Here is a 53611-nt window from a genome sequence, read left to right as displayed (position 1 = left end):
CTGTATACGCGTACCTATTGGCCTGGAAAAGCCCCGTTGAGGAAGCTTCTAAAGGTTCGTTCCATGGTTTGGACATTCCTTTGGCCTTCAATACGGTCGATCTAAGGTCAGACTGGACCGGCAATGGAGAGGATGCCTGGGAACTGGCCGACAAGATGAGTTCTGCCTGGATCAATTTTGTAAAAACGGGAAATCCCAACGTACAAGGGGTACTTCCAGAGTGGGAACCTTATACCGCGGACAATGGCGCCACGATGTATTTTGATACGGAATGCCGCATAGTGCATAATCATGACCGGGAGTTGATGAAAATGATCAGGCCACTGGATTAGCCGGATATTTCATGTTTACATTTAATATGAATCTGAACAAATGAACAATGCAGAAAAGGGGCCATGAACAAGGGCCCCTTTTTATTTAGGAGCAAACTGGCAAGGTCGATGGTTCCCATGGTATGTTTCCTAGGGTTTAGCTTTCTTATCATTAACTATGATCACACATATTTATGCGATGATGTCGAATTATTCATGTAATTTCTAATTTTTTCAAAGGAATTCATCGGTCGCTCCTCTTGGTCGCCTGCGGCGTACTTTAGTTGCATTGCTAGCGCAATTCCCGCACCAAAAGCTAGTCGACATCATTACTTCGATAAACTCAGCACAAGCTCTGCGCCATGCCAAATCGAGCTTGCGAGATTCATGAACTCAGCTAGCAAAGAATAAAAAACAGTGAACTAAATTACATTGGCCGTAGGATAAGGGACCTCTTTGTAAAGACCGCCGCTAAGGCTCTGCTACTCGACATATCAGGACTCTATATGTAATTTATTCATGCCTTTTTATTTTTCTTAAAGTATTCATGTGTTCGCTTCACTCGGAAGGTCGGCCAATTTTATTACCAATACCGCAAATGAATTTGCTTTATTTCCTTAAAATTCGCCGGACTACGCATAGCGCGGCGTTAGCTGCAATTTTTGAGAATCATTAAAATACCCGAACAAAATCTTTTCATATCATAACTCTGGAGTTGGATAAAAAGATTAATTTAAAACTTTAATATCGAGTGATGAAAAAAATCAAATACGAAAAGAAGATAAATTCTTCATCCCAAAATGTCTATGAAGCGATGCTAGGGTTAAATGATAAATCCACCTATGAATATTGGACGTCAGCTTTTAACCCAACATCAACTTTTGAGGGAAGCTGGAATAAAGGAAGTAAAATTCATTTTATCGGATTAGATGAAAATGGTAAAAAAGGAGGCATGGTTTCGGAAATTGTTGAAAACAAACCTGCCGATTTTGTTTCAATTCGTCACTATGGTATTCTGGATGGAGAGAATGAAATAACAACTGGGGAAAAGGTAGAAAAATGGGCTGGCGGACTTGAAAACTATAAGTTCAAAGAAAACAATGGAATCACTACCGTAATTGTGGAGCTGGATGTTGTTGATGAATACCTTGACTACTTTGATAATACTTATCCCAGCGCATTAGACAAATTGAAAGAGATTTCAGAAAAATAAAACTGCACCTAACATAGATGCTGAGTTAAAAAACAAGTTCTTTTAGTTCAATTTCGATACATAGTTCTCATCATAGGACAGCCCAGATTTTGCAATGGTAGCCGCTTGTTTCAAAATTTATTGTCTTTGCTCTTCTAGCCCAACTGGATAGCTTCAATTCCAAATTTGAAAGGATAACCATATTTTTCTAAAGGGCTTTCGTTATATTTCATTTAAAATCCATATAAAGTAAGAAATGCACCATACAAACATCCAGAAGGTGGGAAGCCTTATCTTGGCCCAATGAAAATAGACCTTTTTAACTCACAATACTTTACTCGCAGTACGGTCACAAACACGATTAAATAGCATACAATTTTAGGAATGTAACCCATGGCAAACAAAGCTTCTTCACAAAACTTAAATTCCATGAACTGGTATAACGAACCAAGCTCCTGGAACATTTCAGACGACAGATTAGAATTGTTCGTAACCCCGCAATCAGACTATTGGCGTAAAACACATTATGGATTTACGGTAGACGATGGTCCGTTTTATTATACTGTCAGAGGTGGCGAGTTCGAGGCCACCTTAAAAATTACAGGTTCCTATAAAACCCAATATGACCAAATGGGGATGATGTTACGTATTAACGAAAAACATTGGATAAAAACTGGAATTGAATATGTTGACGGCATGTATAATTACAGTACCGTAGTAACGAACCGTCAAAGTAGCTGGAGCATTATTAGATTATTGGAAAGACCTAAATCCGTATGGATTAAGATTATTAGAAGATTAGATGCGGTAGAAATATATTATTCCCTGGATGGCAAGGACTATGCGATGAGCAACCTATGCTATCTAAAAGATAGGATTCCGGTAAAGGTGGGTATGATGGCGGCAAGTCCAGATGGAGATGGCTTTAAAGCCATCTTTGAAGGGTTTACCATCAAACATTTAGGGGACTTGAAAAGATTGGAATGGTTGGAAAGTATAAAAAAATAACCATTGTCAAACTGCTTAAAATAACAATGCTTCTTATGCGTGGACTAAAACCAATGGATAAATGAGGAATCATTTTAAGGCCACACGCCTAAAATAGACCATTATAGCCCAATTCATGATAGATTTCTATGGCCAATCTGCCGCAGCATTCCTGAACTTATGAAAAAAAGGACATGGTAAATTATTCTAAAACCAACTGCCAATAATCCAGATCATTGAACTAATTACTAAAAGTTATTTCCAAAATTTGACCTCTAGAGCACTTTACTTGGCCCTTTTATTTTTATCAACCTTTAGGAGCCTTCTTCTTATTATTGATTTCCAGATTTGCTATATTTCAGCTTATTTAAACGATTTTCAATTTTCGGTCTTAACGTAATCAACCATGAAAACTTCGCTGGAAAAATTAGCCATCGCCTTAATCCTTCTGTTTACCTCCTATTCCTTCGCCCAGGCCATCTTGGAAGATGAACGGTATGTGCCCGAAACGGACCCCTTGGTCCTGGAAAAACTGGATCAATGGCAGGATATTAAATTCGGATTACTAATGCATTGGGGCGCTTACAGCCAATGGGGCATCGTGGAATCATGGTCCATTTGTCCGGAGGACTACGGTTGGTGCGAACGTACCAAAGGAAGCAATCCCCAAAACTATTTTGAATATAAAAAGGAGTACGAGGATCTTAAAAAGACGTTTAACCCTGTAAAATTTGACCCTGATAAATGGGCCGATGCCGCCAAGGCCGCCGGAATGCGATATGTGGTTTTTACCACAAAACACCATGACGGATTCTCCATGTTCGACTCCAAATACACGGATTATAAGGTTACCGACCCAGGATGTGCCTTTAGCGAACATCCCAAGGCAAATATCACCAAGGAAATTTTCGATTCCTTTAGGGCGAAGGATATGTGGGTAGGTGCCTATTTTTCCAAACCGGATTGGCACCATGAAAACTACTGGGACCCCTATTTTCCGCCACAGGACAGGAATGTAAACTATGACCCTGCCCTATATCCTGAAAAATGGGAAAAGTACGTACAGTTCACGCATAATCAATTGTTGGAATTACTGACGGACTATGGCAAGGTGGACATTATTTGGCTCGATGGCGGTTGGGTCAAAAAACGGGATCAACAGAACTTGGAGGAAAACTATGCGGAAAAGTTTACCGAAAACGCTTCGGGAAATGGTTTCATAAAACACAGAATGGTATCCCAGGATATCCGCATGGACGAACTGGTGACCAAGGCCCGTGAAAAACAACCCGGGCTCATTGTCGTGGACCGTGCCGTTTACGGAAAAAATCAAAATTACCTTACCCCGGAAAACCGCGTACCGGAAAAGGAACTGCCCTACCCTTGGGAATCCTGCATCATTTCAGGTGATGGCTGGTCCTACACGCCGGATTCCAACTACATGACAGGTAAGGAAGGTATACAAATGTTGGTGGATATCGTAGCCAAGGGAGGTAATCTGTTGTTGAACATTGCCCCATCGCCAGAGGGGGAATGGGACCCGGGTGCCTATAATTTGCTCCAGGAATATGGAAAGTGGATGGATATCAACAACGAAGCCATTTACAATAGCCATACCTTGGCGCCCTACAAAGAGGATAACATTTGTATGACCCAACAGAAGGATGGTACAACCTACTTTATGTACCTAGCGAAGGAAGGAGAAACCGAAATGCCATCCAGTATTACCGTTAAATCCCACCAACCCGCCAAAGGGAGTATGGTCACGCTTTTGGGACATAACGGGGTTTTGAAGTGGACACCCCAAGGGGAAGGCTTTGTGGTCAACATTCCTAAATCCATCCGAAAAAATCCCCCTAGCGACCATGTATGGACCATCAAGGTTACCCAGTTGGAATAATCCAGTAACATAGTTTTATGTAGGTCTACAAAAAGCTTTCATCGATAGCAGCTATAAAAAACTTTCAGATTTGGTATCTTTCAGATACAATCCTGACGGATAACTTACTTATTATTAATCCGATAAAACTAACCAAAATAGAACGCTATGCTCAATAAACTATTCAATACCAAACATATAAAAGGGGACTTTACAGGTGGCTTGGTTGCCGGGGTTGTCGCCTTGCCCTTGGCCTTGGCCTTTGGTGTACAGTCCGGCCTCGGTGCAACGGCAGGGCTCTATGGGGCCATAGCGGTAGGTATTTTTGCAGCCATGTTTGGGGGAACGGAGACGCAGGCCAGTGGTCCAACTGGTCCCATGACCGTGGTATCGGCAGCCTTGGTGGCTACTGCCATGCAAATGAACGGTGGTGCGGAGGGTTCCATGAACATCATATTATTGACGTTTTTGTTGGGTGGCGCATTTCAGGTCATTTTTGGATTTTTGAATATAGCGGGCTATGTGAAATATTTTCCCTATCCGGTAATCTCTGGATTCATGAGCGGGGTGGGCCTTATCATCGTTATTTTGCAGATCTTTCCATTTTTGGGCATGGACTCGGCAAAGTCGACCGTATCGGTCATAAAGGATTTACCTAGAATTGCATCCGAAATCAATCTCAATGCCCTGTTGTTGGGGGCCATAACCATTGTAGTGTATTTCATTTTCCCGAAAATCACCAAGGCCGTTCCCAGTGCCCTTGTGGCATTGATCGTGGCGACCTTGATATCCTATTTTGCTAAAATGGACGTGCCTTTGATCGGGGAGATTCCGTCCGGATTGCCCGCCTTCCAACTTGGGGGCATCTTTAGCGTTCCCCCAAGTGCCTATCCAAAGATCATAGAATTTGCCTTGGTATTGGCCGTTCTTGGCAGTATCGATTCGTTGTTGACCTCCGTAATCGCGGACAATATGACCAAGACCAAGCACAATAGCAACAGGGAGCTCATTGGGCAGGGAATTGGAAATATGTTGGCGGCCGCCATTGGCGGGATTCCCGGGGCGGGAGCCACCAAGGGTACCGTGGTGAATATCAATGCGGGCGGGAAAACGCGTTTATCGGGGATTTTCCATGGCCTATTTCTTTTGGCCGTTTTATTGGGGCTTGGACAACTGGCCGCGCACATTCCGCTCAGTGTTCTGGCCGGATTGCTGATTCCCATCGGGTTTAAGATCATCGATTTTAAGGGGTTGAAGCATTTGCGAAAAGTACCCAAGGCCGATGCCGTCGTACTTCTGTTGGTGCTGTCCGTAACCACGTTTGGTAGCTTGATACACGCCGTAGGAATCGGGATTGCCCTGGCTTGTCTGTTGTTCATGAAAAAATCCGGCGACATAGGCGAAAAAGGACTGGAAGTGGGAAATATAGCCGAAATAGACGGAGAGAAACCTTGGCAGGACGAGATAGAGTTTTACGATAAATACAAGGACAAGGTCATCGTTAAACATTTATATGGGCCCTTGTTCTTTGGTTTTACTTCTTATTTCAAGGACCAGATCAAGACCCTTTCCCAGGATGTAAAAGCGGTAATCATACGCATGGACCGCGTACCCTACATGGACCAGACCGGGCTATATACCTTGGAAGAAGTGATTTTGGACCTTGAACTGGAAAATATTGAGGTGATCTTGGTGGGTCTGAAGGAGCAGCCCAGGGACATGTTGGAGGCCGTGGATATTATTCCTGACCTTATACCTCCCGAAGATATTTTTGAGCATATTGGGGATAGCTATTCCTATCTTAGGGACAAATTGAAAGCAGGCGAAATATCGAGCTGATTTTCGATTTACAGGACTTTTCCTTTTGGAGCGAACCATGCGCTTTATCAGGTCAAAATTTTTCTTAAATGAAGTTCAATGTAACCTTTGTTACTGTCTATTTTTATAGAATGTCCTATTTTATTTGGGATACTTTTTTAAAAATAGAGAACTACACATTATGATTATAAAGCAATTTGAATATGCCCCTTTGGCCCATTATTCATATGCCATAATAAGCGATGGGAAGATGTCCATCATAGACCCGGAAAGAGATCCCACACAATATTATGAGTATGCCCATGAAAACGATGCGGATATCGTTGCGGTCATGGAAACACATCCCCATGCCGATTTTGTAAGTTCCCATCTTCAAATACATGAGGAAACAGGTGCTACGATTTACAACAGCGAAAAGTTGGGTGCCTCTTATCCCTTTACCGCATTTGACGAAGGTGTTACCTTGAACCTGGGAAACGTAACGTTATCGGCCATTAATACGCCGGGGCATTCCCCGGACAGTATCACGATAATCGCCAAAGATGATAATCAAATGGCTCTTTTTACTGGGGATACGTTGTTCATTGGCGATGTTGGAAGACCTGATTTAAGGGAGAAGTCGGGCAACATGAAGGCAAAGCGTGAAGAATTGGCTGAAATGATGTATCACACCATAAGGAACAAGTTCAAAGGTATACCGGACGAGGCCATAGTGTATCCTGCACACGGAGCGGGTTCGCTCTGTGGTAAAAATTTAAGTTCCGCCAGTAGCAGTACCTTAGGAGAGGAACGGCAGGGAAACTGGGCTTTTAAGGAACTGACCAAGGAGGAATTTACAAGCTATTTATTGGATAGTCAGCCCTTTATTCCCTCCTATTTTGGTTTTAACGTGGACATAAACAAAATGGGCTCAAAGAATGTTAGAAAGGCGACAGCGTCTATAGAGTTTAAGTTCAATGCCATGGAAAATGGATGGCTTGTGGACACACGAAATGAATGGGATTTTAAGAAAGGCCATTTACCGGGGAGCATTAACATACAGGCCAATTCACCAAAAGACAAATTCGAAACTTGGTTGGGTTCCATAATAGCACCGGAAGAGCCTTTCCATATCGTCATCGATAATCCGTATGACTTGGAAGCAATATTGAATAGGGTGTCCAAAATTGGGTATGAAAGCCAATTAAAATCGGTCATAACCCCGGATAAAAAGCATTTGGAGCAGAGCAATGGACTGGATTTATCCGATTTCAAAAAGAATCCCTCCGATTATACCATTGTGGATATTCGTAACCAAAGCGAAATCAATGAAGGAACCTTTTTTGGAGGGGCCTTAACACATCCCCTGAACAATCTTAGAAATACATACAAGGATATACCGCGGGACAAACCGATTGTCGTGCATTGCGCGGGAGGGTATAGAAGTGCAGCCGGGAGTAGTTTGCTTCAAAAACTAATGCAAAATGCCAAAGTTTTGGACCTTGGTGAGGAGGTAAAGGAATTCAAAAACACCTAATATCTATGGATTTGGCTAAAGCCTCTTGCCTTTTTGAAAAGAATACAACCAAAAATACCCCCGAGTTTTTGCGTGAGAGACAATCCTGGATATCGTTATATAAACGAATTTCAAACACTTTGAGAAGCTCATATTTTTGGAGTTGAAATAATCCGCTAAATTAGTGTGCTTGTTCAACCAAACTTAATAACGTGCCCAGAAGGCTGACAACGTATTTTCAACTCCATAGACTGCCCTTGCTCTTTGCGCTGTTCTCCATGGTTTTTTACTATAGTCTAGCCTTTCAGTTGGAACGAACGGACTATGTAAAGCTTTTTACTCTATTTGCGGCACTTTTCTTTTTCTATTGGAAACTTATCCAATTCGAAAAATGGAACTTTCGGTTTCTGTTGGTATCTGGAATTTTGTTCAGGCTGATTTTTATCCCGCTTGAGCCCCACTTGTCCCAGGATTATTTTCGTTTTATTTGGGACGGGGAACTCGTCATAAACCTTTTGAATCCGTACTTGGAAGTTCCAAACACCCTTATTGAAAATCGGGACCTTCCCATTGCGAACGCACAGGAATTGCACCAGGGAATGGGTAGTCTAAGCGCCAAACATTACAGCAGCTATCCTCCTTTGCACCAAATGGTATTTGCCCTTGCGGCACTGTTAGGCGGAAAGTCCATCTTGGGCTCAATTGTAGTTCTAAGAAGCACGATTATCCTGGCCGATTTGGGTATCTTTTATTTTGGCCGGAAACTATTAAAAAACCTCAATAGGTCCCCGCACCTTATCTGTTGGTACTTTTTGAATCCCTTGGTCATCGTTGAACTCACCGGTAACCTTCATTTTGAAGGTATCATGCTGTTTTTTCTGGTGTGGTCGCTGTATTTATTGTCCCAAAACAAATGGCAGCTTGCGGCCATCGTCATGGCCTGTTCCATATCGGTCAAATTGGTTCCCCTGCTTTTTATGCCCTTGTTCTTAACATATTTCGGACTAAAAAAGAGCCTGCCTTTTTATCTTATAATCGCAGGTATTTCGATCCTATTGTTTTTGCCTTTTTATGACCCTGCCTTTTTAACCAACTATACAGAGACTGTCGGACTCTGGTTTTCAAACTTTGAATTCAATGCAGGCTTCTACAATGTGGCAAAACGCGTTGCCATTGCCATGGATGAAAAACCCTGGAAATTCATAAAGGAGTATGGCAAAATTGTTCCTTATTTAACCTTAATCACGGCCCTACTCCTTACTTTTCTAAGGAACAATAAGGACCTCCTAACACTCATGGCTTCCATGATGTGGCTGCTCACAATGTATTACATGATTTCAACAACGGTCCATCCGTGGTACATCATTTCGGTATTGCTTTTGGGCGTCTTTAATTCTGTTAAGTTTCCTGTAATCTGGACAGGTATGATCGTTCTCAGTTATTTTGCCTATTCCCAAGTGAACAATGAGGAAAATTTACTCCTTCTGGCTTTGGAATATGCCGTGGTATTGGGTTTTATGGGATATGAAATTTTCGTGCATCCTAACAAAAAGTAAGCTTTTTGTAAAAAATAGGCCCATTCTTACTTAGGTTCAATTTAATTTGTACTTTTACTTCATAATGAACGAGAAGCTTTACATTTCTATTTTTACGAGTATCAGTACTCCCATCAGTCCGTTCGTATCTCGCCGTCGTCGCCCGTAAGGGTTGTACATTTTTAATGGAATTAGGTGAGTCCATTTCCGCACGAGCAAAATCTTATTTTTATTTCTTATTAAAATCCAAACATGGCAATGAAACTAGTTGTTGCTAACGAATCACATTTTAAATATGCACAGATTATCTGCGATACCATCGCGGAATCCGCCAAGGTTCGTGGAACGGGGATTGCAAAGCGCACTCCAGAATATATTCAAAAGAAATTGTCCAACGGAAATGCAATTATTGCCTTGGACGGGGACAAATTTGCCGGATTTTGCTATATCGAAGTATGGGGCCATGAAAAATTCGTGGCCAATTCTGGGTTGATCGTACACCCTGATTATAGAGGTCACGGACTTGCAAAGGCCATTAAGGGTAGGATTTTTGAACTGAGTAGGGAGAAATTCCCAAATGCCAAAATATTCGGAATCACTACAGGATTGGCAGTAATGAAAATCAATTACGATCTTGGATACCAACCTGTTACATTTTCAGAACTAACGGACGACCCCGAATTTTGGAAAGGTTGCCAAACCTGTAAAAACTTCGATATTCTGACCCGTACCGAGCGTAAAATGTGTCTTTGCACGGGAATGCTTTACGATCCGGAACGCAAGGAAAAGGACAAGAAGAAAAAGGAGATTAATAGCAAATCCTTTAAACGATTAAAAAGTATCAAGGAGGCCTTGTTCTTTAAAAAAGAGAATAAATAATATCAAATTGATTCCCAATTAGGGAACTAAATAGAATAAGTAATGAAATTAGTTTTAGCATACAGCGGTGGATTGGACACCTCCTATTGCGCCAAATATCTATCAAAGGAAAAAGGATTTGAGGTCCATGCCGTGAGCGTAAATACAGGCGGGTTTACTCCTGAGGAAATTAAAAACATTGAGAAAAAGGCCTTGGAACTTGGCGCCACTTCCTACACCTCTATTGATGCCGTACAGACGTTTTATGAGAAAGTGGTCAAGTACCTAATTTTTGGCAACGTATTGAAGAACAATACCTATCCGTTATCGGTAAGTGCCGAACGTATCGTTCAAGCCATAGAGATCGTTAACCATGCCAAGAATATAGGGGCCAAATACATTGCCCACGGTAGCACGGGAGCCGGTAACGACCAAGTGCGTTTCGATATGATTTTTCAGATAATCGCTCCGGAAATAGAAATCATCACCCCCATCCGTGACAACAAATTGGCCAGGGAAGTCGAGATCAAATATCTACAGGAAAATGGGGTGGACTACCCTTGGGAAAAGGCCAAATACAGTATCAACAAAGGACTTTGGGGAACTTCGGTTGGGGGCGAGGAAACTTTGACTTCTGAAAAGGCTCTGCCGGATAGTGCGTATCCCAGCCAGTTGGAAGAAAAAACGCCAACGAATGTTAAACTGACCTTTAAAAAAGGAGAATTGGTCGCTTTGGACGGAACCACCGATACTCCCGTAAACAACATAGAAAAATTGGAAGCAATGGCCTCCAAATATGCCATTGGCAGGGATATCCATGTAGGTGATACCATTATTGGAATTAAGGGGAGGGTAGGTTTTGAGGCAGCGGCCGCCTTAATCATCATTAAGGCCCACCATCTTTTGGAAAAACATACTTTGACCAAATGGCAACAATTTCAAAAGGAGCAGCAAGGTAATTTCTATGGGATGCTGTTGCACGAAGGACAATATTTGGATGCCGTCATGCGGAACATCGAGGCCTTTTTAACCGATACCCAAAAAACGGTGTCGGGCGATGTGTTCGTGAGTTTATACCCCTTCCAGTTTCGATTGAACGGTATTTCCTCACCACACGACCTTATGAATGCCTCCTTTGGAAGTTATGGCGAAATGAACAAGGGCTGGACGGCCGAGGAAGCCAAGGGCTTTATTAAAATCCAGTCCAATGCGGGAAAAATATACAACCACGTAAATCAAGGCAATGATTAAAGCGGGTATTATTGGAGGTTCGGGATATACTGGGGGGGAACTCATTCGGATAGTATTGAATCACCCTGCAGTGGAAATCGATTTTGTTTATTCCACTACCAGGGCCGGTAAGGGTTTATATACTGCGCATCCCGACCTTTTAGGGCTGACCGATATGCAATTTACCGGAACCGTGAATCTTGAGGTGGATGTTGTCTTCCTGTGCTTGGGACATGGAAATTCCTCCCAATTTTTATTGGAAAACAACTTTTCCGAGAAGACGGTAATCATCGATTTAAGTAACGATTTTCGGTTACAGGCCGATGCCAATTTTAACGGAAAACAGTTTGTTTACGGTTTGCCAGAATTGAATACTTCCGATATTGAATATGCCCAATACATCTCCAATCCCGGATGTTTTGCCACGGCGATTCAATTGGCGCTTTTGCCCTTGGCAAAGGCGGGTATGTTATCGGACAAGATCCATGTAAACGCGGTCACTGGAAGCACAGGTGCGGGCATAAGCCCTACGGACACCTCCCACTTTAGCTGGCGCAGCAACAACGTAAGTTGGTATAAGCCCTTTACGCACCAGCATTTGGGGGAAATCAACGAAAGCCTGCGTTCCTTTCAGCAACCTATTGGCGAATTGTTTTTCCTACCAAACCGGGGGAATTTTACACGGGGCATTTTTGCTACGGCTTATACGGATTTTTCAGGTTCCTTGGAAGATGCCAAATCCCTGTTCAAGGAGTATTATACCGATGCCATTTTTACGCATGTTTCGGAAGAACCTATTAGTCTAAAGCAAGTGGTAAACACCAATAATTGCCATATACACTTGCATAAACACAACGATACCCTTTTGATAACATCGGCCATCGATAACTTATTAAAAGGAGCATCCGGACAGGCGGTACAAAATATGAACCTGATTTTAGGGTTGGAAGAAAATTTGGGACTGAATTTGAAAGCTGGGGTTTTTTAATGATAGTGAAATAGTGGATTAGTACGTTAGAGGGATAGTGAATAAAATCGAAGATTTTCTAAGCACTGTTAACAACGAAAATCCAACAACGAATAACGAAAAAGGGAAATGAAAATAGCGATCATAGGAGCAGGTAATCTGGGACTTTCCATTGCCAAAGGAATTCTGAACAGCAACGGTGCCACGAGCATGTACCTGACCAAACGTAATGTAAGGTCCATCTCTGAATATGAGAAATATGGCAATGTTACTGTCACACCGGATAATAGGGAAGCGGTTGCCAAATGCGATATCCTGATTTTTGCGGTGCAGCCAGGGCATTTTGCAAGTATTCTGGAAAGTGTCAAAGACCTGTTCACGGACAATCATGTCATTATCTCCACCATCACGGGATTTGAGTTGAACAGGATTGAGGACGTAATTGGAACAGACAGATACATCATTAGGAGTATGCCCAACACGGCAATTTCCGTTGGTGAATCCATGACCTGCATCTGCAGTAATGAAAAAGGCAAAAAACGGATCGAATTGGCCAAAGCCATTTTCAATAGGATGGGGCACTCCATGGAAATTCCGGAATCGCAGATGCAGGCAGCAACGGTAATCTGTGCCAGCGGCATCGCTTTTTGGATGCGGTTGATCCGCGCCACCACCCAAGGTGCCATTCAGCTTGGTTTTGATGCCAGGGAAGCACAAGAACTGGCCATGCATACCTGTAATGGTGCCGCAAAATTATTGATTGAATCCGGCAACCACCCGGAAGAGGAAATAGACCGGGTAACGACCCCCATGGGCTGTACCATCCAGGGCTTGAACGAAATGGAGCACCAAGGTTTAAGTTCCTCATTGATCCAGGGTATTGTGGCATCCTACGATAAAATTACCGAGTTTAAGAAGAGGTGACGTATTGGGAATTAGGGGATTTGAAGATTAATGGATTGATTGATGTGTGGATGTGAGGATTGGTGGATTGGTTAATTTGAAGATTTGTGGATTGGTGGATTGATTGATGTGCGGATATGAGGATTGTTGGATAAGTGAGTTTGTGAAATAGTGTACTAGTGGGATAGAAAGTAATCCAATAATTGACATTTTTTACTTGAACTTAATATTTGAATTTGAGTTTGAGTTTGAACTGGACCCTTGGACTTGATACTTAAAAATATAATTAACGATTAAAACAAACACCCCGTAAAATACCCTCTTTGGGGGTTAGGGGGCTCATGATATGAAACTATTCGACGTATACCCTTTGTACGATGTTACTCCGGTTTCGGCCAAAGGAATTGTAGTTACCGATGCTAAAGGACAGGAATATTTGGATTTTTACGGTGGTCATGCCGTAATTTCAATAGGTCATTCACATCCGCACTATGTGAAACGGATAAAGGACCAGTTGGACAACATCGGGTTTTATAGCAATGCCGTTCAAAATCCGATTCAGGAAGAACTCGCCGAAAAGCTGGGCAAACTTTCAGGCTGTGAAAACTACAATCTTTTCCTTTGCAATTCAGGGGCGGAGGCCAACGAAAATGCCCTGAAGATGGCTTCCTTTATTACTGGAAAATCCCGGATCGTCGCCTTTAAAAATAGTTTTCACGGCAGGACTTCCGCTGCGGTAGCGGCGACGGACAACGCTTCCATCAACGCTCCTATAAACAAGCAGCAGCAAGTTACCTTTTTGGACTTGGACGATGCGGAAGGCTTGAAAAAAGAATTGAACAAGGGCGATGTATGTGCCGTCATCATAGAAGCAATCCAAGGGGTTGGTGGCTTGGACGAGCCATCGACACAATTCTATCAAAATATAGCCGCGCTGTGCAAGGAACATGAAGCGGTCCTCATCGCCGATGAAGTACAATCGGGTTACGGAAGAAGTGGAAAATTCTTCGGTTTTCAGCATCATGGGATTGAACCAGATATTATAAGTATCGCAAAAGGCATGGGAAATGGATTTCCGGTAGGTGGTATTCTATTGCATGAAAATATCAAGGCAAGTCACGGCATGTTGGGCACCACTTTTGGAGGAAACCATTTGGCCTGTGCCGCTGCACTCGCCGTTTTGGAAGTGATTGAGGAAGAGAATTTAATAGAAAATGCCGCCAAGCTTGGCTATTATTTTACAAAAAAGGCAACCGAAATCCCCCAAGTGAAGAGGGTGAAAGGCAAAGGGTTGATGCTAGGGTTGGAATTTGGTTTTGAAGTGGGTCCGTTGCGAAAAAAATTGATCTATGACCATCATTTGTTCACGGGGGGTGCCAAGGACAAACATGTGCTGCGAATTCTACCGGCCCTGAATATTACTGAAAAGGATATCGATATATTTTTTGAAGCCCTAAAAGCCGCATTGAAGTGAACAAACAGTTGGACATAACGACCAGAAACGCCGTGCTTACGACCATGGCGCAACTGATTTCCATGGAGAAATCGGCCTTGTTGGCCGCCAACAAATTAGATCTGGATAATTACGACGGGGCGGATCTGGCCATGGGCGACCGATTGAAAGTGGACGATGCCAAAGTAGCTGGTATGATCTCCGCCTTGAAGAAATTGGCATCGGAACCGGACCCTTTGGGCATTGAACGTTTTGCCTTTTCCCATGAAAACGGTATTAAGGTCAGTAATAGAACTGCGCCCTTTGGAACCATCTTGATTATCTATGAATCAAGGCCCGATGTTACCATTGAGGCGGCGGGAATCGCCTTTAAATCGGGCAACAAAATTTTATTGAAAGGCGGCAAGGAGTCCCTGAACAGCAACCTATTTTTGGTAGAACTTTGGCATAAGGCGCTGGAAGAGCACGAGTGTCCTAAGGATTGGGTGACCTATTTAGAATTTGACCGTACACAGACCCAAGCCTTTTTGGAACATCCAACGCAGAAATTGGATTTGATAGTCCCTAGGGGCGGGGAAAAATTGATTGCCTTTGTAAAGCAACATGCCCGCTGCCCGGTCATCGTAAGCGGTAGGGGCAACAATTTTGTATATGTGGATACCGATGCCGATTTACAGATGGCCCTGGACATTATCATCAATGGGAAGGCCTCGAAAATATCGGCCTGCAATGCCTTGGACAAGGTGTTGATTTCAAGGGATTTGCCAAGAAAACAAGAGTTTTTGCACCACCTCATCCAATCTTTAAAAAAGCACAAGGTCGAGATTCTGACCGATGCAAAGTTGGAAGGATTGGAAGGCACTTCGGTCATGCCCAATGAAAAAGTATGGTACGAGGAGTTTTTGGATTATAAAATACTCATAGGGCAGGTACCGGATTTGGACGAAGCGATAATTACCATCAACACGTATGGCGGCGGGCATTCTGCCGTAATAGTCACAAACAATGAGGAAAAGGCAGCCGAGTTTCTGAATTCCGTGGATGCTGCCGCAGTTTATCACAATGCATCCTCCCGCTTTACGGATGGGAGCGAATTTGGACTGGGAGGTGAATTGGCCATCAGTACGGATAAATTACATCAAAGAGGGCCTATCGGCCTTCAACATTTGGTGACCAACAAGTGGTATGTGAAAGGAAATGGGCAAATAAGATAGATGGTTTATAATAGTTTGGAATGCAGAGTGCAGAGTTAAGAGTATGTTGAGGTAGATAAAATAGAATGGAAGTTAGATGTTAGAAAATAGATAGAGTCTAATGTGTAGCCAACAGCTTTCGACAAATAACAAAAATCGTCCCGCGAACAGCCAATAGCGAATAATGAAAAAAAGGATTTTATTAAAAATAGGCTCTAATACCCTTACCAAGGAAACCGATCAGATTTCCAGAGGTAAGATTGAGGATATCGCACGGCAAATCTCCAAACTGAAAAACGATTATGAATTCATCATCGTAAGTTCCGGGGCGATCGCCGCTGCAAAGCAGTTCGTAAAATTGGAACACAATGGGAAGGAAATTACCGTGAAACAGGCATTGGCGGCTATAGGTCAGCCGCACCTCATGCGCATCTATCAGGAGAATTTTAGGGAGTTGGGACTGTTCACTTCGCAATGCCTCCTTTCCTATTCCGACTTTGAAAAACCGGAATCCAAGGAAAATATCAAGAACACCATCAATGTCTTGGTAGAAAATAATTTTGTTCCCATCATCAATGAAAACGATACGGTGGCAACGGACGAAATCAAATTCGGTGATAACGATAAATTAGCGGCATTAGCGGCAAGCCTTTTAGATGTGGATGTGTTGATCATCGCCACAAATACAGATGGCATATATGTCAAGGATACTATCCACGATTCTAAACCACAGACAATCCCGGAGGTAATGAATATTGAGGAACTGGAAAAAGAAATAAGCTTGGAAAAATCCTCCCACGGTACGGGCGGAATGGAATCCAAGATGCAGGCGGCCAGAATCGCAAAAAAGGCCCGCATCGAAACATGGATCGTAAACGGGCTCAAGGATAATTTTATTTTGGATGCCATTGAAGGAGCATCGAACTTTACAAAAATAGTAGTATGACGCATTATTTATCCATTAAAGACATTGATAATTTATCCGTATGGGTAAAGGAGGCAAGAATTTTAAAATCGCAACCAAAGGCAGATAAAAACCTAGGAGCGAATAAAACCATTTGCATGCTCTTCTTTAATAATAGCCTTAGGACACGTTTGAGCACCCAAAAAGCGGCGATGAATCTGGGCATGGACGTAATGGTCATGAATTTTGGAAGCGAGGGTTGGACCTTGGAATACGGGGATGGTACGGTGATGGACCAAAACACATCGGAACATGTCAAAGAAGCGGCCCAAGTGGTTTCCCAATTCTGTGATATTGTGGCCATTCGTGCCTTTGCTACGCTGACCGATAAGGAGCAGGACGAAGCGGAAGTTGTCCTGAACGGATTCAAAAAATACGCCGGTATTCCCATTGTCAATATGGAAAGTTCCGTAGGCCACCCTTTACAGGCCTTGGCAGATGCCATTACCTTAGAAGAGCACAACAGCAAGGAAAGACCAAAAGTTGTGCTGTCGTGGGCACCACACCCCAAGGCGCTACCCCATGCCGTTGCCAATTCCTTTGTGGAAATGATGCAGCTACAGGAAGCAGATTTTGTCATTACACATCCCAAAGGATATGAACTTAATCCAGCTATTACGAAGGATGTCCACATTGAATACGATCAGGAAAAAGCCCTGCAAGATGCAGATTTCGTATATATAAAAAACTGGAGCAGTTATAAGGAATATGGCAAGGTCCTGAACCAAGATCCTAATTGGATGATGACCAAAAAGAAGCTGCGGTCTGCAAAATTCATGCACTGTTTGCCGGTTCGAAGGAACGTCGTGGTCGAGGATGCCGTCTTAGACAGCGATCAGAGTTTGGTCATTGAACAGGCCAATAACAGGACATATGCGGCCCAAATCGTTTTAAAGAAAATTCTGGAAAACCTGTAACCTTGATTGAAGCAAAACTGAAAGACAAAGTATGTATCGTTACCGGCGCTACCAGCGGTATGGGCAAGGCGATTGCAACCAAATTTTGGGAAGAAGGTGCTAAATTGATTTTATCCGGTAGAAACGAAGAACGTGGGTTGGAGCTCTCATCCAGCTTAAAAGATTCCATTTTTATTGGAGGGGATATCCGCAATATAGACTACAATGAAAAGTTGGTAGCAACGGCGATTTCCCATTTTGGCACACTCGATATAGTTTCCCTGAATGCTGGAATACTGGGTTTGGGCAATGTGGTCAATCTTTCTATGGAGGACTGGAACAATACCATACATACCAACCTCAGCGCCATTTTTTATCTGTGTAAATATGCTGTTCCACATCTTCAAGCATCAAAAGGGAATATATTAATCAATGCATCCATCGCTGCATTCAAAAGCTTTCCCAATCACCCTGCCTATTGTGCTTCCAAGGCTGGTTCAGTAGCTTTGATGAAACAAATGGCCGTAGAGTATGGTCCAGAAGTACGCGTAAACGCAATATGCCCAGGTCCGGTTGATACACCCTTACTTTGGGATTCGGCGAAAGCATTTTCAGTGCCTGGTAAAGCCGTTGAAGATGCGGCCATGGCGACCCTAATGAAACGCTTGGGAACACCGGAGGACATAGCAAAATTGGCCTTGTTCTTAGTCTCTGAAGAAGCTAGCTGGATAACGGGAACAGCGATGACCATTGACGGAGGAATTATAAATTCGTAAGTTGAAACCCTTTACGAAGGATTTATTATGGTAAGTTAAATATCTATACAGAAGGAAATGTTTAAGAATCAAGATATTGACCCAATTTTAAACGTATGAGAGAAAAACTGTCGGTTGTAAAAATTGGAGGAAACGTCATTGAGAACGAGGCCGAAATGGAGCGATTCATCCATTTGTTTTCCGAAATGGAAGGTCCTAAAATCCTGGTACATGGCGGTGGCAAACTGGCTACACAATTGGCTTCCAAATTGGGCATAGCATCCAAAATGGTAAACGGTCGCAGAATTACCGATGCAGAAACCTTGGACATTATCACCATGGTCTATGCGGGTCTTACCAATAAAAATATTGTTGCTAAATTACAGGCAAACCAGTGCAATGCGATTGGTCTGAGCGGTGCCGATGCTGATAGCATACAGGCCCAAAAAAGACCGGTTAAAGAAATCGATTTTGGATTTGTGGGCGATATTGATGGTGTGAATACAACAACAATTTCCAATCTGGTTTCACTAGGTCTAACCCCGGTGTTTTGTGCCATGAGCCACGACGGCAATGGGCAGCTTTTAAATACAAATGCGGATACGATAGCCTCTGAATTGGCCATTGGACTGGGGGAAAAATACGACACAACACTCTATTACTGTTTTGAAAAACCAGGGGTTTTGATGGACGTGACCGATGAAGCATCGGTAGTTAGGCACATCGATACAAAAAAATACAAGGAGCTTTTACACGAGGGCATCATTGCTGACGGGATGCTGCCCAAATTGGAAAATTGTTTCCATGCTTTACATCATAACGTAAAATCGGTCTGTTTGGGAAATATGTTCATGTTGGACCAAAAAAACGACCTATTTACGACCATAACCTTATAAAATGAACCAACGAACACTTACGGAAAAGGCCTTAGAACTGCTAAAGGAATTGATTTCCATACCCTCCTTTTCAAAAGAGGAAGAAGGTACGGCGGCTGCCTTGGAAAATTGGTTCAAGGGCCTGGATATTCCATTTGAGCGTATTCACAACAACATTTTTGCAAAGAACAAGTATTGGGACGATTCCAAACCAACACTATTGCTAAACTCCCATCATGACACCGTAAAGCCCAATCAAGCATACACAAAAGATCCCTTTCAGCCACATATTGAGGATGGCAAATTATTTGGACTGGGAAGTAACGATGCAGGAGGATGTTTGGTGTCCCTGTTGGCAACCTTCGCCTATTTTTTTCATGCCGAAAACCTGAATCATAATATTTTGATGGTCGCTTCGGCCGAAGAGGAAAATGCCGGAAAAAACAGTTTGCGGGGACTTTTGCCCAGTCTGCCCAAAATTGATGTGGCCATTGTTGGCGAACCCACACTTATGCAATTGGCCATTGCGGAAAAGGGCCTTGTGGTTTTCGATGCCGTGGTAAAGGGAACGCCATCACATGCGGCGCATCCTAACGATAATAATGCCATATATAATACAATCGAAGTATTGGAGTGGTTCAAAAACTATTCTTTCGACAGGAAATCCGAAGTTTTGGGAGACGTGAAAATGACGGTTACTCAAATAAACGCGGGGAGTCAACATAACGTTGTCCCTTCTCAGGTAGATTTGGTAGTGGAAGTACGGGTGAACGATAAATACACCAACCAGGAAATTGCCGATTTATTGAAACGTGAGGCACCCTGCGAATTAAAGGAACGTTCGCTGCGTCTCAACTCCTCAAGCATCGACAAAGACCATCCCTTGGTAAAATCGGGCATCGCATTGGGACGTAAAACTTATGGTTCCCCTACCCTATCCGATCAAGCGGCATTGAGTTGCCAATCCTTAAAATTGGGACCGGGGGACAGTACACGTTCCCATTCCGCGGATGAATTTATATATGTAAGCGAAATTGAGGAAGGAATTGATTTGTATATTAAGATATTAGAAGGATTTATTAAATAATAAACACAAGTTCAAGTTCAAACACAAATTTTTTGAACTTGATGTTTGCACTTGAAATTGAATTTGAACAACGATGAAGCTCTGGGACAAAGGATTTAGCACGGATAAAAAAATAGACCAGTTCACGGTTGGCAACGATCGGGAATTGGATTTACAACTGGCAAAATATGATGTGATCGCCTCAAAGGCACATGCGAAAATGTTGGGGAAAATAGGTCTTTTGACGCAAAAGGAAACCCAGGAGCTGGTCAAGGAATTGGATGCCATCGCCTCAAGAATTGAAAGGGGGACCTTCACCATTGAGCCCTCCTTTGAGGATATGCATTCCAAAATAGAATACATGCTTACCTTGAGTTTGGGCGATACAGGCAAAAAAATCCACACGGCCAGATCTAGAAACGACCAAGTTTTGGTGGCAATGCATTTATATCTGAAGGATGAGTTGTCTGAAATTAAATCCAGGACCAAAGAATTATTCGACCTGCTTTTGGAAAAGGCCGAAACATATAAGGATGTCTTGCTCCCGGGATATACGCACTTGCAGATAGCGATGCCCTCATCGTTCGGGCTGTGGTTTTCCGCCTATGCCGAAAGCTTGATAGACGATCTTTATTTTATAGAAGCTGCCTATAAAGTGGCCGACCAAAATCCCTTGGGGAGTGCAGCGGGATACGGAAGTTCCTTTCCAATAGACCGAAGCTTTACCACTAAGGAAATGGGCTTTGAGACCCTAAAATATAATGTGGTGGCCGCCCAAATGGGACGTGGAAAAGTTGAAAAGGCAACAGCTTTCGGGATGGCAAGTATCGCGTCCACCCTATCCAAAATGGCGATGGACATTTGCCTTTACATGAGCCAAAACTTCAATTTTATTTCCTTTCCGGACGAGTTGACCACCGGGAGCAGCATCATGCCCCATAAAAAAAATCCGGATGTCTTTGAACTGGTCAGGGGAAAATGTAACAAACTGCAATCCGTCCCCAACCAATTGACACTGGTCATCAACAATTTACCGAGCGGTTACCACAGGGACTTGCAATTGGTGAAGGAAATCATCGTGCCCGCCATTCAGGACATGAAGGCCTGCTTGGAAATACTTACGTTCAGCTTGGCGGAAATCCAGGTGAACAAGGATATTTTGGAAGATGAAAAATACGATTACCTGTTCAGTGTGGATACTTTGAACGAGTTGGTCCAAAACGGAATGCCGTTCAGGGATGCCTACAAGAAAATGGGACAGGAAATCCAGCAAGGTACCTTTACCCCAAAACGGGATATTTCCCATTCCCATGTAGGCAGTTTGGGCAATCTTTGTCTGCCCGAAATCAAAGCAAAAATGGATAAACTAGGTTAGCCTGACCTAACGAATCTATCCGAATAGATCTTGGTAAACTGTGCGCCAAAGGTAACGATGAGGCTGGAGTAGGAAACCCATAACATGACTAATATGATGGAGCCGGCCGCACCATAGGTTGAACCCGGTTCCGCTTTCCCAAAGTAAAAGGCCAGGGCGTATTTTCCCATCAGGAACAAAAGTGCCGTAAGTGCCGCCCCAATTTTTACGGCATTCCACTTGACTACTTTGCTGGGCAAAAACTTGAACATAGCGGCGAATAGAAAGTAAATAAAAACCAATGATAATAAGATGTCCATTACAAAGGTCCAACCTACTACCTGAGTGGACAATAAGCTCGACAATTGCCTGGAAAATGCCGATAGCAAGGATGTAATCACAAAGCTTATCAGCAAAAGAAAACCAAAAATCAGAATAAAACCAAAGCTTTTCAACCTACCAAAAATGGTAGCCAAAAGTTCGTTGGAATAGTTGGGTGATACGCCCCAAATTTCGTTCAGGGCATTTTGCAATTGGTAGAATACCCCCGTTGCGCCGTAAATAAGCACGCAGACCCCTAAAATGGTGGCCAAGGTAGATGTGTTTTCATTGCCTGTATTGGCCAACATTACCTGGATGGACTGTGCCGTTTCTGGGCCCATGGCTGAAGATATTTCAGAAAAAAGTTCCCCACGAACTATTTCCCTTCCCCAAATGGAACCAACAATTTCAAGTATTATAATTAAAAGTCCGGGTAAAGAAAGAATCGCGTAATACGCTATTACGGCGCTTATTTTAAAAGGTTCCTTTTCCAACCAGGAATTAAAAGTCGCCCATAATAATTTTGGAAGCTGTTTCAAACTAAATTTCATCGTATCACCTTTGGCTTTTTGAAGCTATTTTATCTACTCCAATTTCGTTGACCCATTTCGGAATTATACTATCCCAAACCCTGGAAACACTTGTAAAATTAATTGTGTAGGACTGTTTACAACTAATAATGGGCAACTGACATCATTTCTTATCCTTCCTAAAATAATTCGAGGTTGAAAGCGTTTTCAGCAAACATTATAATGTCGTATTATGTTCAAGAAGTTCTTCCCGTTTTTCATACTACTGATACTAGGTTTAAAAGCCAATTCCCAATCCTTCACTTCCATTTGGAATACGAACAATACAAGCAGCGGATCTTCGGCGGCCAATGAGGTAACCATACCTACAAATCCCGCCTATACGACCTATAACTACGACGTGGACTGGGGCGATGGAAGTATCGATACGGGAGTTACGGGGAATATAACCCACACCTACGCATCTCCTGGAAATTATACGATACAAATTAGCGGTACTTTTCCTGCCATTTATTTTAACAATACGGGAGACCGACTAAAAATCATTGAAATACTGGACTGGGGCAACATCCAATGGCAAACCTTGGAAAATGCATTTTTCGGATGTGAAAACCTCAACTTTGATGCCATTAATTCCCCAGACTTATCGCAAGTTACCAACATGTTCCAAACCTTTCGAAATTGCCGAAGCTTTAACGGTATCATGAACAATTGGGACGTAGGCAATGTCACAACCATGGCCGGTCTGTTTCACGGAGCTACCATTTTCAATAGGCCCTTGGATGCCTGGAATACGATTTCCGTTACGGACATGACCAATACGTTTAATAGTGCAAACGCCTACAACGAACCTTTGGACAACTGGAACGTGGCCTCCGTCACTACCATGGAAGGAATGTTCTCAGCTGCCACTTCATTCAATCAAAACATCAACAATTGGGACGTAAGTCAGGTTACCAATATGTCCGGGACCTTTCAAAGTACAAATAGTTTCAACCGCCCTTTGAACAACTGGAACGTTGGCAATGTAACGGACATGTCCAATATGTTCTACAGCTCCGGTTTTAACCAACCTATTGGCAATTGGAATGTTAGCAATGTAACTAATATGAGCTACATGTTCGCACAAGGTCAATTCAACCAACCCATAGAAGGTTGGGACGTGAGCAATGTGACCAACATGAGCAACATGTTCTATAGACATAGAACGTTTAACCAACCCTTGAACAATTGGGACGTGAGCAACGTGACCAGTATGGCCAGTATGTTCGATGGATGGATTTGGAACGTTACATTCAACCAACCACTGAACAACTGGGACGTTAGCAATGTGACCAATATGAGCTACATGTTCCGGGACACAGACAATTTTAATCAGGACATAACCGGATGGAATGTGAGCAATGTTACCAATATGAAGGGCATGTTCAATGGTGCCCATATGTTCAATCAACCCATTGGAAGCTGGGTTGTAAGCTCCGTTACGGATATGAGCGAAATGTTTCAGAATGCGCCACTTTTTAATCAGCCTCTGGATAGCTGGGACGTAAGTAACGTTACGTTGATGAACAACATGTTCTTAGGAGCTTTGGCCTTTGACCAACCCCTGAACTCGTGGGTGGTGGATATCGTTACCAATATGAGCGGTATGTTCAGGGGTGCCGATGTTTTCAATCAACCACTCTCCAATTGGAATACCGCGAATGTTACCAATATGGGCAGGATGTTCCAGGAAGCCACGGCATTTGATCAAAATCTTGGCATGTGGCCTATTGGCAATATATCCAGCATGGAGCATATGCTGTCAGATTCTGGTCTTACCCAAGCAAATTATGACAACACTTTAATCGGGTGGGGATTCCAAACGGTTCAATCAAACGTAAACCTGGGAGTTACGAACCTTTCTTATTGTGATGGTCGCGATGCCAGACAAGATTTGATGGATAACCATGGCTGGAACATCACCGGGGATTCCATAAACTGTTCCTTTGTCCTTTGCGCAAATATTACAATGCCGGCGGCAGGTGATACCCAAGTACCTGCCAATAGTGATATACGATGGGATCCGGTACCCAATGCAACTGGGTATAGGGTAACCGTCACAAGGGACGATGGCTCAGGACCCGTGGAAGTATACAACCAAACCCTGGCAGCGAATAACGTTGGGGTTGACTTCACCAATGAATTTACCCCAGGGGACGATGTTTCCGTATTGGTGATCCCATTTAATGACGAAGGGGATGCTGTGGGATGTTCTCCCATTTCGTTCACCGTAGTGGAAAGTTGGGTCAATAGCCCAGCTGCCTTTAAGCTCACTTTCAACACTGGACTGACCGACTATAAGAGTACTCCGGCCAATCAGTTAAAAATAGAGGCAAATACGGGGTATCCAAATTATTTTACGTATGATTATTCGATAGATTGGGGAGATGGGCAATACAACAATAATGTTACAGGAACTATTACGCACACCTATCTTACACCTGGTATTTATACAGTTTCCATTATAGGCTCTTTTCCCGCACCCCACCATTATTACTCCAATTCAGATAGTTTTAAACTAATCTCCATAGATCAATGGGGAACACAACCTTGGGAATCCATGGAGCTTGCCTTTTATGGATGCCAAAATATGGAATATAATGCTACGGATGTTCCAGATTTGTCTAACGTGGCCAGTATGCGTAGTATGTTTGGATCCTGCTATTTGTTCAATGGAAATATTGAAAACTGGGACGTAAGCAACGTGACCGATATGTACGGTGTATTCCTAGGTGCATCAGATTTTAACCAACCTTTGGACAATTGGAACGTAAGTAACGTTACCAACATGAGCGCCATGTTTTTAGCAGCAACCTCGTTCGACCAGCCCCTTAACAATTGGAATGTAAGCAGTGTAACCAATATGGCGGATATGTTCCGGCAGGCATCCGTATTCAATCAAAATATAGATAGTTGGAACGTAAGTAATGTTACCAATATGTCTTCCATGTTCGAAAGAGCGGAATTATTTAACCAGCCGCTAAATTCCTGGAACGTTGGCAATGTATCGGATATGAGTCAAATGTTCGATGGCTTTGTATCTGATATGGCCTTCAACCAACCCTTGGACAATTGGAACGTGAGCAGTGTTACTAATATGCAGGCCATGTTCCGCAGAAGTACGGCATTCAATCAAAACATAAATAGCTGGGACGTATCCAATGTCCTGGACATGAGCTACATGTTCCGGGATACGGATAATTTTGACCAGCCCTTGGGTAATTGGGATGTGTCCGAAGTTACGAATATGCAATACATGTTCTACGATGCAAAGGTCTTTGATCAAAACATCAATACTTGGAACGTTACCAATGTTACCAATATGCGCAGTATGTTCCAATTGGCAGGTGTTTTTGACCAACCTTTGGGCAACTGGGACGTGAATTCCGTGGTGAACATGCAATCCATGTTCCAATCGGCTTCCGCCTTTAACCAACCTCTGGATTCTTGGAACGTAAGCGCGGTGGCCAATATGGCATCCATGTTCGAGAGTGCGGCACTTTTCAACCAACCATTGAACAGTTGGGATGTCTCTTCCGTAACCTTGATGAACTCCATGTTCGAAGATGCATCGGTATTTAACGGTCCAATTGGGAACTGGAACGTAGGTTCCGTAACCAATATGGAAGCCATGTTCAAGGATGCCGTTGTTTTTGACCAGCCTTTGGCCAATTGGGATACCGGTGAACTATTGAACGCCCAAGAAATGTTCAGGGGGGCAACGGCCTTTGACCAAGATATCGATGCTTGGAACACTTCCTTTGTAACCACAATGGAGTCCATGTTCCAAAACGCTACGTCCTACAACCAACCTATGAATTCTTGGAACGTGGCATCGGTCACTACCATGCTTTCCATGTTCAACGGGGCATCGGCCTTTAACCAACCTTTGGACAATTGGAACGTTCGAAAGGTCACCACAATGCAAAGTATGTTCGAAAATGCATCGGCCTTTGACCAGAATATAAACTCCTGGCGGGTTTCTGGTGTGGGCAGTATGAATTTTATGTTCAGGAGTGCATCGGCTTTTAACCAAGCTATGGACCAATGGGACCTGGGCAGTGTTTCCTTGCAAGGCATGTTCGAAAATGCATCGGCCTTTGACCAGTATTTGGGGGATTGGACCATGGACAACGTCAACAACGTGACCAACATGCTCAATAATACGGCCTTGACCCGCATAAACTATGACAGTACCTTGATCTCATGGTCCGAACAAAGTCTTACTCCCGGTCTTTCGCTGGGGGCCCAAGGCTTACTCTATTGCGATGCCCTTGAAGAAAGACAGTCCATGATGGACAACTATGGTTGGTCTTTCTACCAGGATATACTGGATTGCCCAATTCCGGAATGTACCCTACTCGTCGCCCCTTTCAACGGTGAGCTTGATGTACCCGTGAACACCAACCTAAATTGGGAGCCGGTACTCTATGCCCGTGAATACCATTTGACTGTAGGCACTACTCCGGGAGGCAATGATATCCTGAACAATGAAGTCGTGGTAAATGCCACATCCTATGAGTTCCCGACCGATTTTACCGGAGGTGAAACAGTGTACGTGACCATCGTTCCCACCAATGATACGGGAAGTGCGACAGGATGTTTGGAAGAAAGTTTCACCATTGCGAGCAATCCACCAACCATACCGGAATGTACCCAACTTACTATGCCCATGAACGGAGCTACGGAAGTAGCCGTGGATACAGATTTGTCCTGGGAACCCATTTCCAATGCGGATGGTTACCGATTGACGATTGGCACCAGTTCCGGGGGCAATGAAATCCTGGATAATGTAGACGTTGGTAATGTCACCAACTATGACCTAGCGACCAATTTACCCGAGGATACGGATATTTATGTAATGATAGTACCCTATAACGAACAAGATCCTGCTCTGGGATGTACCGAGGAAAGCTTCCGCACGGAGTTGATTCCCGTACCACCGGTGTGCACAAACCTAACCAATCCTATATCGGGGTCCGTGAATGTACCCATTGATACGGACCTTACTTGGAACATGGTGGACGGTGCTACAGGTTATATCGTCAATGTGGGGATAACACAGGGCGGTATTGAGATCGCCAATGGCATAGACGTTGGAAACACCACTACCTATTCCTTCCCACGAACATTACAGGGCAACAGGACGCACTATGTGACCATTATACCCTATAACGAGGTAGGCGATGCCGTTGGATGTGCCGAGGAGAATTTCAGGACGGGGACATCCACCTTGAACAACCCTCCCCTTTGTACCACGCTTGCATCCCCATTGAACGGGGCAATGAATGTAGCCATGAATACCAATATCAGTTGGAACGGGGCCGCAAATACGGATGGATATTATCTTACTATAGGAACAGCATCCGGAGCTACGGATATTCTTGACGCTATGGATGTTGGGAATGTGACGATGTATGACCTGCCTTTGGATTTACCGGAAAATACGACCATTTTCGTGACCATTGTGCCGTACAACAGTTTTGGAAGTGCCGCTTTATGTACTTCGGAAAGTTTCACCACGGAAACACTTCCCACCATACCCAACTGTACCAATTTGTCGGCACCGCTCAACAATGCGACCGATGTAATCCTATCCACCAATATTTCATGGAATACCGTTTCCAACGCGGATGGATATTACCTGACCATGGGAACTACTTCCGGCGGAAATGACATTTTGGATGCAATGGACGTTGGCAACGTAAGTATGTATGATTTGGCCACGGATTTGCCCGAAGCTACTACCATTTTTGTGACGATTGTACCCTATAATTCCATAGGAAATGCCATGGGCTGTGCGGAAGAAAGTTTCGTAACCGAAACCTTGCCAACCGTACCCAATTGTACCAATTTGACGGCACCGCTCAACAATGCTACCGATGTGATCCTTTCTACGAATATATCATGGAATACCGTTTCCAACGCGGATGGATATTATCTGACCATAGGAACTACTTCCGGTGGAAATGACATCTTGGATGCTATGGACGTTGGCAATGTGAGCATGTACAATTTGGCGACCGACTTGCCCGAAGAAACCGCAATTTTTGTCACAATAATCCCTTACAATGCCGTTGGAAATGCTATTGGTTGTACGGAGGAAAGCTTCGTTACGGAAAACGTATTGAATGTTCCGGATTGTACCAACCTGACGAGTCCATTGAATAACGCAACCGATGTAATCCTATCCAGCGATATTTCCTGGGCTACCGTTACCAATGCCGATGGTTACTACCTCAGCATAGGAACTTCCTCGGGCGGTAACGAAATTCTGGACAGTATAGACGTTGGAAATGTAGGCACCTATAATCTGACAACGGACCTGCCCGAAGCTTCCACCATTTTTGTAACTGTTGTTCCTTACAATGCCGATGGAAATGCAACGGGATGTTCCGAAGAGAGTTTTACCACGGAAACCTTACCTACCATGCCTGATTGTACCTCCTTGCTCACTCCAAGCAATGGGGATATCAACGTTCCTGTAGATGTAACCTTGACTTGGGAGGAATCCCCAACGGCAGACGGATACCGTCTCAGCGTTGGTACTTCTCCAGGTGCCAACGATGTGGTCAATAATGAAGATGTAAGCATCCTAACTTCCTACTCATTTACAGAAAGATTGATGGAGGACACCAGATATTATGTGACGATTACCCCGTATAATTCGCTGGGCGATGCCATAGACTGTACCGAATTTATGTTTACCACCATTAACCAGGACGACACCCAATACGGTTTCTCTCCCAATGGGGATGGCATAAACGATTTTTGGACCATTGACGGTATTGAACTAAATCCTGATAACACGGTCTCCATCTATAACCGATGGGGGGATCTGGTATTCGAGATCCAGGGTTATGACAATCAGTCCAATGTATTTAGCGGTACCGCCAACAGAAAAACCCAGCTTGGGGCCAGTGAACTGCCCAGTGGCACCTATTTCTTTAACATACAGGTATCCGGCGAACACAATCTAAATAAACTACAAGGGTTCTTAGTCTTAAAGCGATAATAAATGAACAAAACAATGTACCAATTCGCTTTATTGGCGATATACTTTTTATTTCAGATAGTCGGAAGCAAATTACAGGCACAGCAGACTCCTTTGTTTGCTGAGTATAATTACAATCCGTATCTCATCAATACGGCCTATGCGGGACTGGCACCAAGCACGGAAGTCTCCTTGAGCAACACAGGGTTTTTTAATCAGGTGGAGGGAAGTCCGCGAAGTTTTGCATTAAGCCTCCATACCCCTTTGAACCGGGGAAAAGTAGGTTTGGGAGCAGGGTTCATTAGGGACGAAATTGGGGTTACCACATCTACCAATGCCTTTGCGACCTATTCCTATAAAATCTTTTTTGACACCAAGAAAAATAGACCTTATTGGCAGGTGTATACGCCCAACTCCCTTTCTTTTGCCATCACGGGAGGTCTACAGCAATACCAGGACAATCTCCTTGATCTGGGTATTGTTGGTGATCCCAATTTCGCCCAGAACATCAATGCGTCCATACCCACCATTGGCTTGGGAATATTATTGAATCTGGCAGATTTTCATTTGGGCTTTTCGGCTCCCAATGTATTGGGGGATACCTTGGCTACGGATGACAATCTAGATCTCTCCAATGCGTATTACGGATATTTTGGCTACCGATTTTATTCGAACATCTTTGAGGAAATCATGATCAAACCGAATGTGCTGGCCAAGTATGAAAACGGCGCTCCGTTTCAAGTGGATTTTAACATCGCCATGAGCTATAAAAATAGGTTCGAGCTGGGCACGGGGTACCGCACCAATTCTTCCATAAACCTGTTGGCCGGAGTTTATCTCCTAAAAAACATACGTGCCATTTATAACTACAACTTGGCATTTAACAACAATCCGCTTGGAAACACCCATGGAATCGTAGTGAGCTATCTTTTTGGCGAAGGGTATCATAGGGATTGATAGCTCTTCCTTGATTCAAGCATGGAACTGAATAACGGCTTTGAATTCGGGAATTTTGGTAGTCCGGTTTTAAAACCCCATGGATAAAACACGGATATATTTTATCTTAGGCCGATATATTGTAAGCCAAACGAATCCATGATCAAATATCCCTGCAAATCCATCAGTACTGTTTTCATTCTTTTTTTATGCTCGCTTTCCTTGGTATCACAGGATACCTATGTTAGAAATGCATCGGTCGATATAAAAAAGTATATCTTCAACCTGCATCTAAACGATACTACCAATATTATTACCGGAGAGGCCGAAATCCATGTGGATTTTGAAAAGGAAGCGGTTCCATTTCATCTAGATCTTGTAGGGTATTCCGGTAACTACGGAATGAAAATATCCGGCATTTCCGAAGCTGGAAAACCCATAGACTATGTGTTTGAAAACAACAAAATTAGCATCAGTCCTACCCAATCCACGACGCGTTCGCAAGTATATACGGTAAATTATCAAGGTATTCCGGAAAGAGGATTGGTGATAGACACCACCAAGTTTGGCCAACGCTCCTTTTTTGGGGATAACTGGCCCAATTTGGCAAGGCACTGGTTGCCCTCCGTAGACCATCCCTATGATAAGGCCTCCGTAGAATTCAGGATTACCGCTCCGGACCATTATGATGTGGTGGCCACGGGCGAAAAAATAGAGGAAAGCTATCTTGATAATGGGACCAAATTGACCATTTATAGGGAACAGGCCCCTGTTGCCATGAAGGTGGTGACCATAGGCGTCACGAGATTTGCCAGTAGGTTGTTGGGAGAAGTATATGATATTCCGGTATCTGCCTGGGTGTATCCTGAGAATCGGTTGGAGGGTTTTTCGGATTATGGGGTGGCCACCAAAGTACTTCGATATTTTATAGACCAAATAGGGCCCTATTCCTATGCCAAACTTGCGAACATGCAGGCGAAGACCCAATGGGGAGGCCTGGAAAACGCGGGCACCATTGCCTATTTTGAAAATTCGGTGAATGGAAAGAACGAAGTTGAGGGCCTTATTGCGCATGAAATTGCGCACCAGTGGTTTGGGAATTCGGCTTCAGAAAAGGACTGGAACCATGTTTGGCTTAGCGAAGGCTTCGCTACCTACTTTGCAATTTTGTACCAAGAAAGTGTCTACGGGGACGAAAAAAGAAAAGAGGAACTGCTTTTGGACCGAAACCAAATATTGGATTATTACAAGAAAAACCCATCGCCCATCGTAGACCCTAGTATTAAGGACCCAATGAAGGTCCTGAGCGTGAATACGTACCAAAAAGGGGGTTGGGTGCTACATATGCTCAGGCGCGAATTAGGGGACACCTTGTTTTGGGAAGGCATTGTTGCCTATTATAAAAAATACCAAAACTCCAATGCACTAACGGAAGATTTCAAAACCGTAATGGAAGAAATTTCAGGAAAAAATCTGGATACTTTTTTTCAGCAATGGATATACACAAAGGGTTATCCAGAAATAAAATGGGGATGGAATTATGAAAAAAACAAGCTTTTTGTGGACATAGAACAGGTGCAGGAACATGCTACCTTTTCCTTTCCTTTGGAAATTCAAATTGGAAATGAGCAGGGAAGAACCTTTACATTGGACGTGGTAGGCAAAAAAACCATTTTTGAAATACCCATGAAAGAAGCTCCCAAGTCCTTGACCTTAGACCCAAATGTCTGGTTGTTGTTCGAGGAAAAATCGTAATTGGGTCCCAAAAAAATCTTTCAGAAATATTATCTTACATACGTCATGGGTAACTTAGGTCCATGAAAAAAATTGGTATAATTATAGGGGTAGTAATTCTCATTTTTATTTTGCTTACCTATATCTCTGTTTCCTCTACCGAAAAGGAAAGTAAAACTTCCATAGTTCTGAATATCGAAGATTTAAAATCTATGGATTTTTCCAGAATAGATTCGGTTCTTATTGCCCCAACTACACTGTATAAAGCAAATAAATTAAAAACGATAATGCAAGGACAGCAATATCGTAAAGTATGGTCCACACCCTTTCAATTTCCAATATTACAATTGGACACTTTACATGGAGGTGCCAAGATTTTGGAGGAAGGCGGTGGAAAACAAACCCATAGTCTCAAACTAGAAACCAAAGATGGGTATATTTTTACCCTTAGAAGCATAAATAAAAATCCAGAACCATTAGTTCCAAAATGGGCAAAAACTCTTGGTTTAGAGAATATAATTGTTGATGGGATTTCCGCCCAGCATCCATATGCCGCCATAGCGGTGGCTAAATTGGCCGAAAAGTCAAATCTCTTGCATACCCAGCCAAAAGCTGTTTTTCTTCCTAGACAAAATGCTTTGGGTACTTACAACAAAGACTATGGCAATAAAATTTACTTGCTGGAACATGAAACGGATGGAGGAAAAAATTGGACACCCTTTAAACAGGTAAAAGAAATTGTGGATACAGAAAAACTACAAGAATCGAAAATGGAATTGGGTGCTATGCTAAAGATAGACAAATCAGCATTTATTAGGGCTAGGCTATTGGATATTGTAATTGGCGATTGGGACCGCCATTCCAAGCAATGGGGGTGGGTAGTGATTGAAAATGAGACTGGTCATATGGCAATACCACTTGCGGGGGATAGGGACAACGCATTTTTTAGTATTGACGGAATCATACCCTCGATTATTTCAAACAAATATATATTGCCGGATCTCCAATCCTTCCAAGAAGATATAGATTATCTACCTGGATTAGTTATGCCCATTGATATTTATTTTCTAAAAAATACCTCCAGGGAAAATTTTATTAAAGAAGCGGACCTACTACAAAATAAACTTACGGATTTGGCTATTGAAGAAAGTTTTAAGGCTTGGCCAAATTCCATATTTGAATTGGACGGTGAAGAAATTATCAACTCTATTAAATCAAGAAGAGATAAACTTCCCCAAATAGCAAATGAATTTTACGAAATCATAAAAGATAAAGATTACCTAACAGAGCCTCTTAAAGGTTCAGAAGATTTAAAACTACCTAGTTCCTTGATTAGATGTTTTGATTGTCCCTGATTTGGACTTAGAGTGTTTTCTTTTCCTGTTTTTCAAGTATTTATAGCCAATATACCCAAGTTGAGCTCCAATCAATATTAATTTTGTCTTCCTGCTTTTTACCAAAAGTTTAGCAAAACCTAGTACGGGTGATATATTCATGATTTGTCCTTTTTGACAATTTCGCATAATTGACAAAAAGAAGCTACCACATTCAAATCAAAGTTTGGTTCAAAAACCTTTCCCTTTGATTAGAAGATTATGAATAAATGTCAATTTTGACTTTACAGGCTCTGATATTACAAAAGGGTAGGCATCGTCCTTTCCCATAGACCTGTTCATACTGTTCAATGTATAAAACAATGGGATCGCAGTTCGTAAAATAGCTTGAAAATCGTTCTTCATGTAAGGGTCGAAATTGGCATTCACGTCCAGGTCATTTGTCCCTTTCAATTTCGGGGATGTTTGTAGTCCAAAATTATATGCGGTTTCCAAAGTATCCATTAGATGGAGATAATGAGACCAGGTTTCTGCCCAATCTTCCCAAGCATGTGAAGATGCGTATTTGCTAATGTGGAAATTCTGCCAATCATGACGTGGGCCGTTGGTATAATAATTCTGTAAGGAATTCTCGTAAGAAATGGATTCGTCACCAAAAACTTCCCGAAAGTTTGACAACGTAACTTTATCGTTGCGTATCAAAACATCCCAGTAATAATGACCTACTTCATGTCTAAAATGACCAAGCATCGTTCTGTAACGCTCTTCCATATTTTGCTTAACCTTTTCCCTAACAACGGAGTCCGCCTCAGATATAAGAATCGTAATAACACCGTTGGCATGTCCAGTTTTTAGGTTGTCCCTGTTTTTTGGAGATAGGAAATCGAAACATAGTCCCTCGACAAAATTTTCCTTTTTGTTGAAAATGGGTAACCTTAATCGTAGGAGCTGATAAACGAGCCTGTGCTTTGCAAGCTCAATTTTCTTCCAACTTTCCTGGTTCTTTATTATGGATAAATCAGGTATGGTCCTATTTAATGAACAGGCAAGACAAAATCCGGAAGGGCTGTCTAGGGGGACCAGCCAATTGCAGGTTCCATGTTGGCTATTGACACAATACTTGTATTGCCCATCGCCCAGGGAGGATGTGTTCCATTGTGAAAGATTTGGGGAAAGGGAAACCATTTGATTATAGAACGAACTATAGGCCAGGTAATATCCGCAGGAAACACATCTATTATTTTCAAAAACAATTGAATTTCCACAGTTGGAACATTGGAATAATTTCATAGAAACTTAGGCATGGGCTACATTCATTTTATCATCTTAAAATTAATGACCTCCTGCTCGGTCAAGTATCTCCAATGACCTCTGGGCAAATCCTTTTTTGTGAGACCTCCATACACCACACGATCCATTCTTGTGATGGTATACCCCAATTGCTCAAAAAGTCTGTTTACAATTTTATTTCTGGAACTATAAATCTCTATACCCACTTCCCTTTTTGGGGCATCGTCTATAAAACTGATATCCTGTACTTTGACGACCTTCTCATCCACCACCACGCCTTCCTGGATCTTTACCAGGTCTGCGTTTCTAAGATCTTTGTCCAATACCACATGATAAATTTTTCGCAATCCGTTGATAGGACTTTTAAGGCGTTTGGTCAAATCTCCGTCGTTGGTAAAAAGAAGAAGTCCGGTATCTTCCTTGTCCATTTTGTCAACTGGGAGTAGTTTTGATTTTGATGCACTGGATATCAATCCGGAAACATGACGTTTGCCCTTTTCGTCGCGAATGGTTGTGGAGAAATCCTTCGGTTTGTTCAAAAGCACGTATTCCTTTTTTACGGGATTCAACAACTGTCCGTCAAACCTAACTTCATCAGAAAGTTTCACTTTGTAGCCCATTTCAGTAACGGGTTTCCCGTTTACGGTAACATTTCCCGCAGAAATATAGATATCCGCATCCCTTCTGGAACAGACCCCGGAATTGGCTACATATTTGTTCAGGCGGATGGAGTTGGGGTCGCTTACCTGTTTTGGAGCGGTGTTTTTCTTGATAGGCGCATTGCCCCTAGCGTAACTTTTTTTCCTAAAAGTCCCCCCTTGTCTTCCCGATGCTTTATCCCCTTTGTTTGACTCTCCCCTACTCATAACGTTTTTATTTTGGACAAAGGTAAGAAAGGCGAGCCAATGCGTACACTAATTCCTGAACGTATCAAATATTATATTAAATAAGTACTTCTATATATTGAAGAAAATGAAAACATCCAATACTAAGGATTAAAGAATGCGATTTAAAACCAGGTCTACATCGATCAAGAGAATACTAAAAACGCCCACCACAATGACCAGTTTCAGGATGTTGTGCAACCACAAAAAATGCTTTCGGGTACTTGATTTAAAGAGGATGCCTAAAAAGAGTATAAAAAGAAGGATACATCCGGCAAAATAATATTTCATATACCCAACATCGAACTTAAAAATCAGCAATAAGGCAGGTATCAGGGTCAATAACATCAGTATCGCTATCAGGAATTTGGATACGTTGACCCCATAAATAATGGGTATGGTTCGGTAATTTTGGGCGACATCCCCAGAAATATTTTCCAAATCCTTGATCAATTCCCTCGCCAATATCAACAAAAAGAGAAACATCGCATGCACAAAAATGACGGTTTCAAAATTCTTGTAGTACACAAAAACCGCAAAAAAGGGGGTGATTGCCAATGTAGCCGATACAAAGTTGCCAAAGAACGGGATTTTCTTCACTTTGTGGGAGTAGAACCATATACCGAAAATATAGGCCGAAAAGAAAAGCACTGCCCGAAAAGAAACGTAACTGGCCGCAAAAACAGCCAAAAAATTCAAAATGAAGTAGGTACTCAATTTAAATCGCTGGCTCACCAAGCGGTCCAACATGGTCTTTCGGGGCTTGTTGATTAAATCCTTTTCCGCATCGTAAAAATTATTGATAATGTAGCCTGCGGCGATTACCAGAGCGGAAGCGATTACGATTACAAATAGATTTACATCAAAAACAACCTGTCTCAAGGGTAAATTTGGGGAAAGGATATAGATGGAAGCCAGGTACTGTGCCAAAATGATCATCAAAAGATTATACCCACGTACCACGGAAAACAGACTCAATACTTTTAATAGCAAGAGTTTGTTTTTTCTACTAAGCATGAAAATGTTGGGTATATACTAGAAGTTGTAGACCACCTCTAATTTGTAATCCTTTAGGGCCTCCTGTGCTTTTTCAAAATCCTCTGTAAATCCAAGAAAATAACCACCGCCTCCAGAGCCACATAGTTTTAGATAGTAGTCATTGGTCTCGATTCCTTGTTTCCAAAGGTCATGAAATTTGGCGGGAATCATTGGTTTAAAATTATCCAATACCACATGGGAAAGCTTTTTCAAGTTCCAGAAAAGTGATTTAATGTTACCGTTCACAAAATCCTCCACACAGGCATCGGTATGCTTAATAAATTGGTCTTTAAGCATATTCCTAAAGCCTTCATTCTTCATTTGTTCCATAAAGATTTGAACCATTGGTGCCGTTTCACCAATAGATCCACTGTCCAATAAAAATACGGCTCCCTTACCTTCCAAATTTTGGGAGGGGATACTGGTAGATTCAATATTATCTTGGGAATTGATAAGTATAGGCAAACTTAAATAACTGTTCAAGGGGTCCAGACCAGATGACTTACCGTGGAAAAAGGATTCCATTTTACCAAAAATGAGCTTTAAAGATAAAAGCTTTTCCCTGGTCAGGTTCTCCAATACGGTAATCTTGTCCTTTGCATATTTATCGTAAATAGCCGCGACCAAGGCACCACTGCTACCTACTCCGTACCCTTGCGGGATGGAACTGTCAAAATACATGCCTTCCTCAATATCGGTATCCATCGCACTAAAATCAAAGGACACCAAATTTGGTTCCGTTATCGATAATTCCTTTAAATAGGACGCAAATTCACGCAACGCCTGATTGGACTTTTTCGCCTTTTCAGAATCATTATTGGTTTTCAAAGCACCTTTAAAAAAATTATACGGAATGGAAAGTCCTTTGGAATCCTTGATGATACCATACTCCCCAAAAAGAAGAATCTTTGAATAAAATAATGGTCCCTTCATTTGTTTAAGTAAACCGGCAACGCCTTAGACAATTTAAATATAGACAACTAATTTGCAACTTAGGTGCTATAACATCAAAAATATTATTTCAAATGCTTAAAATCCTACTTCAATAACGCTTGAATTGAATTAGAAGTGTAGCAATTAATTTAATTTTACCGCACCCTGCCCAATTCGATCACAAATATACTGCTGGTTTTCGCAGTATGCAACCAACTCATTCACAATAAATTGATTTACTTTTTCCTTTTCAGTTTCAGGATAAAGCACATGAACATTTGCACCTGCGTCCAAAGTGAAGCAAACATGTGATCCGGATTCCTCCCTAAACGCCCAAATTCTATTGATAATTTCCAGTGTATTAGGTTTCATCAAGACAAAATAAGGGTCTCCTGTCATCATAATGGCGTGCAAGGTCAACGCCTCACTTTCAACAACCTGTATAAATTCTTCCAAGCTGCCAGATTTTAAAATCGGTATTAATCGGCCTAAATTCCTATGTGCCTGCTGAAAACGTTGCTCGGCAAATGGATGCCCCTTGACCAAATCGTGCCCCACAGTACTACTTACTTGTTTTTGTCCTTTGTCCACTAAAAGGATGGTATCGTGATAGTTTTTGAAAATAGGGTGTATCTCCCCTTTATAGGGAATTCCGTATAAATCCGTACTGTCTAGAATTTCCTCATGGACACCCCAGGTTACCAAGGGTCCTTCCAAACTTCTACAGGCACTCCCAGAACCCAAACGCGCCAGAAAAGAAGCCTTTTTTATGAAGAAATCATCATCCATTCCAGGGTAAAGCATTCGTTCGATTTCCATGAGACAGAGGGCCAAAGCCGACATACCACTTGCCGATGAAGCAATGCCACTGCTGTGGGGAAACGAATTGGAGGTTTCAATGGTGAAGTGATACTCCCTTAAAAATGGACAATAGGTAGTTATACGTTTGAAGAAAGTCTCGATTTTTGGTCTGAAACTAGGCTTAGGGCTTCCCTCGAAAAAAAAATCAAAAGCGAATCCAGGAGAAGAGCCATCCAGTTTTTTAAATTGGATTTTAGTGGTTGTGGCACAGGCACTCAAGGTAAAGCTGATGGAGGGATTTGCAGGAATCTGTCCTTCCCTTTTCCCCCAATATTTCACCAAGGCAATGTTACTGGGAGATTTATAACCGACTTTCCCCGCTGCGATTAAAACCTTGGGATTTGAAGGAATAAAATCTTTTTCTGTCATGAAGCCAACTATTTCCGCAAAGATAGTTTTTAAGAGGAGCAATAAAAATAAATGATTATTTTAGGGCATGAACACAGCCCTACTTAGAAAAAGACTCCCATTTGTTTTTATAAGTGTTACCGTGTGTCTCATTATTGGGTTCGTATCCAGTGTGGTTACCCAAAGTTCAGTGAACGATTGGTACCTTACGTTGAACAAGCCCGGTTTTAATCCCCCAAATTGGTTGTTCGCCCCTGTTTGGACTACACTGTATATCCTAATGGGCATTTCTGCAGGTTGGGTATGGGCCAAGGGTTTCCATCATAAATGGGTAAAGACCGCCCTTTATCATTTTGGTTTTCAGCTTCTATTGAATGCTCTTTGGAGCATAGTATTTTTTGGGCTGCAATCGCCTTTTTGGGCCTTATTGGTCATTTTTACGTTACTGGTCATGATTGTATTTACCATAAAATGGTTTAGGCTGGTGAGCAAGGTAGCGGCCCTTCTCTTGCTACCGTATTTGGCATGGGTCTGCTTCGCGACTATTTTAAACTACAAAATCTGGGAACTTAACTAGTTTCGCCCATTTCGATTAACCTCATCATCGTACGGTAGTTTCTGGTGGTTGCCTGAACGTTTAATTTTCGTTCCACAAGATTGTTGTTCAATTTGGCTTTGCCATATCCATTTTTGCAGCATAAATAGAGGCAATCTTCCACTAGCTCCCATGATTCGTTGGGATAGATTTCTTGCTTGAAAGAGGCCAATTTTTCGTTTTCCGGAGGACCAAAAAGCATAACAAAGTAAACCCTGTTGGACTCCAAATCCTCCTTTTTTGAAAAGGGATTATTGCAGATAATCTTTTGCAAATCGGGTAGGGACTTCACTAAAACGGGCACCTCAAAACCAAAATAAGTCTTAATGGTTTCTTCTAAAGTGACTTTTGTTTCTGGGGCCGAAACATGGGCTTCCTCAAAAATAATGTTGCCACTTTGTATATACGTACTAACGCCCTTAAACCCATTGTTGGTCAAGAGCGAACTCAATTCTGCCATGGACACTTTCTTTTGTCCGCTCACGTTGATTCCCCTTAAAAAAGCGATTTGCTTGGGCATGTTTCTAGATATTATCAAAGCTATTTACGATTCCTTGGGCAGCCAAAAATCCGCCCGTCCAGGCATTTTGGAAATTAAATCCGCCCGTAATCGCATCAATATTCAAAACTTCCCCCGCAAAGTACATATTCGGGAGGACTTTGCTCTCAAAGGTCTTAAAATTGACTTCCTTTAGGTCTACGCCCCCGGCGGTCACAAATTCCTCCTTAAAGGTACTTTTCCCGTTCACAAAAAAAAGACCTTGTGTCAGTTGAGATGTCAACTCTTGTAATTGTGCCTTGGTGACGTCTGGCCATGTAACATTGTCATCGATACCGGAAACCCTTACCAAATTGGCCCAAAGTCTTTTAGGAATATCCAAGACCTTGGTCCGTAGAACGGTCTTTTTTTCCACCAGCTTAACCTTCAAGAACAATTCCAAGAGTCCGGCCGGATGGTATTCCGGCACCCAATTAATCCTAATTTTGAACTCGTATTTATAGGAATCCAAAATTTGCGCGCCCCAAGCGGAAAGTTTCAAAATTGCCGGACCGCTCATGCCCCAGTGGGTAATCAGCAAAGGACCTTCCGAAGAAAGGATTTCACTGTGGGAGGCATTGTCCGTATTTCTTCGGGATTTAATTTTGTCCAAAACGGCAATTTCGACGTGCGTACTTATCCCTGGAATATTTTTGATGCGTTCGTCCTGAATTTTAAACGTAAACAAGGAAGGAACTGGACTGACAATCGTATGGCCCAGCCCATTCAACAAATCCCAAATTTTGGGATTACTGCCCGTAGTTACCAATAATTTTTTGCACTTGTATGTTTTTTTGGTGGTGTTGACTTGCCAGTAATCGCCTTTTGCGTCAGTAATATTTTCAAATCCCGTAACGGTACAAACCCTAAAAATTTTCACGCCCAATCTTTCCGCTTCGGAGGTAAAACAATCGATAATGGTCTGTGAGGAGTCGGTTGTTGGAAACATTCTACCATCCTCCTCAATTTTTAAGGGGATACCCCTTTTTTCAAAAAACCCGATGGTATCGCCTGTGGCAAAACTGTGAAAAGGACCTAACAATTCCTTTTCCCCTCTTGGATAATTGGACGCAAGGTCAGCGGGATTGAACTCGGCATGGGTAACGTTACATCTTCCACCGCCCGAAACCTTTACCTTGGTCAACACCTGTTTGCCGCGTTCCAGGATGGCTATCTTTACGTTGGGTCTAGCTTCAGCGATATGGATGGCCGCAAAAAAACCGGCCGCCCCGCCCCCAACTATGACCACATCGAACATTAGTGGATTCTTTCCGGATAATTGGTAATGATTCCGTCGACCTCAATACGCTTCATGGCGTCAATATCAAAATCCTCATTGACGGTCCATACGTAAATTTTGAGTCCGGCTTCCCTGATCTGGTTTGCGATTTCCAAATCCAGGTTTTTAAAATAGGGGTTTATGGCAACCGCGTTCAGCTCCTTTGCCACGGGAATGGCGTCCACCGGGTTTTCCTCGGTCAACACCGCTAACTGTACACTGGGGTTCAATTTTCGCATTTCCCGTAACTCGTCCCATTTGAAACTGGAAATGATAAAATTTTCGGGCGACCATCCTTGTTTCTCAATGTAATAGTTCATGATATGGTTGACCTTATCGGCCGTATCATCCCCTTTTAATTCGATGTTCAAGGCCACCTTATTGTCTATCAATTTGAGGACATCCTGTAACATGGGTATTTTATGTCCCCCATTTACTATTAATCTGCTTAAATCGAAAATGTTGTATTCCTCAATCTTTCCAGGGCCGTTTGTCAATCTGTCCACCGTTTCGTCATGGAAAACAACGATTTCCCCGCTCTGTATCTTGAACACATCGATTTCTATCATATCAACGCCCAAATCTATGGCTTTCTGAACGGAAGCCAAGGTATTTTCGGTCTCATGCCCCATGGCACCCCTATGTCCTATTACCAAAGGTTGATTCATATTGCAGGAAGATAGTAGTATCCCAAATACCAAGGTTAAAAATACTCTTTTCATTTGTGCTATATAAATTTCGTTTTTATCAGTCAAATATAAGTAACCCTGTCGATAGATATCAGGAGGATTGATCACATATTTATACAACTTCAAAAATAAAGGATTCCAATGGGCCCAGATGCACATCTATATGCCCTTCATTATTTATGATTTTCAAGGTATTTGTTTTTTCGTACAGTGTATCCCTTAACTCGTACGCAGCTTTATCGAACCCCCATGATTGCAAAATCTCGGGCGGAACTTTTAAATCGAAGGAAAAGGAATCTGTCACATCAAAATTAACGATGATGATCAATTTTTGATTTTTGGACCATCGCACGTACGAAAGCACCCTATGGTTATAACCTTTTGTACGCTCCTTGTTGTAAAAATGAATTTCCCTATATTTTCCCATTAGGGCTTCGCTTTCCAAGGTGAAATTCAACAACCTCTTATAAAAATCACGCAATTCCCGCTCCTGTTGGGTCAATTGACCCCCGTCAAATTTTTTATTGTTCAACCATCGCTGATGATGTGGCACGCCCACATAATCAAAAATGGAAGTTCTGGAAGCGCTTCCAAACCCAGGATTTTCCGCTGCGGGCTCCCCCACTTCCTGTCCAAAATAAATCATGGTTGGAGAGGTGCTTATGGTAGCCGAGACCACCATGGCCGGCTTTGCTATTTCAGCAGCACCCACAAATTCCGGACTGGCAATACGCTGCTCGTCATGGTTTTCCAAAAAATGGAGCATGTGATGTTCTATATCCTTTAAATTGTGCTGCACTACCGGGATATGATCGGACCAACCATAGCCTTTCATGATATGTTTGAGGCCGTCATAAAAGTCGACCTTATCGTACAAATAATCCATTTTTCCTTTATGGATAAAGGTCCTGTACAGATTGGGATTATAGACCTCGGCCATTAATAAGGCATCCTCGTTCCGCATTTTGATGTAGGAATTCATAAAGCTCCAAAATTCCACAGGCACCATTTCGGCCATGTCATATCGAAACCCGTCCACACCAAAATCCATCCAGTACAAGGCAATGTCCCTAAATTTTATCCAGGAATCAGGCACGTCCCTATGCTGCCAAAACCGGAAATGCTCGGTATAATCCTTCTCCCCAAAATCATATGGCAAGAGGTCAAAATCGAAACCTCCATCGGGTCTTACCCCATAATTTACGCGGACAGTTTCGTACCAGTCGTTCATATCTGGCTTGGGACTTCTGGAACCGTTCCCTGTCCATTTGGCCGGATTTTCCTTGAGCGTTCCGATGGATCTATGCCGTTCACCGCCTAAGGGTTTATAGCCATCCTTCCAATCCGGCACTTCAAAATGGGCGCCCGGTATATAGTAAAAATTGTTGTTCTTCAAATACTCGTGATCGGTATCGTCATCGGCACCAAAACTGCGTACGTCATTGGGATTGGAGATACCTTGATAATCCCGGGCTACGTGATTGGGCACGATATCCATAATGACCTTCATACCATGTGCATGGGTCCTATCAACGAGCTCCTTGAATTCCTGTAACCTATTTGCCGGATCCAGGGCCAAATCCGGATCCACATTGTAATAATCCTTTACGGCATACGGAGAACCTGCGCGCCCTTTTACTACCTTTGGGTCGTCATTGGAAATGCCATAGGCCGTATAATCCCTGATTACGGCATGATGCGGAACACCGGTATACCAAATGTGGGAGACGCCAAGCTTTTTGATTTCCGATAAGGCCTTATCGGTAAAATCCTCAAACTTGCCAACCCCGTTTTCCTCGATGGTCCCCCAAGGTTTATTGGTGGTATTGGTATTCCCAAAAAGTCGCGTAAAAACGTGGTAGATTACGATTTTTCTTTGCATTTCAATTTCCTATTTCCAACAGATAGCTGGGAAGCCAAATTACGGGATCTTAGTTAACTTTTAAGGGCGTGTTGGGCAACAACTCATAGGCTTCACCTTGCACCAGAATGGAAATTCCGTTGTCCCCGTTCAGTTCAAAGGTCAGTTCGTTGGAAGCGACCTTGACCTTGATAATGCGGTTCCTAAAATTCACTTTAAAGGAATACGTTCCAGCTAAACAATGCGGACAATACATTTAGCGAAATAGGCAGGTTAAGTGGCGTGGAAGCATCGGATTGGAGTTGGGGCGCCTTGATATTCGACATGGACCATGATGGGTTGAAAGACCTTTTTGTCGCCAACGGGGTCTATCAGGATTTAACGGACCAAGATTATCTAACTTACATTTCCAATACCGAAATTCTCAAATCCATGATTACGACAGATTCGGTGAACTATGCCAAACTCATTGACCTAATTCCTTCGAACAAAGTTGAAAACCATGCCTATAAAAACCTTGGTAATTTGGAATTCAAAAAATACGAGGAATCCGGTTTGCTTGTGGAGAGTTTTTCAAACGGGGCTGCCTATGGGGATTTGGATAATGACGGAGACTTGGACCTGGTAGTAAATAACCTTAACATGGAATCTTTTGTCTATGAGAATACTACCATGGATTCCAAAAAATCGAATTACCTCAAGTTTGATTTACGGGGCGAAGGCAAAAACACCTATGCCGTTGGTTCCAAAATTGAGGTGCTACCGTACAATATCTCGGTGGAAAATCAGCCCGTACGGGGATTTCAATCCAGCATGGACATTCGGCCGAATATCGGATTGCCCAACAATCAAAACGTTTCGGTAAAAATCACTTGGCCCTCAGGGAAAATTACCCAGCTGAATGACATCAACGTAAACCGGACCATTATTTTATATGAAAAAGACGCGGAAATACAGGCATTGGACAAATCCAATTTGGAAACTCCTCTGTTCCAAAAAGTTGAAGGTTTGTTGGACTTTGTCCATAAAGAAAACCGCTTCGTTGACTTTGATAGGGATCGTCTTCTTAATCACATGGTAAGTACCGAAGGTCCTAAAATGGCTTTGGGCGATGTCAATGGTGATGGAAGGATAGACCTATTCATAGGTGGATCAAAAGGCAACCCGCCAAGTCTTTTTATCAACACCGATAATGGCTTTGTTCAAAAAAAAACCTCCGACTTTGACCAAAGCAAAAATTCAGAGGACATGGAAAGCATATTTTTCGATGCCGATGGGGATAACGACATGGATCTGTACGTGTGCAGTGGTGGTATCGAATATTCACAGTATTCAGCTGAATTCTTGGACCGTCTCTATATAAACGATGGTAAAGGGAATTTTAAATTATCCGATCAAAAGCTTCCTGTGAGCAACACCTTTCATAGTTCATCCACTGTCGATGTTTCTGATATAGACCAAGATGGTGACTTGGACATATTTGTGGGGGAACGTATGATCCCCTTAAAATATGGCATGGCCGGTTCGGGCTTTTTGTTGGAAAATGACGGTAACGGTAATTTTACCGATATTACGATGACTGCAGGAACAGATTTTCAGGACGTGGGTATGATTACCTCTGCCCTCTTCCAAGATTTGGATCATGACGGGGATGAAGATTTGATTATTGTTGGTGAATTTATGGGAATCGAAATATTTATCAACGAAGCAGGAAAATTTGTTAGAAAGGTAGATAATCCGTTATTGGATTTAAAAGGCTGGTGGAACACCATTGTCCCCAGTGATTTGGACGGTGACGGCGAAGTTGATTTCATTGTTGGAAACCACGGGTTGAACAGTCGGTTTAAAGCCAGTAAAGACCGGCCCATACGCTTATACGCTGCCGATTTTGACGGAAACGGGTTTATTGACCCCATACTCACATTTAGAAGAGAGGATGGACAGGATTACCCCTATGCACTTAGACATGATTTGATCGAACAAATTAAGGCTATTACAAAAAAATATCCAGATTATGAGTCCTTTAAAGATGCATCTGTGTCAGCTATTTTTTCGGAGGAGGCCTTGAAAGAAGCAAGAACATTGGAAGCCAACACCCTTGAATCCGTTATACTTGTAAATAACGGTAACTTGACTTTCGAGGTTTTGCCACTCCCCATCGCTGCCCAATTTTCAACTACCTATGCAATTGCCACGAACGATTTTGATGGAGATGGCGACCAGGACATCGTGTTGGGAGGCAATCTATACAATGTAAAACCAGAGGTGGGACGATATGATGCTTCCTATGGTGTATACATGGAAAACAAGGGAGGACTTAAATTTGAAACAATAAAAAGCGGAAAGGGCTTCAAAGTTAAAGGTGAAATTAGGGACATGGGCATCATCGACCAAAAGTTATTCGTAAGTAGAAATCGAGACTCCCTAGCAATATTTAAATTCAACCAATGAAAGCTAATCTCCTACTAGTAACAGCTACATTCCTATTCTTAGCGTGTAACAAAGTACCAGAAGATAAGGCTACTTTGGAAAAGGCTCCTATTTACTTCAGGGATGTTCCTTCGGATAGCAGCGGAATCGATTTTTCCAATGACCTTGAGGATACGGGAGATCTAAACATCATCGAATATTTATATTACTACAATGGTGGTGGCGTGGCGATAGGGGATATCAACAACGACGGATTGGAAGACGTCTACCTAACGGCAAACCAAAAACTGGACCGTCTCTATTTGAATTTAGGTGGGTTAAAATTTAAGGATATTACTGAGGACGCTGGACTTCTTATGGATACTAGTTGGTCAACCGGGGCTACGATGACCGATGTAAACAATGATGGTTTTTTGGATATCTATGTCTGTAAGGTTGGCGATTATAAAAGTCTCAAATCCCATAATTTACTATATCTTAATAATGGAGATGCCACCTTTAAGGAGGTATCCAGAGAATATGGTCTGGATTTTTCCGGGTTTTCAACCCAAGCCGCTTTTTTCGATTATGATAATGACGGAGATCAGGATATATATCTCTTAAACCATTCCGTTCATACGCCCAGAAGCTATGGGAATATTTCCCTACGCCAAGAAAAAGATTCCTTGTCAGGCGATCGGTTCTATGAAAACAAGTTGGATGAAGGGGCTTCTTTTTTTGTTGATGTGACAGATGCCAGCGGTATTTACAGCAGTGCTTTGGCATATGGTCTGGCAATAAGTGTTTCCGATATCAACAACGACGGGTTTTTAGATGTCTACGTAGGCAATGATTTCCATGAGAACGATTATCTCTATATAAACCAAGGTGATAAAACGTTTAAGGAATCTGTGGCAGATTATTTTAATCATACCTCACGTTTTACAATGGGTGTTGACATTGCTGATATAAACAATGATTTGCTTCCCGATGTCTTTTCGCTGGATATGATGCCTTTTGACGCACAAATCTTTTTGAGATCGGGCGGTGAGGACTCGGATAAGGTGAACCTCATCAAAAAAGGTTTTGGTTTTGAGGACCAATACGCCAGAAATACGTTCCAACTGAATACGGGCCAAGGACATTTTGCGGATGTTACCCTTTTAACAAATACACATGCCACGGACTGGAGCTGGTCTCCATTGATACAGGATTTTGACAATGATGGACAAAACGACATATTTATAACCAATGGCATCTATAAAAGACCCAACGACCTGGATTACATAAATTATCTAAGCAATATCGACTTTTCAAAATACCAACAAGAAGAACAAAATGAAATTGAATCCAAGCTCATTGCGCAAATCCCTACGGTAAACATTCCCAATATAATCTTTAGGAATACAGGAAACCTGACCTTTGAGCGCCTTTCGGAAGCTTCTGGACTCAGTGCCTCTTATTCGAATGGAGCCGCGTATTCAGATTTGGACAACGATGGTGATCTTGATCTCTTGGTGAACAACATCAATCAAAAGGCAAGCCTTTTGGAGAATACAAGTAATCGTGGCGGAAACAACAATTATGTCTCTGTCAAATTGCAGGGAAATCAGGAATATAAGAGTCCATATGGGGCCAAAGTACTGGTGTTTTCAGGAGAAAATCGGTTTATAAAAGAACTGACGACCGTAAAAGGGTTTCAGTCTTCTTCTACGCATAGGTTGCATTTTGGATTGGGAAACAACACTAGCATAGACTCTATTCAAATTCGATGGTTGGATGGAAAAGTACAATCGGAAACAGGATTAGGCATCAATCAAGAACATGTTATTGCAAGAGAATCGAACTTACCTGATACACCAAAAAAGGAACTGGAAGAAGCCACCGATTATGAATTTTTCAATTTTGTCCATTTAGAGAACAATTATCTTGACTACGAGCGAGAACGCCTAATTCCTGAAAAATTGTCCACCGAAGGCCCTGCCTTGGTCAAAGCAGACTTTAATGGCGATGGTTTGGAGGACCTTTTTATTGGCGGTGCCAAATATCAATCCCCATCCCTTTACTTTGGAAATAACGATGGTACTTTTTCCGAAGTTAAAAATACCAGCCTTAGAAAGGATGTCATTTATGAAGATGTTGATGCCGTCGCATTCGATATTGAAAATGATGGCGATCTGGACCTTTATGTAATGAGTGGGGGCAATGAACTTGTGGAAGGAAATCCCAATTTGGAAGACCGTATCTATGTGAACGATGGAAAGGGTACATTTGAACGCCTCAACATCCCTTTGATTAAAACCAATGGAGGTAGTGTTTCTGCCGCGGATTTTGATGGAGACGGCTATGACGATCTTTTCATTGGCAATCGTTCCATTCCCGGTGGTTATGGATTGTCACCCGTTAGTTATATTTTAAAAAATGATGGTACCGGAAAGTTCGTGGTTTTACAACAGGAAAGAATAGGTATGGTAACGGACAGTGAATGGGCGGACTTGAATGCCGATGGTCTATTGGACCTAGTAATCGTAGGTGATTGGATGCCCGTTACGGTTCTCATAAACCAAGGCGGTTCCCAATTATTGAACGAGACCCAGAAAATGGGCCTGGAAAACACAAACGGAATGTGGAATACCGTATCGGTAACGGATTTGGACAACAATGGCCAACCGGACCTATTGGTGGGGAATGCCGGTTTAAATTTTAAGATAAAGACAAGTGTAGAGCGTCCCTTGAAATTATACATCGATGATTTTGATGAAAACCAACAACCGGATCCTATTATTTTTTATGATTTCTTCGGTAAATATGTACCTTTTGCCTCTAAAGATAAGCTCACGGAACAACTACCCTATTTAAAGAAGAAGTTTTTGAGCTATACCAAGTTTTCAAAAATTGAAGGTATCGAGGATTTGACGGGTAAAAAGGAAGAAGAAATTATGGAGACCAAACAGGTACAGGAACTTCGTTCCATGGTCTATCTAAACCCAGGAGAAAATATCAAAGCAGTTCCATTACCAATGCCTGCACAAATGAGTAGTATTCAGGACTTCTTTATATCGGAAGGTGGGAGTATATACTACGTTGGAAATTTCAAGGGGCAAACAAACGAATTGGGCCAAAACATTGAAAACCCCGGGGGGATTCTTCAAATGGATTCCAATAGGAACTTAATCCATAAAAGATCCCTGGAACTTCCGAAAGGTTCAGATTCGAGAAAAATAGCCCCAATTTCCCAAAACAAACTTCTGATTTTGACAAATAACGATCGTTCCTATATCCTTAAAGGAAATTGATACTTGGATTGTTAGGATTTGCCCAGCAACTCCCATAACACAATATTCTTTCTGTAATGCGCGTATCTTTTATTTATAATTCAGGTAGCCCATTTACCACTGACCGGGACTAAATTCATCGATAAGACTCGTTAGAACTAATAGGACCATTTTTAATAAGAATGAAGCCCAATGTCAAAGTTTTACTCTTAGTCACAAATTGGATTAGAACATTTTACATATAAAAAACTAAAAAGGTTTAAGGAAAGTTTAATGTAGACCTTTTAGTCTCATTTTTAATCCTAAAGAATTGACTGGCAGTCAAAATAATGTAATTTTGTTGCTAAATCGAGGGCAAATTGATGATGAAAAATAAAATGAAATTAAAGATGTTCAAGAAAGTTTTGGCAGTATTGCTTTTAGCGGTCTTTTTTTCCTGTTCCCCGGAAAAGCAGCCTAGCACTGAACCGATCAAGGTAACGGCAGAAGACCTGCATACATCCATTGATAAGGTGGTAGAGATAATGATACACGACATTTTTTCCCCACCTGTGGCCAGTAGAATATTCGCCTACCCCAATATTGCGGCCTACGAAATCATTGCACAAGTAAATCCGGAGTATAATTCCTTGGCCGGACAGGTAAATGAATTGACCCCGATACCAAAGATAGACTCCTTACAAAATGTGAATCCCAATTTGGCGGCACTTATTGCCCACATGAACATCAGCAAACAACTGATATTTTCAGAGGACAAATTCAACGTTTTACAGGATAGCCTTTTCAACAAATGGGAAACCATCAACAAGACGGAATTTGAAGCCTCAAAAGCCTATGGGGAAAAAGTTGCGGAGCATATAAAGGCATGGATGAACAAGGATAACTACCCGCAGACCCGCACCATGCCCAAATTTACGGTGGATACGGACGACCCCGCAAGGTGGCAACCCACCCCACCTGCCTATATGGACGGTATTGAACCCCATTGGAACAAAATACGTCCCTTTTTCCTGGATTCCGCAGCACAGTTCAAACCGGTACCGCCTCCGGCCTTCTCCATGGACAAGAACTCCCAATTCTATAAGGAGCTTCTAGAGGTCTACGAAACCAGTAACCGGATTACCGCCATTGGCGATACGTCCGAAGAAGTGGCCATAGCCAAATTTTGGGACTGTAATCCGTATGTATCCGTAACCCGCGGACATTTGATGTTTGCGACCAAGAAAATTACCCCAGGGGCCCATTGGATCGGAATTACTAAAATTGCCTGCAGAAAAACAGATAGTGATTTTCAAAAATCACTTTATGCATATACCAAAACTTCTATGGCCATCGCGGATGGTTTTATCAGCTGCTGGGACGAAAAGTACCGGAGTAATCTTATCCGCCCGGAAACTTTGATAAATCAACATATTGACGAAAACTGGGTTCCCATACTTCAAACCCCTCCCTTCCCGGAATATACAAGTGGGCATAGCGTTGTTTCAGGTGCGGCCGCCACTGCCTTAACGGATATCTTTGGGGACGATTTTAGCTTTGATGACGATACGGAGCTTCCTTATGGTCTTCCCATTAGAAGTTTTACTTCTTTCAACCAAGCTGCGGACGAGGCTGCAATCAGCAGAATGTACGGGGGTATCCATTACCGGGCCGCTGTAGAAGTGGGCGTGGGCCAAGGAAGAAAATTAGGTTCCTTGCTTATTGACAAGATAAAAATGAAAAACGACAACGCGGTCGCAACAAATCACGAATAAAAAAGTAACAAAGGGAAATTCTCGAAGTACAGACCCCTTTGGCGATGCCAATAAATTTTAGATTCGTAAATTCATACGTTCGTATCAAGATGTTACCCTATGATTAGAACGTTTCTTTTTTTACTATCCCTCACCTTCTTTTCCTGTACAAATTACGGTCAACTAAAGGTCGTTACAGATTTGCCTAGCAGCCTCAAGGAAAACTCAGGAATGGTTAGCCTAAAGGATTCCACGGTTTGGATTATTGAAGATGGAGGGAATAAGGATGAGTTATATAAGGTCGATTTTAAGGGAAATATCCTAAAGACCTTGAAGATGAAAAACGGGGACAACGATGACTGGGAAGATCTTACCAAAGATTCGTTGGGAAATGTATATATCGCCGATATAGGCAATAACAACAACAGCAGGAAAAACCTGAAAATTTACAAGGTTCCCAATCCGGAAATAGAACCTGGCGATAAAATCGATGCCGAGAAAATTGAACTAAGCTACCCCAACCAAAAAGAGTTCCCCCCTAAGAAATCGGGCCGTTATTTTGATGCCGAAGCTATCTTCCATCATAACAACAAACTGTTCATCGTAACCAAAAACAGGGCCAATCCCTTTACCGGTAGTGCTTACATCTATAGTGTCCCGGATCAAAAGGGGGTATACGAGGCCAATTTAGTTGGGGAAATCAATGTGTGTAAGGATTGGAAGACCTGCCAAATTACGGGCATAGCTATTTCACCAAGCGGCAAGAAGATAATCGCACTCAGTTACGGAAAGCTGTTCATTTTTACGGATTTTACCTGGGATAATTTCTCTAACGGAAAAATTGAGGAAATAGATTTGGGCATTAGGACGCAATTAGAATCTATCTGTTTCTTAAATGAAGATTTGATTTTATTGTCCGATGAACGCTCTCATGGTACTGGCAATAATCTATACTCCCTGGACTTAAGCAAGGTCAAAATCCAAAGCCCAGACCAAAGGTAAAACGAGGTCCGTCCTCACTATGGAACAGGGCAAGGTTCAGAGTCAAAATATCCGCACTATTCATAAAAAACCCACCACCATAGGAAGTATGCCAAGTGTTTGAGGAAATTCCGGGCGACCATACCCTACCATAGTCAAATCCTCCGAAGAGCCCCAATGCCGTTGGCAAAATACGGGTACGCATTTTACGGAGACTAAACCTCACGTCGGTATTTTGGTAATAGGAAGCTTTCCCGGTAAAACGTTGGTTTCGATAGCCCCGCAATCCATCGGTTCCCCCTATACTGGCAGCCTGATAGAACTCATAACCATTCCCCATATTTATGTGCCCTTTCCACTTGGTCGCCAAAACGAGTCGGCCACTAGGTACCAATTTATAGTCGAAGGAGATACTCGGAATCAAATATCCAAAATTCCTATTGGCCACACCAATGTTCTCCTTGAAGCCCAAGGCAATGGAGGTCGCCATGCCCATGGTAGGAAAGCTCTGGTTGTCATGGTTTTCATAGGAATAGGTTCCTTGGACGCCTACAAAACTATTACCAGTCTCCTGTCCGTTCTGTTGGTAAAACGTATTGATGAACCGATCCGAAGTTTCTTCCACTTCAATGGATTCATAGGAAACTCCCAGGTCGAATTTGGCACCCAAAGGGCTTCTCCATACCAATGATGGGGCAAACTCAAAATTTTGGATACGTACCCTATTATAATCCAAGCCCAGGTCATCGTCCAAATTTTCGCTTTCATTCCCAAATCCAAAAAAGTTTATAGCAAAGTTAGGGGTGGTAAATCGTGTATCCAGCGACAAGTTCCAACTCTCGAATACATTGGCAAACTCCCCCTTGTACCGTAGTTCTACGCCACTTGTGGCAAAATAATAGGAAGCACTTAAGGAATGTTGTTGGGTAAAGGGATTTTGCCTGAAACCATTGTAGGTGTAGGTATCCATAAACCCTATTTTGACACCATCATCTGGATTGAAGCCTACCGTTGGGATCACTTGGTTGTTGCTACTTCTAATATTTAAGGGGTTATAGGTGTTCACCGGATAATCGTCAGTCAGTTTGACCTTGGTTTTTGTCACCTCCTCAAAGGTGTTCTTTTTACTTTTGTAGTCATAGACAGCCACTCCCCTTCCGTTCTTTATTCTATAGATATCATTATTTTGTCCACCGATTATTCTGACTTTCACTCCATTGTAGTTTTTGGGATTTACGACTTCAAAAATATCATCGTCATCCAGGCCATAAACCC

General features: G+C 42.4%; 40 protein-coding genes (1 of these 40 only partly in view). 28 read left to right on the top strand and 12 right to left on the bottom strand.

The window, feature by feature from the left end; genetic code table 11:
* The 19 genes from PP181_RS04935 to argH form a co-directional block, all read left to right on the top strand.
* Positions 1 to 332 (top strand): carboxylesterase family protein (locus tag PP181_RS04935; protein WP_272636189.1); only part of this gene is annotated, 332 nt, incomplete at its 5' end.
* A gap of 733 nt (positions 333 to 1065) precedes the next feature.
* Positions 1066 to 1524, top strand: coding sequence for an SRPBCC domain-containing protein (locus PP181_RS04930; protein WP_154918074.1), 459 nt, complete (start codon positions 1066 to 1068; stop codon positions 1522 to 1524).
* A 408-nt stretch (positions 1525 to 1932) separates the two neighbouring features.
* A complete protein-coding gene (locus PP181_RS04925; RefSeq protein WP_272636188.1) occupies positions 1933 to 2511 on the top strand; it encodes a DUF1349 domain-containing protein in 579 nt (192 codons plus the stop codon).
* A 385-nt stretch (positions 2512 to 2896) separates the two neighbouring features.
* Positions 2897 to 4390, top strand: a complete 1494-nt coding sequence (locus PP181_RS04920) for an alpha-L-fucosidase (RefSeq protein WP_272636187.1) — start codon at positions 2897 to 2899, stop codon at positions 4388 to 4390.
* Between the two features lie 147 nt (positions 4391 to 4537).
* Entirely contained in the window at positions 4538 to 6208 is a 1671-nt protein-coding gene (locus PP181_RS04915; RefSeq protein ID WP_272636186.1) for a SulP family inorganic anion transporter, read from the top strand.
* Positions 6209 to 6368: 160 nt separating this feature from the next.
* On the top strand, positions 6369 to 7703 hold the full coding sequence (locus PP181_RS04910) for an MBL fold metallo-hydrolase (protein WP_272636185.1): 1335 nt from the start codon (positions 6369 to 6371) through the stop codon (positions 7701 to 7703).
* A gap of 191 nt (positions 7704 to 7894) precedes the next feature.
* A complete protein-coding gene (locus PP181_RS04905; RefSeq protein WP_272636184.1) occupies positions 7895 to 9238 on the top strand; it encodes a mannosyltransferase in 1344 nt (447 codons plus the stop codon).
* 237 nt (positions 9239 to 9475) lie between these two features.
* Positions 9476 to 10096, top strand: a complete 621-nt coding sequence (locus tag PP181_RS04900; protein ID WP_138257350.1) for a GNAT family N-acetyltransferase — start codon at positions 9476 to 9478, stop codon at positions 10094 to 10096.
* Between the two features lie 42 nt (positions 10097 to 10138).
* On the top strand, positions 10139 to 11326 hold the full coding sequence (gene argG / locus PP181_RS04895) for an argininosuccinate synthase (RefSeq protein ID WP_154918068.1): 1188 nt from the start codon (positions 10139 to 10141) through the stop codon (positions 11324 to 11326).
* Positions 11319 to 12293: an N-acetyl-gamma-glutamyl-phosphate reductase gene (gene argC / locus PP181_RS04890; RefSeq protein ID WP_272636183.1), complete on the top strand. Its 975-nt coding sequence runs from the start codon at positions 11319 to 11321 to the stop codon at positions 12291 to 12293. The genes argG and argC overlap by 8 nt, the downstream gene beginning before the upstream one ends.
* 108 nt (positions 12294 to 12401) lie before the next feature.
* Complete coding sequence (gene proC / locus PP181_RS04885) at positions 12402 to 13196, top strand: pyrroline-5-carboxylate reductase (RefSeq protein WP_154918066.1); 795 nt, start codon at positions 12402 to 12404, stop codon at positions 13194 to 13196.
* A 325-nt stretch (positions 13197 to 13521) separates the two neighbouring features.
* On the top strand, positions 13522 to 14649 hold the full coding sequence (locus tag PP181_RS04880; RefSeq protein ID WP_154918065.1) for an aspartate aminotransferase family protein: 1128 nt from the start codon (positions 13522 to 13524) through the stop codon (positions 14647 to 14649).
* Positions 14646 to 15842 (top strand): glutamate-5-semialdehyde dehydrogenase, encoded by a 1197-nt coding sequence (locus PP181_RS04875; RefSeq protein WP_272636182.1) that lies wholly within the window; start codon positions 14646 to 14648, stop codon positions 15840 to 15842. The genes PP181_RS04880 and PP181_RS04875 overlap by 4 nt, the downstream gene beginning before the upstream one ends.
* Before the next feature lie 160 nt (positions 15843 to 16002).
* Positions 16003 to 16767: a glutamate 5-kinase gene (proB, locus tag PP181_RS04870; protein WP_272636213.1), complete on the top strand. Its 765-nt coding sequence runs from the start codon at positions 16003 to 16005 to the stop codon at positions 16765 to 16767.
* On the top strand, positions 16764 to 17702 hold the full coding sequence (locus PP181_RS04865; RefSeq protein ID WP_272636181.1) for an acetylornithine carbamoyltransferase: 939 nt from the start codon (positions 16764 to 16766) through the stop codon (positions 17700 to 17702). The genes proB and PP181_RS04865 overlap by 4 nt, the downstream gene beginning before the upstream one ends.
* Positions 17703 to 17704: 2 nt before the next feature.
* A complete protein-coding gene (locus PP181_RS04860; protein WP_246160843.1) occupies positions 17705 to 18457 on the top strand; it encodes an SDR family NAD(P)-dependent oxidoreductase in 753 nt (250 codons plus the stop codon).
* A gap of 95 nt (positions 18458 to 18552) precedes the next feature.
* A complete protein-coding gene (gene argB / locus PP181_RS04855; RefSeq protein WP_272636180.1) occupies positions 18553 to 19332 on the top strand; it encodes an acetylglutamate kinase in 780 nt (259 codons plus the stop codon).
* 1 nt (position 19333) lies between these two features.
* Positions 19334 to 20398 (top strand): M20 family metallo-hydrolase, encoded by a 1065-nt coding sequence (locus PP181_RS04850; RefSeq protein WP_272636179.1) that lies wholly within the window; start codon positions 19334 to 19336, stop codon positions 20396 to 20398.
* 73 nt (positions 20399 to 20471) lie between these two features.
* Positions 20472 to 21752 (top strand): argininosuccinate lyase, encoded by a 1281-nt coding sequence (argH, locus tag PP181_RS04845; protein ID WP_154918060.1) that lies wholly within the window; start codon positions 20472 to 20474, stop codon positions 21750 to 21752.
* Here the strand turns inward: argH and PP181_RS04840 are convergent.
* Positions 21749 to 22603 (bottom strand): YihY/virulence factor BrkB family protein, encoded by an 855-nt coding sequence (locus PP181_RS04840; protein ID WP_272636178.1) that lies wholly within the window; start codon positions 22601 to 22603, stop codon positions 21749 to 21751. The two genes, argH and PP181_RS04840, sit on opposite strands and share 4 nt — an antisense overlap.
* A gap of 211 nt (positions 22604 to 22814) precedes the next feature.
* On the opposite strand from PP181_RS04840, the gene PP181_RS04835 reads away from it, so the two are divergent.
* The 4 genes from PP181_RS04835 (at position 22815) to PP181_RS04820 (ending at position 33643) form a co-directional block, all read left to right on the top strand.
* A complete protein-coding gene (locus PP181_RS04835) occupies positions 22815 to 29639 on the top strand; it encodes a BspA family leucine-rich repeat surface protein (RefSeq protein WP_272636177.1) in 6825 nt (2274 codons plus the stop codon).
* 3 nt (positions 29640 to 29642) lie between these two features.
* A complete protein-coding gene (locus PP181_RS04830; RefSeq protein ID WP_272636176.1) occupies positions 29643 to 30575 on the top strand; it encodes a PorP/SprF family type IX secretion system membrane protein in 933 nt (310 codons plus the stop codon).
* 138 nt (positions 30576 to 30713) lie between these two features.
* Positions 30714 to 32309 (top strand): M1 family metallopeptidase, encoded by a 1596-nt coding sequence (locus PP181_RS04825; protein WP_272636175.1) that lies wholly within the window; start codon positions 30714 to 30716, stop codon positions 32307 to 32309.
* A gap of 356 nt (positions 32310 to 32665) precedes the next feature.
* A complete protein-coding gene (locus tag PP181_RS04820; RefSeq protein WP_272636174.1) occupies positions 32666 to 33643 on the top strand; it encodes a hypothetical protein in 978 nt (325 codons plus the stop codon).
* 210 nt (positions 33644 to 33853) lie between these two features.
* Here PP181_RS04820 and PP181_RS04815 read toward each other — a convergent pair whose 3' ends face one another.
* The 5 genes from PP181_RS04815 to PP181_RS04795 all read right to left on the bottom strand — a co-directional run bounded on the left by PP181_RS04815 (position 33854) and on the right by PP181_RS04795 (position 38997).
* On the bottom strand, positions 33854 to 34912 hold the full coding sequence (locus tag PP181_RS04815; RefSeq protein ID WP_272636173.1) for a zinc-binding metallopeptidase family protein: 1059 nt from the start codon (positions 34910 to 34912) through the stop codon (positions 33854 to 33856).
* Positions 34913 to 34935: 23 nt separating this feature from the next.
* A complete protein-coding gene (locus PP181_RS04810) occupies positions 34936 to 35778 on the bottom strand; it encodes a pseudouridine synthase (protein ID WP_272636172.1) in 843 nt (280 codons plus the stop codon).
* Positions 35779 to 35907: 129 nt separating this feature from the next.
* Positions 35908 to 36813: a geranylgeranylglycerol-phosphate geranylgeranyltransferase gene (locus tag PP181_RS04805; protein WP_272636171.1), complete on the bottom strand. Its 906-nt coding sequence runs from the start codon at positions 36811 to 36813 to the stop codon at positions 35908 to 35910.
* Between the two features lie 18 nt (positions 36814 to 36831).
* The gene (locus tag PP181_RS04800; protein WP_154918053.1) at positions 36832 to 37767 is read right to left on the bottom strand and encodes a mevalonate kinase family protein; all 936 of its coding nucleotides are present in this window, start codon (positions 37765 to 37767) and stop codon (positions 36832 to 36834) included.
* A gap of 144 nt (positions 37768 to 37911) precedes the next feature.
* Positions 37912 to 38997, bottom strand: coding sequence for a diphosphomevalonate/mevalonate 3,5-bisphosphate decarboxylase family protein (locus PP181_RS04795; RefSeq protein ID WP_272636170.1), 1086 nt, complete (start codon positions 38995 to 38997; stop codon positions 37912 to 37914).
* A 67-nt stretch (positions 38998 to 39064) separates the two neighbouring features.
* Between PP181_RS04795 and PP181_RS04790 the strand changes: the two genes are divergently transcribed.
* Entirely contained in the window at positions 39065 to 39553 is a 489-nt protein-coding gene (locus PP181_RS04790) for a TspO/MBR family protein (protein ID WP_272636169.1), read from the top strand.
* On the opposite strand, the gene PP181_RS04785 is transcribed toward PP181_RS04790, so the two are convergent.
* The 5 genes from PP181_RS04785 to PP181_RS04765 form a co-directional block, all read right to left on the bottom strand.
* Positions 39546 to 40091 carry a DUF1697 domain-containing protein gene (locus tag PP181_RS04785; protein ID WP_272636168.1) on the bottom strand — a complete coding sequence of 182 codons (546 nt, stop codon included), beginning with the start codon at positions 40089 to 40091 and terminating at the stop codon, positions 39546 to 39548. The genes PP181_RS04790 and PP181_RS04785 overlap by 8 nt on opposite strands.
* Positions 40092 to 40095: 4 nt before the next feature.
* Positions 40096 to 41367 carry an NAD(P)/FAD-dependent oxidoreductase gene (locus PP181_RS04780; protein ID WP_272636167.1) on the bottom strand — a complete coding sequence of 424 codons (1272 nt, stop codon included), beginning with the start codon at positions 41365 to 41367 and terminating at the stop codon, positions 40096 to 40098.
* Positions 41367 to 42110, bottom strand: coding sequence for a glycerophosphodiester phosphodiesterase (locus tag PP181_RS04775; RefSeq protein WP_272636166.1), 744 nt, complete (start codon positions 42108 to 42110; stop codon positions 41367 to 41369). The genes PP181_RS04780 and PP181_RS04775 overlap by 1 nt, the downstream gene beginning before the upstream one ends.
* Before the next feature lie 79 nt (positions 42111 to 42189).
* Positions 42190 to 43959 (bottom strand): alpha-amylase family glycosyl hydrolase, encoded by a 1770-nt coding sequence (locus PP181_RS04770; protein ID WP_272636165.1) that lies wholly within the window; start codon positions 43957 to 43959, stop codon positions 42190 to 42192.
* Between the two features lie 49 nt (positions 43960 to 44008).
* Entirely contained in the window at positions 44009 to 44194 is a 186-nt protein-coding gene (locus PP181_RS04765; protein ID WP_272636163.1) for a glycosyl hydrolase family 65 protein, read from the bottom strand.
* A 26-nt stretch (positions 44195 to 44220) separates the two neighbouring features.
* Here PP181_RS04765 and PP181_RS04760 point away from each other — a divergent pair, with 26 nt between their 5' ends.
* From PP181_RS04760 to PP181_RS04745, 4 genes are all read left to right on the top strand, one after another.
* The gene (locus PP181_RS04760) at positions 44221 to 46389 is read left to right on the top strand and encodes an FG-GAP-like repeat-containing protein (RefSeq protein ID WP_272636162.1); all 2169 of its coding nucleotides are present in this window, start codon (positions 44221 to 44223) and stop codon (positions 46387 to 46389) included.
* Positions 46386 to 49643: a VCBS repeat-containing protein gene (locus PP181_RS04755; RefSeq protein WP_272636161.1), complete on the top strand. Its 3258-nt coding sequence runs from the start codon at positions 46386 to 46388 to the stop codon at positions 49641 to 49643. Before PP181_RS04760 ends, PP181_RS04755 begins: the two co-directional genes overlap by 4 nt.
* A gap of 368 nt (positions 49644 to 50011) precedes the next feature.
* A complete protein-coding gene (locus PP181_RS04750) occupies positions 50012 to 51376 on the top strand; it encodes a vanadium-dependent haloperoxidase (RefSeq protein WP_272636160.1) in 1365 nt (454 codons plus the stop codon).
* 99 nt (positions 51377 to 51475) lie between these two features.
* Entirely contained in the window at positions 51476 to 52357 is an 882-nt protein-coding gene (locus PP181_RS04745) for a hypothetical protein (protein ID WP_272636159.1), read from the top strand.
* On the opposite strand, the gene PP181_RS04740 is transcribed toward PP181_RS04745, so the two are convergent.
* Positions 52329 to 53611: the end of a metallophosphoesterase gene (locus PP181_RS04740; RefSeq protein WP_272636158.1), read on the bottom strand. The gene runs 2428 nt beyond the window's last position; 1283 of the gene's 3711 nt are visible here — the last part of the coding sequence; its start codon lies off the right edge, out of view — the gene reads right to left on this strand; its stop codon occupies positions 52329 to 52331. The two genes, PP181_RS04745 and PP181_RS04740, sit on opposite strands and share 29 nt — an antisense overlap.

Source organism: Maribacter sp. PR66, assembly GCF_028464205.1.
Lineage (GTDB): Bacteria > Bacteroidota > Bacteroidia > Flavobacteriales > Flavobacteriaceae > Maribacter > Maribacter flavus.
This window is presented reverse-complemented; position numbering and strand designations above follow the sequence as displayed.

Coding starts and splice junctions, on each gene's coding strand:
- PP181_RS04930 (WP_154918074.1), top strand. CDS start 1,066: ATGAAAAAAATCAAATACGAAAAGAAGATAAATTCTTCATCCCAAAAT.
- PP181_RS04925 (WP_272636188.1), top strand. CDS start 1,933: ATGAACTGGTATAACGAACCAAGCTCCTGGAACATTTCAGACGACAGA.
- PP181_RS04920 (WP_272636187.1), top strand. CDS start 2,897: ATGAAAACTTCGCTGGAAAAATTAGCCATCGCCTTAATCCTTCTGTTT.
- PP181_RS04915 (WP_272636186.1), top strand. CDS start 4,538: ATGCTCAATAAACTATTCAATACCAAACATATAAAAGGGGACTTTACA.
- PP181_RS04910 (WP_272636185.1), top strand. CDS start 6,369: ATGATTATAAAGCAATTTGAATATGCCCCTTTGGCCCATTATTCATAT.
- PP181_RS04900 (WP_138257350.1), top strand. CDS start 9,476: ATGAAACTAGTTGTTGCTAACGAATCACATTTTAAATATGCACAGATT.
- argG (WP_154918068.1), top strand. CDS start 10,139: ATGAAATTAGTTTTAGCATACAGCGGTGGATTGGACACCTCCTATTGC.
- argC (WP_272636183.1), top strand. CDS start 11,319: ATGATTAAAGCGGGTATTATTGGAGGTTCGGGATATACTGGGGGGGAA.
- proC (WP_154918066.1), top strand. CDS start 12,402: ATGAAAATAGCGATCATAGGAGCAGGTAATCTGGGACTTTCCATTGCC.
- PP181_RS04880 (WP_154918065.1), top strand. CDS start 13,522: ATGAAACTATTCGACGTATACCCTTTGTACGATGTTACTCCGGTTTCG.
- PP181_RS04865 (WP_272636181.1), top strand. CDS start 16,764: ATGACGCATTATTTATCCATTAAAGACATTGATAATTTATCCGTATGG.
- argB (WP_272636180.1), top strand. CDS start 18,553: ATGAGAGAAAAACTGTCGGTTGTAAAAATTGGAGGAAACGTCATTGAG.
- PP181_RS04850 (WP_272636179.1), top strand. CDS start 19,334: ATGAACCAACGAACACTTACGGAAAAGGCCTTAGAACTGCTAAAGGAA.
- argH (WP_154918060.1), top strand. CDS start 20,472: ATGAAGCTCTGGGACAAAGGATTTAGCACGGATAAAAAAATAGACCAG.
- PP181_RS04840 (WP_272636178.1), bottom strand. CDS start 22,603: ATGAAATTTAGTTTGAAACAGCTTCCAAAATTATTATGGGCGACTTTT.
- PP181_RS04835 (WP_272636177.1), top strand. CDS start 22,815: ATGTTCAAGAAGTTCTTCCCGTTTTTCATACTACTGATACTAGGTTTA.
- PP181_RS04830 (WP_272636176.1), top strand. CDS start 29,643: ATGAACAAAACAATGTACCAATTCGCTTTATTGGCGATATACTTTTTA.
- PP181_RS04825 (WP_272636175.1), top strand. CDS start 30,714: ATGATCAAATATCCCTGCAAATCCATCAGTACTGTTTTCATTCTTTTT.
- PP181_RS04815 (WP_272636173.1), bottom strand. CDS start 34,912: ATGAAATTATTCCAATGTTCCAACTGTGGAAATTCAATTGTTTTTGAA.
- PP181_RS04810 (WP_272636172.1), bottom strand. CDS start 35,778: ATGAGTAGGGGAGAGTCAAACAAAGGGGATAAAGCATCGGGAAGACAA.
- PP181_RS04805 (WP_272636171.1), bottom strand. CDS start 36,813: ATGCTTAGTAGAAAAAACAAACTCTTGCTATTAAAAGTATTGAGTCTG.
- PP181_RS04800 (WP_154918053.1), bottom strand. CDS start 37,767: ATGAAGGGACCATTATTTTATTCAAAGATTCTTCTTTTTGGGGAGTAT.
- PP181_RS04795 (WP_272636170.1), bottom strand. CDS start 38,997: ATGACAGAAAAAGATTTTATTCCTTCAAATCCCAAGGTTTTAATCGCA.
- PP181_RS04790 (WP_272636169.1), top strand. CDS start 39,065: ATGAACACAGCCCTACTTAGAAAAAGACTCCCATTTGTTTTTATAAGT.
- PP181_RS04785 (WP_272636168.1), bottom strand. CDS start 40,091: ATGCCCAAGCAAATCGCTTTTTTAAGGGGAATCAACGTGAGCGGACAA.
- PP181_RS04780 (WP_272636167.1), bottom strand. CDS start 41,367: ATGTTCGATGTGGTCATAGTTGGGGGCGGGGCGGCCGGTTTTTTTGCG.
- PP181_RS04775 (WP_272636166.1), bottom strand. CDS start 42,110: ATGAAAAGAGTATTTTTAACCTTGGTATTTGGGATACTACTATCTTCC.
- PP181_RS04770 (WP_272636165.1), bottom strand. CDS start 43,959: ATGCAAAGAAAAATCGTAATCTACCACGTTTTTACGCGACTTTTTGGG.
- PP181_RS04765 (WP_272636163.1), bottom strand. CDS start 44,194: ATGTATTGTCCGCATTGTTTAGCTGGAACGTATTCCTTTAAAGTGAAT.
- PP181_RS04755 (WP_272636161.1), top strand. CDS start 46,386: ATGAAAGCTAATCTCCTACTAGTAACAGCTACATTCCTATTCTTAGCG.
- PP181_RS04750 (WP_272636160.1), top strand. CDS start 50,012: ATGTTCAAGAAAGTTTTGGCAGTATTGCTTTTAGCGGTCTTTTTTTCC.
- PP181_RS04745 (WP_272636159.1), top strand. CDS start 51,476: ATGATTAGAACGTTTCTTTTTTTACTATCCCTCACCTTCTTTTCCTGT.